A 55,540-nucleotide genomic window follows, 5' to 3' on the forward strand; every position below is an offset into this window, starting at 1 on the left:
CGCGATGGCGGCCGCTTCGTGCAGGCGTGCCGCGAACTCGAGCGGCGCGGCAAGCTGCTGATTGCGCTGAAGGCGGGCGCCACCGACAAAGGCGCGCAGGCGGTGCAGTCGCACACGTCTGCGCTGGCCGGCGATCGCCGCGTGTATGCGGCGGCGTTCCGGCAACTGAACGTCATCGAGGCCACGGACTTCGCGCAGATGGCGCATCTGGCCAGCCTGGCAACGCTGCGGCACCGCGCGGCAGGCAAGCGCGTGGCTGTGTTGACGATGTCGGGTGCGCTGGGCGCCATCCTGGCTGACAAGTTCATCGGTGCGGGGCTGTCGCTGCCCGATTTGCCGCCGGACCTGCAGGAGGTGCTGCGCGGGGGAATTCCCGACTACGGCATGGTGGGCAATCCGGTGGACGTCACCGGCAATGTGGTCAACGATCCGGCGTTCGTGCGCACCGTGCTCCAGGCGCTGGGAACGTCGGACGCCATCGACGTGGTGGTCGTGTATGCGCCCGGCTACATGCTTGACCGCATGGCCGACGCGCTGGCCGAGGCATCGCGCCAGCACCGGCGTTTGTTCGTGGCCATCGACACGGGCCTGGCGCAAAGCCGCGCGGCGCTGCGCGAGGCCGAAGTGGCGGTGTTCGAGGACCTCGGTCTGGCCGTGGCCGCGCTGGCGCCCTATCTGTTGTGGTGCGAAGCGCGCGCGGCACGGCGCCAGGCGGATCAACCGGAATTGGACACGGTGAGCGTGCCGGCCTTGCCGTGGAACGAGGCGCAGGCGCGCGCTTACGTGGCCGCGTTCGGTGTGCCCGAGGCCGCCACCGGGGTGGCCCGCAGCGCGGACGAGGCGGTGCGCGACGCGCGCCGAGTGGGCTATCCCGTCGCCGTGAAAGTCCTGAGTCCCGACATTGCCCACAAGACCGAGGCTGGCGGCGTTGCGCTGAACCTGGCGGACGACGAGGCGGTGCGCGCGGCCTGGGCGGACGTAACGCAGGCGGCGGCCCGCGCGCAGCCGGGCGCGCGCATCGACGGCGTGATGGTCCAGAAGATGGAACGTGGCGTCGCCGAGATCATCGTCGGCGCCACGCGCGATCCGGTCTTCGGGCCCGTGCTGACCGTGGGGCTGGGTGGCGTGCTGACCGAAATCTACCAGGACACCAGCCACCGCCTCTTGCCGGTGGACGAGGGCATTGCCTTGCAGATGTTGCGCGAACTCAAGGCTTTTGCGTTGCTGGACGGCTTTCGCGGCAAGCCGCGCGGCGACGTGGCGGCAGCGTGCCAGCGCATCGTGGCGATCGGCAACGCCTTGCTTGCCGCGCCCGCGCACGTGTCTCAGATCGAAGTGAACCCACTGCTTATCAAAGAGGCAGGGCAGGGCGTCGCGGTGCTGGACGCCCTGATCCTGCCCGCAACCCCGTAGCGCGATCGCGCACCCCCCCAGGAGGAGACAAGCATGATCAAGAAAGCATTGGCCAGCGTCGCACTGGCTTGCATGGGCATCACCGGCGCCGCCCACGCCCAGGACAACTACCCCAGCCGCCCCGTGCGCATCGTGGTGCCGTTCTCGCCTGGCGGCGCGACCGACATCATGAGCCGCCTGCTGGCAGAAAAACTGAGCGGCAGGCTGGGCCAGCCGGTGATCGTGGAGAACAAGCCGGGCGGCGGCACGATGATCGCCTCCGACTACGTCTCGCGCGCCGAACCGGACGGCTACACGTTGTTGATGGCCGCGTCCTCGCTGGGAATCGCGCCCAGCATCTACGCCAAGGTCAACTACGACCCGATCAAGGACTTTGCGCCGATCTCGCAGGTGGCGTCGGTGGTGCACGTGCTGGGCGTTCATCCGTCGGTGCCGGCCAAGAACGTTGGCGAGCTCATCGCCTACCTGAAGGCCAATCCGGGCAAGGTCAGCTACGGCTCGGTCGGCACGGGCAGTTCAACGCACCTGGAGGCCGAGCTTTTCAACAGCATGGCCGGGGTCCAGATGGCGCACATTCCGTACAAGGGCAGTGCGCCGGCGCTCAACGATCTGGTGGCCGGACGCCTGCAGGTGATGTTCGATGCGTGGGCGTCGTCCGGCCCCTTCGTCAAGGACGGCAAGCTGCGCGCCCTGGCGGTCACGACCGCCAAGCCGTCGGCCTCGGTGCCCGAGCTGCCGACGGTGGACGCCTCCGGCCTGCCTGGCTATTCGGCCATGCCGTGGCTCGGCCTGGTGGCGCCAGCGCGCACGCCGCAGCCAGTGATCGACAAGCTCTACCAGAACATCGCGCAGATCCTGCAGCAGCCCGAGGTCAAAAAGCAGTTCGTGGGTCTGGGGCTGGACATCATCGGCAGCGACCCCAAGGCCTTCGGCGCGTTCATCCAGCAGGATGTGGCGACGTGGGCCAAGGTCGCGCGCGACTCGAACATCCGGCTGGAGTGATCGCATGACGATGCTGGAAACCGCCGCGCAGGACGGCGCGGCGCAGGAAGACGACGCGTTCCGGCGCGACCTGCGCCGCTGGCTCGACGCGGCCTACGCCGGCTTTGCGCGGTCGTGGCCCGGCGGCGCCGATCCGCGCAACCTGGACTACCGGCGTGCCTGGGAAGACACGCTGTGCGCAAACGGCTGGTCCGGGCTGGGCTGGCCGCAGGCCTACGGCGGCAAGGCGCTGCCCTTGTCGCGCCAGGCGGTCTTTCATGAAGAGCACGCCCGTTGCGGCGCGCCGCTGGGTGTGAACCTGATCGGCCACGGCATCCTGGCGCCCACCGTGCTGCATTTTGGCACCGAGGCGCAGAAACAGCGCTTTCTGCCTGGCATCCTGACAAATCGCGAGGTGTGGTGCCAGGGCTATTCGGAGCCGGGCGCGGGGTCCGACCTGGCTGCCGTGCGCACGCGGGCGCAGGCCGAGCCGGGCGGCTTTCGCCTGAACGGCCACAAGATCTGGACGTCGTTCGCGGACCGGGCGCAGTGGTGCTTCGTGCTGGCGCGCACCGATCCCGACGCGCCCAGGCACAAGGGGTTGAGCTTCCTGCTGGTTGACATGCGCAGCGCGGGCGTGCGCGTGGAACCCATCCGGCAGATCACGGGCGAGGCCGAATTCTGCGAGGTCTTCTTCGATGACGTCTTTGTGCCGCAGGACGCGCTGCTGGGCGAATTGAACCAGGGCTGGCGAATCGCCATGGCCGCCGCCAGCTTCGAGCGCGGCACGTATTTCATTCCTCGGCTCGTGCGCTTTGCGCAAGAACTGCGGCAGGTGCGCGAGCTGGCCTTGCAGCCCGACGCTCATGGGCGCACGCCTGCCTCGTCGGCGCCGGTCCGCCACCGGTGGGCGCGGCTGGCCGCCGACAGCCATGTGCTGGCGCTCAAGTCACAGCGCGCGCTGGCGGGCGCGATGCGCGGCGATCCCCCTGGACCGGAAGGGTCGTCCACCAAGATCCACTGGAGCGAGGCGCACCAGCGTCTGCTCGAGCTGTCCCTGCAACTGCTGGGCGAAGACGCCAGCCTGGGCGTGGACGCCGCCGATGCGCGCGCCGCGCAACTGACGCACGCTTATCTGTGGTCGCGCGCCGAAACCATCCTGGCCGGCACGTCCGAGATCCAGCGCAACATCATTGCCGAGCAGATGCTCGGCCTGCCCAAGGCCTGACGCCTCATGAATCTGCATCTCAGTGAAGACCAGCGCATGCTGCGCGATGCCGCGCAACGTTTCCTGTCGCAGCGCCATCCCGTGGCCGTGGCGCGCGCCGCAATCGGGCAGGACGCGGCGGCGCGCCATGCCCTGTGGCGCGACCTGGCGGAGCAGGGCTGGCCGGCCTTGCTTGCGCCCGATACCCACGGCGGGCTGGGGTTGGGCATGCGCGAGGCCTGGATCGTGGCCGAGGAGGCGGGCCGTCATCTGCTGAGCCTGCCGCTCGTGGCCAACATGGCGTTGCTGCCCACGCTGTGCCACGCACGGGGCGTGCCCGCCGGGTGGACCGGCGACATGATGGCGGGTGACACCTGGTATGCCGACGCGGCCCTGCGTCCCGACGGGTCGGCCTTCATCGAAGGCGCGTGCGACGACGTGCGCGCGTTGGCCATGCGTAAGACGGGCGCGGCGTCATTGCGCCTGATGCTGCTGTCGCCCGTGCGCGGCGTGGGCGGCCTGGATCCCACGATGCCCGTCGCGGTCGCGGCCAACCCGCAGGTCGTGGCCAGCGCGGATATCGAAACCGATCCCGGCACGTGGGAGGTTCTGCGCACGCGCTTGCGTGTGTTGCGCGCTGCCGAAATGCTGGGCGCGGCGTCGGCGGCGCTGGATATTGCCGCGGCATATGCCCGCGAACGCCAGCAGTTCGGGCGCGCCATCGGCGCCAATCAGGCAATCAAGCATCGTCTGGCCGAGGACTGGATGGCGCTGGACGACGCGCGGCTTGCGGGGTGGGCCGCCGCGGCCGCGTTGGATACCGGCGCGGCATCCGCGTCGCGCGATTGCCTGTTCGCGCCGCTGCTGGCCGGGCAGGCCAGCCGGCGCGTCGCGCAAAACGCCATACAGGTCCACGGCGCGCTGGGAGTCACGTGGGAATGCGATGCGCATCTTTACTTAAAGCGCGTGTTGCGGCTGGATGCCAGCCTGGAGGCCGAGGTGCCGGGCCCCGATCTGCTGGAGCGCATCTGGGAAGCGGCGGTGTAGCCGAAGAGGCTGGCCGCGGGCCTACAATCGCGCCCATGCACAAATCCAACTTTCCCTCCGAACTCGACCAGCCGACGCTTTCCGAAGTGGACGGCGTGCGCTATCTGCACTTCAACACCGAATGGGTGCAGGGCGCGATGCACATCAAGAATCCGTCTGAGCTGGTGCTGGAGTACACCGCGCAGATGATGGCCTGGCTGCTGTTCCTGGAACCGCCGAAGGAAGAGGCCATCGGCATGCTGGGCTTGGGCGCGGGCTCGCTGGCGCGCTTTTGCGCCAAGCACACGCGCAGCCCGCTCCTGGCCGTGGAATGGAACCCGCGCGTGACCGCCGCGTGCCACATGTTCTTCCGCCTGCCGGGCGCCAACCGGCTGCAGGTCGAACACACCGACGCCGGCGCCTGGGTGGCCGACCCGCTGAACGCCGGGCGCTGCCCCGTGCTGATGGTGGACCTGTACGACGCCGCCGCCGAAGGGCCGGTGCGCGACAGCGTGAAGTTCTACCGCGACTGCCGCCGCGTGCTGGGCGAGGTCGGCATCCTGGCCGTGAACCTGTTCGGCCGGCACGAAAGCTTTGGCAAGAACATCGACAACCTGTCCAAGGCGTTCGATGACCGCATCGTGCTGTTGCCCGAAGTCGAGGCCGGCAATCAGATCGTGTTGGCCTTCTCCGGCCCAAACCTGGCGATCACGCCCGCTGACTTGCTGGCCCGCGCCGAGGTGGTGGAAGGCAAGTACGGGCTACCCGCTCGCCGCTGGGCACGCTCGCTGACGCGGCATGCGGTGGACGGCGTTTTGCATTTTTGAGGGGCCTGGGCGGCAGGTCGGTTCATCCGGCATTCCTTCCGTCCAATATTTCAATCTGCGAAAACACGTCGGCCGCGGGAATGATGCGCCCTTCATCAATGTCTGCGCGGCCGCCTGCCAACAGTTGAAACAGGGCTCTTGACTGCTCCGTGGCCTCAATACGCGGAGGCTTCGTGATGACGTGCATTGCTTCGCTGTTGGCGATAGGTAGCGGCTTCCGGATTTCGGAAGATTCACAGGTGACCCTCTCGTAAGCGCTGTTTTTCGACGGCATGGGCGTCATTCTGGTGAAGCATTAGCACGACTCCGGAATGTTAGGCTCGACCAGGCCTGTTGTGGGCTTGATTCAGTCCTATTCCCAGCCCGTCTCCTGTCCCCCTTTCATGCACGCCACTTCGTCTTGTTAGGGAAGGTCCCGAGTCTCCCGGGGGTTTACCTTTCTCCAACCCCGGGTCTATCATCGGCTTATTCATAATTATGAATTACGGCGTATCCCGCGCCGCCTGCCCATGAACCATCCCATCGTCCGGCAAGCCTTGTATCTGGAAGTCGCGGACCGCCTGCGCGGCATGATCCACGCGCGGTCGCTGCGCAACGGAGAGTGGATCGACGAATTGCGGCTGGCCGGCGAAATGGGCATTTCGCGCACGCCGCTGCGCGAGGCGCTGAAAGTGCTGGCCACGGAAGGGCTGGTGCGGCTGGAGCCGCGCCGCGGCTGCTTCGTGAACGAGCTGTCGGCGCAGGACCTGGAAGATATCTTCCCGCTGATGGCGATGCTGGAAGGGCGCTGCGCCTTCGAGGCCGCGCGCAAGGCCACCGATGCCCAACTGGCCGAGCTGGAGCCGCTGCACGCCGCGCTGGCCGGCCATGCCAAGGCCGGCCGCATCGACGCCTACTACAAGACCAATTACCTCATTCACGAGGCCGTTCAGGCGCTGGCCGGCAATCAATGGCTGTCCGACATGGTCGGCAACCTGCGCAAGGTCCTGAGTCTGTCGCGCCATCGCAGCCTGTCCCGGCCCGGCCGCATCGACCAGTCCTGCGCCGAACACCTGGCCATTTTCGAGGCCCTGAAGGCCCACGATTCCGACGCCGCGCAGACGCTGGCGCACACCCATTTGATGCGTCAGCTTGAAGCGCTGCGCGTTCTCAGCAACGAAGACGCCGCCGATGCGGCGCCGTCCGATCCCATCGTCATCGAGGAGCCCGCCCATGTCCGCACCCGCCAATCTCGCGCCCGCGCGCGGCGCACGCACGCCTGAGCCCGAGGCCGATGTCGTCGACGCCGCCGCCGCGGCCGAAAGCGCCAGCCTGATCACCCGGCTGGGCCGGCTGTGGGATCGCAGCCGCCTGCCCAGCGAGTCGGAAGTCCGCCGCCTGTTCGAGGCGCGTCTGACCGACGTCGCCGCCAACAAGCTGGCGCGCCGCTGGTGCGAGCAGTACTCGGCGGCCGACGGCAAGGACCGCCGCCTGATGCTGGCCGCGCTGGCGCAGATCCGCGCCACCTATGCGGGCGAGGGCGGCGAAGGCGTGCGGCTCTTCAAGCGATTCAACGCCCAGCCGCAGGGCCTGCGCTTTCTGGTCGAATTGCGCGCCGATATGCTGCGCTGGCGCAAACAGGTGGCGGGCATCCAGTCGCTGGACAAGGAACTGGAAGGCCTCTTGTCGGCCTGGTTCGACGTGGGTCTGTTGGAACTGCGCCCGCTGACCTGGGATTCGCCGGCATCGCTGCTGGAAAAGCTGATCCTTTACGAGGCCGTCCACGAGATCAAGTCCTGGGACGATCTGCGCCACCGCGTCGCGCCCGATCGCCGCTGTTACGCCTATTTCCATCCGCAGATGCCGGGCGTGCCGCTGATCTTCGTGGAAGTGGCGTTTGCCAGCCAGATGGCCGACAACGTGCAGGTGCTGCTAGACAGCACGCTGCCGCCGCAGGACCTGGACAAGGCGCGCTGGGCGATCTTCTACTCGATTTCGAACACGCAGCCCGGTCTGAAGGGCATCAGTTTCGGCAACTTCCTGCTCAAGCGCGTGGTCGAGCAGCTGCTGGAAGAGCTGCCCAAGCTGAAGGCCTTTGCCACGCTGTCGCCCATCCCGGGCTTCACCGACTGGCTGGGCAAGCAGGACGCCCAGGCGGTCGAGGCCATCGTGCGCGAAGACAAGACCCGCGCCAAGGACCGCAACCGCGAGGGCGTGCCGGACGGTCAGCGTTGGGTCGCGCGGCTGGCCAAGGCCGCGCAGGGCAAGGCGCCCGACGTCGTCAAGCGCGCCGGATTCCGGCTGGCGGCGTGCTATCTGCAATCCATGAAGAACGGCCTGCCGGTAGACCCGGTGGCGCGTTTTCACCTGGGCAACGGCGCGCGCATCGAGCGGTTGAACTGGGCGGCGGATACGTCTCCCAAGGGCCTGAAGCAATCGTGCGCCATGATGGTCAATTACCTGTATGACCTGGACGAACTGGACACCAACCTTCAGCGCCTGAACGATGGCAAGCCGCAGATCAGCCGCGGCGTGGGGCGCGTGGCCTGACCGCCGGAAACACGGCGGCGGATTCCATCAACAACAACAACGAGGGCAGGGGACATGACGGAGAACGTGGCTGGCCATGGCCAAGGCCAAGACCGTGTGCGGCTTGAGCGCGAAGGGCATCTGGCCTGGGTGACGCTGTCGCATCCGGGACGCCTGAATGCGATCACGGTCGGCATGTGGCGCGAACTGCGCGAGGTCTTTACGCGCATCGCGCAGGACGATGCCGTGCGCTGCGTGATCGTGCGCGGCGAGGGCGGCAATTTCGCGGCCGGCGCCGACATCCGCGAGTTTCCTGCCGAGCGCGCCGATCTGGCCGGGGTGCAGCGCTATCACCGCGAGATCCTGGCCCCCGCCCTGCAGGCCGTGGCGCAATGCCCGCAGCCCGTGATCGCCCAGATCGAGGGCGTGTGCGTGGGCGGCGGGCTGGAAATCGCTTGCCAATGCGACCTGCGCATCGCCGGCGCATCGGCCCGCTTCGGCGTGCCGATCAACCGCTTGGGCTTTCCGATGGCCCCGGACGAAATGCGCGGCCTGCTGGCATTGGCCGGCCGGGCGGCGACGCTGGCCATCCTGCTGGAAGGCCGTGTGTTCGGCGCCGACGAGGCGCGCGGTCTGGGCCTGTTGACCCGCATCGTCGACGATGGCGAGGTCGCGGCAGCGGCCCGGCGCAGCGCCGACCGCATCGCCCAGGGCGCGCCGCTGGCCGCCCGCATTAATAAGCGCTTGTCCGCCAGGCTCGCCACGGGCGCGGCCTTGACCGAAGACGAGTACCAGGATTATTTCTCCTATGCCGAAAGCCGGGACCACAGAGAAGGCGTGCGTGCCTTCCTGGCCGGCGAAGACCCTTCCTTTTCCGGAGACTAGACAGGTGAGCAACGCCAACCTATACGCTGTCCTGCAAGGCGGCTTTCCCAAAGACCGCAGCAAAGTCGCGCTGGAAACGCCCGACCTCCAATACACCTGGGACGACATCGACCGCGCGACCGCGTGCCTGGCGAACCTGCTGCAATCGCTGAACCTGCCCGACGGCGCGCGTGTGGCCGTGCAGGTCGAGAAGTCGCCCGAGGCGCTGCTGTTGTACCTGGCCACGCTGCGCGCGGGCCTGGTGTACCTGCCGCTGAACACCGCCTACCGCGAATCCGAGATCGAATACTTCCTGGGCAACGCCGAGCCGTCCGTCGTCGTGTGCGCCAGCAAGAACCTGGACTGGGTCAAGCGCGCCGCCGACAAGGCCGGCTGCCCGCACGTCTTCACCCTCGACGAGGACCGCACAGGCACGCTGCTGGAGGCCGCCGGCAGCCTGCCGCAAACCTTCAAGACGGTTCAACGCAAGCCGGACGACCTGGCCGCGATCCTGTACACCTCGGGCACCACGGGCCGCAGCAAGGGCGCGATGCTCTCGCACGGCAACCTGGCGGCCAATGCGCGCACCCTGCATGAATACTGGGGCTGGCGCGAGGACGACGTGTTGCTGCACATGCTGCCGATTTTCCATGTGCACGGCTTGTTCGTGGCCTCGCATGGCGCGCTGCTGGCGGGCGCCCGGATGATCTGGCTGCCCAAGCTGGACGCCGACCAGGCGCTGCACTACCTGCCGCAGAGCACCGTGATGATGGGCGTGCCGACGTACTACGTGCGCCTGTTGGCCGATCCGCGTTTCAACCGCGACGTGTGCGCCAACATGCGCCTCTTTATCTCGGGCTCGGCGCCGCTGCTGGCCGAGACGTTCTCGGATTTCAAGGAACGCAGCGGCCATCCCATTCTTGAGCGCTACGGCATGAGCGAGACCGTCATGCTGACGTCCAATCCCTATGACCCCGCGCTGGGCGAGCGTCTGGCCGGCACCGTCGGGCGCGCCTTGCCCGGCGTGCAGGTCCGCGTGGTCGACGATGCCGGCAAGCCGCTTGCGGCGGGCGAGATCGGCAACGTGCAGGTGCGTGGCCCCAATGTGTTCTCTGGCTACTGGCGCATGCCCGAAAAGACCCGCGAGGAATTCACGGAAGACGGCTGGTTCAAGACGGGCGACGTGGGCCGTTGGGGCGGCGAGTCCGCCGGCCGCGCCGCGCCCGACGACTACCTGTCGATCGTCGGCCGCAGCAAGGACCTCATCATCTCGGGCGGCTACAACGTGTACCCCAAGGAGATCGAGACGCTGATCGACGACATGCCGGGCGTGTCGGAATCCGCAGTGATCGGCGTGCCGCATCCCGACTTCGGCGAGGCCGTGGTGGCGGTGGTGGTGCCCAAGGACGGCGCGTCGCTGGATGCGTCGGCGATGCAGGCGGAATTGAAATCGCGCATTGCCAACTTCAAGGTGCCCAAGCGCGTGCATATCATCGACCAGCTGCCTCGCAACACCATGGGCAAGGTGCAGAAGAACGTGCTGCGCGACACCTACAAGGCGCTATAACCCCACATCGTGCCGGTCCCCCGCGGGGCCGGCATTTTTTTACCGCATCCAAGGAGACGCATCCCCATCCAATGCCCCGAGAAGACCTGCCCTCAGCATTCAGAAGAAAAAGATATTCCAGCGACGAGACGCCAAAAACAGGCGCCGTCCCCCGATGCAGCAAGAGGAGACAAAATGAACTATCGCACCACCGCCGCGGCCGTGTTTGCCGTGGCAGCCCTGGGTTTTGGCGGCGTTGCCGCCGCGCAATGGCCCGAACGCCCCATCACGCTGATCGTTCCGTTCCCCGCCGGTGGCGGCACGGACACGTTCGCCCGTCCGCTGGCCGCGCAGCTCACGACGCAGCTCGGCCAGACGGTGGTCATCGACAACAAGGGGGGCGCGGGTGGCACCGTGGGCGCCGGCGTTGCCGCCAAGGCCAAGCCCGACGGCTACACGTTCTTCATGGGCGGGGCGCACCATGCGCTGGCGCCGTCCCTGTACAAGAGCCTGAGCTACAACATCCAGAAGGACTTCGTGCCGGTCGCCCTGGTGGCGCAGCCGCCGCAGGTCGTCGTCATCAATGCCGGCAAGCTGCCGGTCAAGACCTTGCAGGAGTTCATCGACTACGCCAAGAAGCGGCCGGGCGAAATCAACTTCGGCACCGCGGGCAAGGGCAGCACGCACCACCTGGCCGGCGAGCTGTTCGCCATGCAGACCGGGGTCAAGCTGGTGGACGTGCCGTACCAGGGGGCGGGACCGATGCTGTCGGCGCTGATCGGCGGGCAGGTGGATCTGGCCTTCGACGGACTGGGTTCGTCCGCCGGACACATCCGCGCCGGCGCGATCAAGCCGCTGGCCGTGGCCGCCACGGAGCGTTCGCCGTCGCTGCCTGACGTGCCGACTGCCGCCGAGGCCGGCGTGCCGAACTACGTCGTGTCGACGTGGTACGCGATCTGGGCGCCCGCCGGCACGCCCAAGGAGGCCACGGAAAGGATGGCCGCCGAGATCACCAAGGCGCTGAACACGCCCAAGCTGAAGGAAACCTGGGCGGGCAACGGCACCGGCGTGCCCACGCTGACCGGCGCCGAGTTCGGCAAGTTCGTCGACAGCGAAGTCCAGCGCTGGGCCAAGGTCGTCAAGGACTCCGGCGTCACGCTGGACTAGCGCCTTACCGCCAATCGCTGGCCTGGCTGAGCCGGGCCAGCTGGTCGTGCGTCAGCGTCAGGCTGGCGGCCTTGACCAGTTCGTCCAGCTGGGCGAGCGAGGTGGCGCTGACAATGGGCGCGGTGATGCCCGGCTGCGCGATCTGCCAGGCCAGCGCGGCCTGCGCGGGCGTGCAGCCGGCGTCCTCGGACACCTCGTCCAGCGCCTTCAGGATGCGGTAGCCGCGGTCGTTCAGGTAGGTCTCGACGATCTTCTTGCCGCGCGCGCTCTTGCCTGCATCGCCGGGGCTGCGGTACTTGCCGCTAAGAAAGCCGCTGGCCAGCGCAAAATAGTTGATCGTGCCCATCTGCTGGGTCTTCACCAGGCTTTGCAGCCCGGATTCGAAGGGCTCGCGCGTGTACAGGTTGTATTCGGGCTGGATGCTTTCATAGCGCGGCAGGCTGTGCCGCTCGCTGGCGATCAGCGCTTCGGACAGCCGCACGGCCGTGTAGTTGGACGCGCCGATCGCGCGCACCTTGCCGGCTTCGATCTGCTTGGCGTATTCGCCCAGGGTGTCGGTCAGCGGCGTGTCCGGGTCGTCCTGGTGGGATTGGTACAGGTCCACGTAGTCGGTCTGCAGGCGCGCCAGCGACGCCTCCAGCGAGCGCCGGATATAGGCGGGCGACAGCCCCTTCTGGCCAGGCCCCATTTCCATGCCAACCTTGGTGGCGATCAGGACCTGATCGCGCTTGCCCGTTCGCTTGAGCCACTTGCCGATCAGGGTTTCGGATTCACCGCCCTGGTTGCCCGGCACCCAGCGCGAATACATATCCGCCGTGTCGATGAAGTTCAGGCCGGCGTCCAGCAGCGCGTCCAGCAGCGAAAAGGTGCCGGCCTCGTCGACGGTCCAGCCGAAGACGTTGCCGCCGAATGTGAGCGGGGGAACCTGCAGGCCGGATCGGCCCAATGCGCGTTTGATCATGGCTGGCCTCGGGATGCCGTCGCCGGGCGCGCGGAACGGGATGAACGGCGTTCGCCCGGCGGTGGTCAGTATATTCACGCCGCTGCCCCGTGGCGGGGCATGCCGTTATGCATGCACCATTACAGGGATTCCCCCCAACTCCATTTGGTGGGCGGCACGTTAGACTATACGGCTTTATGGCTGGCCGAACGGGTGGCAAATCCCGCGGTGGCCATGAAGACACCGGCAACTTCAACAAGCAATACCACGGGTTCAAGGAGCAAACATATGCTGATCGGAAAACACCATTTTCTGACGGTTGGCGCGATGGCGCTGGCAATGGCTATCGCCGCGCCGGCCGCCGCGCAGCAAAAGTCCGTCGCGGTGACAGCCATCGTCGAGCATCCGGCGCTGGACGCCGTGCGTGACGGGGTGCAGGACGCCCTCAAGCAAGCCGGCTACGAGCCGGGCAAGAACCTGAAGTGGCAGTATCAAAGCGCTCAGGGCAACAACGGCACCGCCGCCCAGATCGCCCGCAAGTTCGTCGGCGACCGCCCGGACGCCATCGTCGCGATCGCCACGCCGTCGGCGCAGGCTGTCGTTGCCGCCACCAAGGACGTGCCGGTGGTGTATTCCGCCGTGACCGATCCGGTCGCCGCGCAACTCGTGTCCAGCATGGACGCCTCGGGCACCAACGTGACCGGCGTGTCGGATCTGCTGGCCCTGGACAAGCAAGTCGAACTCATCAAGAAGATCCTGCCCAACGCCAAGCGCGTGGGCATCGTCTACAACCCGGGCGAGGCCAACTCGGTCGTGGTCGTCAAGAAGCTCCAGGAAATCCTGCCCAAGTCAGGCATGAGCCTGGTCGAAGCCGCCGCCCCGCGTTCGGTGGACGTGGCCTCGGCGGCCCGCAGCCTGATCGGCAAGGTCGACGTCATCTACACCAACACCGACAACAACGTCGTGTCGGCGTATGAGTCGCTGGTCAAGGTGGGCAACGACGCCAAGATCCCGCTGATCGCGTCGGACACCGACAGCGTCAAGCGCGGCGGCATTGCCGCCCTGGGCATCAACTACCGCGATCTGGGCGTGCAGACCGGCAAGATCGTCGTGCGCATCCTGAAGGGCGAGAAGCCCGGCGCGATTCCGTCTGAAACCAGCTCCAAGCTTGAGCTCTACGTGAATCCGGGCGCGGCCGCCAAGCAGGGCGTGACCCTGTCCGACGCGCTGATCAAGTCGGCCGCGGTGGTCGTGAAATAATACGGCGCGATATCGGCCCCGCCATGCCTATCCGGCGTGCGCGGGGTTTTTCTTGCGTTTTTCGTGGTGTCTGGCTTACCCGATGTTCCATAGGGCGGCAGCGTTCACAAGACGTTCGCGGCCCGGCGTTGTTGCTTCCTTGACAGGTCTCGCACGTCTGCTGGCGCCGCCGGCGGGAAGACACGTGGGCGGGAAACGAGAGAAAATCCATGCCGGGAAACGTTTATTGCGAAAGCTCGGGTAAAACTGACCCGTGAACGCAAGAAATCGCGCGTTTCACTTCTTTAATATGCTCGTTTCTTATCTTGATTGGATCTGACCCATGTCATTGTTCTCGTTGTTAGGCGCACTGGAGATCGGGCTGATCTTCAGCCTGGTGGCCTTGGGCGTGTTCATCTCCTTTCGCCTGCTGCGCTTCCCCGACCTGACCGTGGACGGCAGCTTTCCGCTGGGCGGCGCAGTCTGTGCGACGCTGATCGCATCGGGCACCGATCCGTTTTCCGCCACCATCATCGCCACCATCGCGGGCGCGGCGGCCGGGCTGGTCACGGGCTGGCTGAACGTCAAGCTCAAGATCATGGATCTCTTGGCCAGCATCCTGATGATGATCGCCCTGTATTCGATCAACCTGCGCATCATGGGCAAGCCCAACGTGCCCCTGATCACCGAACCCACCGTTTTCACGATCCTGCAGCCGGCGTGGATTTCCGACTACGTCGCGCGCCCGTTGATCCTGATCGTGATCGTCATCCTGTGCAAGCTGGCGCTGGACTGGTTCTTTGCCACGCAGACCGGCCTGGCGGTGCGCGCCACTGGCTCGAACGGCCGCATGGCCCGCGCGCAGGGCGTGAACACCGGCCGCATGATCCTGGGCGGCATGGCGCTGTCGAACGCGCTGGTCGCGCTGGCGGGCGCGCTGTTTGCGCAGACGCAGGGCGGATCGGACATCTCGATGGGCATCGGCACCATCGTGATCGGCCTGGCCGCGGTCATCGTCGGCGAAAGCATCCTGCCGTCGCGCAAGCTGGTGCTGGCCACGCTGGCCGTCATCATCGGCGCCATCGTCTACCGCTTCTTCATCGCCCTGGCGCTCAATAGCGATTTCATCGGCCTGAAGGCGCAGGACCTGAACCTCGTCACCGCGGTGCTCGTCACGATCGCCCTGGTCATCCCCATGCTCAAGCGCCGCCTGGTCGGCAAGAAGGGGCGCTGATATGTTGTCCGCAAAAGACCTGAAAATCACCTTCAACGCGGGGACGCCCATCGAGACTCGCGCGCTGCGCGGCCTGACGCTGGAAATCCCGTCGGGCCAGTTCGTGACCGTGATCGGTTCCAACGGCGCGGGCAAGTCCACGTTCCTGAACGCCGTGTCGGGCGACCTGCCGGTCGATTCCGGCCGCATCGACATCAATGGCGTGGACGTGACGCGCCAGCCCGTGTGGGCGCGCGCCGGCAGCGTGGCGCGCGTGTTCCAGGACCCCATGGCGGGCACCTGCGAAGACCTGACCATCGAGGAAAACATGGCGCTGGCGCAGATGCGCGGCGCATCGCGCGGCTACAGCCGCGCCGTGAAGGCCTCGATGAAGGCCGGCTTTCGCGAGCGTCTGGCCACACTGGGGCTGGGCCTGGAAAACCGCCTGACCGACCGCATCGGCCTGTTGTCCGGCGGCCAGCGTCAGGCGGTCAGTCTGTTGATGGCGGCGCTGCAACCGTCGCGCATCCTGCTGCTGGACGAGCACACCGCCGCGCTCGACCCGCGCACCGCGGACTTCGTGCTGCAACTGACGGCGCGCATCGTGGCCGAAAACAAGCTCACCACCATGATGGTCACGCACAGCATGCGCCAGGCGCTGGACGTCGGCGACCGCACGGTCATGCTGCACCAGGGCCAGGTGGTGCTGGACGTGTCCGGCGACGAACGCCGCGGCATGGACGTGCCGGACCTGCTTGCCATGTTCGAGCGGGTGCGAGGCGAGAAGTTGTCGGACGACGCCCTGTTGCTGGGTTGATGGCGAAGAAAACGCGGTCTGCAAGGACCGCGTTTTTTTTTCGCCCCGAATTTCTGCCCGGACTTTTTCCCGGACTTTCGCCCAGCACAGGGCCGGACCTCTGCTACCATCGCCGCCTCTTGAAAAACGATAAGCAGAGCAGCAGCGATGGAAGTCAGCCAGGCGTCGATTGACGGCATGTACAGCAAGATGGCGCAGAACGGTTGGGATACGTTCGGCCGCTTGAAATGGAGCTATTGCTTCATGGCCTCGCAGGAACACGCGCTGGAACTGATCTTCCGCAAGATCGCCGACAGCAAGTACCAATTGGAAAGCCTCGAACAGGCCGACGACGAAGACGGCGGCTGGACGATGTGCGTGAGCATGGTCGAGATCCTGCCCGCGGACAAGCTCTTCCGGCGCTGCGACGCCTTCAATGACCTGGCCGACGAGTACGGCGCGCTATTTGACGGCTGGGACGTGGCACAGGTGGCGTAAACGCTAGATGAAGCGGCCGGGCCGGAAAGCCGGATGGCGCGCCGCGGCGCTGCCGTCCAGCATCTGGTCGGCCAGAATCTTCGCGGTGCCCGGCGCAGTGCTGAATCCGATGTGCTGGTGTCCCAGCGCCAGCCACAGGCCGGGATGACGCGGCGCCTCGCCGATCATCGGGCGGCTGTCTGGCAGGGTGGGGCGGCGGCCCAGCCAGGCGGCCGCATCCAGCCGGTCGCCTAACGGGAAGGCCTCGCGCGCGCGCTGTTCGGCCAGCGCAAGCTGATCCGGACGCGCGGGCGCGTCGCAGGCGTCCAGCTCCACGCCCGTGGACAGGCGCAGCCCGCGCGCCATCGGCGACAGCACGTAGCCGCCGCCTGTGTCGTACACGGGTCGCGTCACGCGCGCGCCGTCGCGGCCGCTGTAGTGCATGTGATAGCCGCGTTCAAACGCCATCGGCAGGTCGATGCCGGTGGTCTTCAAGAGCGCCTTGGACCACGGACCCAGCGCCACCACGAGCCGGCCGGCCGACAGGGATTCGGACGCCGTCGCCCCGTTCACGATCCAGGACGCGCCATCGCGGCGGATGCTGCGGGCGTCCAGCCGGCGGAATTGGCCGCCTTCGCGCCGGTAGAGATCGGCGTAGGCGGCCACGACCTCGTGCGGATCGTCCACTGAATACGATCCCTGGATCCACAACGCGCGGTGAAAGATCGGCGACAGCGCGGGTTCGGCTTCGGCCAGTGCCGCGGGGTCCAGTTCCTGCGTGGGCACGTCATACTGCGCGAACGTGCGGCGGGCCAGCGCGCCGGCCTGCCACGCCTGCGCCGAGCGGTACAGGAAGATCCATCCGGTGTCGCGCAGCCGGTGGCGCGCGCCGCTTTGGTCCAGCAGCTTCAGGTGCTCGGGCGCGGATAGCCGGATCAGGCCGTCCAGCGCCCGCGCGGTTTCCTGGAAGACGGCCGGCCGCGCGCTCATCAGAAAGCGCGCCGCCCAGCCCAGGTTCGCCGCCAGATACGGCCAGCGGTAGCGGAACTGGACGGTGTCGTTCTTCAAGAGGCGGGGCAGTTGCTTCCACAGCCCCGGATGATTGAAGGGCATCAAGGAACTGCGGGCCAGCACGCCGGCGTTGCCCAGCGACGTTTCCATGCCCGGTTCCTGGCGGTCGACGAGCAGGACCGTCATGCCGCGCCGGCGCAGTTCCAGCGCGCAGCAGACGCCGACGATGCCCGCGCCCAGCACGATGACGTGATTGCCCATGTCGATTTTCATCCTTGTTCGTGGTGGCCCAGGATACGCCCTGCCGCCTTGACGCCCCACCATGAGGCCTCTTCGAAGACCGAATACCCTGACAGGTCGGCGTGCGCGAACAGCACCGGGCCATCCACCGCGCGCAGCGCGGCCAGGCCCGGATTGGACAGGTAGCCGCAGACCGGCGTGGCCATCGCGTGGCCGCGCACCGTGATTTCAAGCTGGCGCGCGTTGCGCCAGAATTCCTTGCCGTACGCCGCAACCAGATCCGCCGCGGCGATGTCGCGCAGATCCTGCGGGCTGGCGCGCGTGAGCCAGTCGCGCGCCGCTTGCGGCGTCTGGCCGCTTAGCGCGTGATACGCCGTGAACACGCTGCGCGGCGTGCGCGCCACGCGCAGCAGCTGGTGCGTGGACACGACATAACCCAGCGCCTGGCCTTGGTAGACGACGTTGTCCCACGACAGGGGCTCGCCGGGCGCTTCGAGCGGGTAGCCGTCCATGACGAAGTTCGACACCATCCAGGCCGCGTGCGGCGCGGTGTGCACGGCCGGGTCGTAGCCGTACGCCTGCAGGTCGGGCAGCAGGCGCTGCGCGACGAAAAGCGGCATGGCGCACACCGTGCGGCGCGTCTGCACGGCATAGGCGCTGGCGGCGCCGTCCGGCGAGTCCTTCACGCACAGGACGCGCGGGCCGGCGGGCAGTTCGTCGATGCGCATCGCCGTGCCTTGCAGCAGCCAGCCGGTGTGGCCGAGCTGCTTGGTGATGGCGTCCCGCATGCGGTCGGCCAGCACGGCCAGCCCGCCGGGCCACGTCAGCACGGCGCCTTCGCCGGCGTTGGCGGCATGGCCGTCGCGGCTGGCAAAGTAGTGCAGGCCGGCCCACGCCGACACCTCGTCGTGCCGCGCGCCGTAGTCGTCGCGGCAGCAGTAGTTCAGATACCAGTGCAGCGCGGGCGAGGTATAGCCCTCTTGCGTCAGCCACGCCTTGAACGTCAGGCCGTCCAGCGCGCGCCAGGCCGGATCGCGCGAGGACAGTTCCAGCGGGATGCAGAACACCTTGCGGCCGTCGTTGCCAACCTGCGTGCGCAGTTGATCGATCAGCGCCAGAAAGCGCCGGTGCTGCGCGGCGTCGGCATCCGGCACGCCCGTCATGGGCAACAGGCCTTCTTCCCAGCGTCCGTTGCGCAGCAGTCTTTCCTGCGGCGAATGCACGATAACCGCTTCGTCGTAGTAGGGGCGGGCGTCGCCCGCGCCGTGTTCAAGGATGCCAAAGTCGGCCAGCATCTCGCGCACGTGGGTCGAAGCCAGCGACGGCAGGGGCAGGTAATGCGCGCCCAGCGGGTAGTCCAGACCATCGCGCTGGCCCGCCGCGGCATTGCCCGCGAATTCGGGGCCCTGCACCACGACGAAATCGGTGAAGCCCTCGCGCGCCAGCTTCCAGGCGCAGGACAGGCCGGCGACGCCAGCGCCCAGAATGGCGACCTGGTGCTGCCGGGTGCCCGACGGATGCGGCAGGGCCGCCTTGTCGCGCAACGCGTGGCCGGCCTGCATGCCCGGGTAGTGCACGTCGGGCGTCGTCTCGACGACGCGAGATCGCCAGTAGCCGACCGAACCTGCGGCGGCGGCCGTGGCAGCGCCCAGGAGGAAGCTGCGCCGGCGCATCAGCGGATGACCTTGCGCCAGTCCTCGTCGAAATACCGCACGAGCGATTGTTCGTTCAGGCGGTTCGGCGGCATGGCCAGCGCCGGCATGTCGGCGGGAAAATGAAAGAGCTCGCGCACGGTGACGGGGTCCAGGTAGCGCGTGGCCACCGTGATCTTCTCGGGCGGCGCGTAGTCGCGGCGCTTGCTGGCCAGGATGAAGCCCCAGTCGCCGAACGACGGCACGTAGGTGTGATACGGCCAGGTGTTCAGGCCGGCTTCCTTGAGCGTCGCGTCCACGCTCCAGAACGAGCGCGGGGCAAAGTAGGGCGAGGTGGACTGCACGACCATGTAGCCGTTTTCGGCCAGATGCCGCGCCATCAGGTGGTAGACCGGCACGGAATACAGCCGGCCCAGGCCGAAGTTGGACGGATCGGGAAAGTCCACCACGATGAAGTCGTACACCTGCGCGTGGGATTCCAGCCAGCGGCCGGCGTCGTCATTGATGACGGTGACGCGCGGGTCCTTGAGCGAACCTTCGTTTAGCTTGACCAGCGGCTCGGAACGCGAAAACAGGTTCGTCATGGCCGGGTCCAGGTCCACCAGCGTGACGTGCTCGACGTGTTTGTACTTGAGGGTCTCGCGCACGGCCAGGCCGTCGCCGCCGCCCAGCACCAGCACGTTGCGCGCCCAGGGCAGCGCCTGCAGGCCCGGATGCACCAGCGATTCGTGATAGCGGTGTTCGTCGCGCGACGAGAACTGCAGGTTGCCGTTGATGTACAGGCGCAGGTCGTCGTGCCAGCGCGTCACCGCCAGGCGCTGGTACTGCGTGGTCTCCGCATGGATCACGTCGTCGCCGTACAGGCCTTTTTCGGCCCAGGCGGTCATGCTGCCGGAGTAGACGAACCCCAGCCCCAGGATGCCGATCACCACGCCCGCGCGCACGGCCTTCTCGCCGGGCCGGCTGACTTCGGCACGGAACAGCCACGTGGTCCAGAGCGCCACGCTGGCGTTCAGGATGCCAAAGAGAAAGCTGGTGCGCAGCAAACCCAGCTTGGGCGCGAGCAGCAACGGAAACACCAGCGACACCGCCAGCGCGCCCAGGTAGTCAAAGGTCAAAACGCGGCTGACGATTTCACGGAATTCCGCCTTGCGCTGGTTGAACACGCGCATCACCAGCGGGATTTCCATGCCCACCATCAACCCGATGATGAAGACGCCCACATACAGGGCCGCGCGAAAGGGCGCGGACAGCCACGCGAACACCAGGAACAGCACCGCGGCCGAGACGCCGCCCAGCAGCGCCACCAGCAGCTCGACGTCGATGAAGCGATTCAGAACGTCTTCGTCTCTTACATATTTTGACAACCACGAACCGATGCCCATGGCGAAGAGATAGCAGCCGATCACCGACGAGAACTGGAGGATCGAATCCCCAAGCAAATAGCTGGCGAGCGCGCTGCTGATGAGCTCGTAGCCCAAGCCGCAGGACGCGACGATCAGTACTGAAAGAATGAGAACGCGGTCGCGCATAGGGTGTCCGAGCCAAAAAATGCGTTCGCAGTATATCGAACGCGACGTATATACTGCGCGCAATTGGGAGGCTGGCAATGGGAGAAGCAATGCATCCGGCGGTGACCTATCTGATCTACATCGTTTCAGCGCTCATCATGCTGGGCGTTTTCACGGCGGTCTACACCGCCGTCACGCACTACAAGGAATTCGACCTCATCCGCGAGGGCAACATTGCCGCCGCCCTGTCCTATGGCGGCGCGCTGGTCGGTTTCAGCCTGACCCTGTGTTCCAGCATCGCGGTCCACGCCAGCTTCGTCATGTTCGTGGTGTGGGGCGTGGCGGCGATGATCGTGCAGATCTTCGTGTATGCCGTCGTGTCCAAGGCCATAAAGGGCATGACCGACGCCATCGCGGAAAACAACATCGCCATGGGCGGCCTGATCGGCGCGATCTCGCTGGCGGCCGGCATCGTCAACGCCGCCTGCCTGACCTGAGCGCGGCGCGCAATCCCCGATCTGACAGGAGGACTTTCCATGAGTCTCGGTTCATTCATTCGCAAGCAGTTCATCGATATCCTGCAATGGAACGAGGATCGCGACGGCGTGCTCGCCTGGCGCCATCCGATGCAGGATTTCGAAATCCAGTACGGCGCCAGCCTGACCGTGCGGGAATCGCAGATGGCGGTGTTCGTCAACGAAGGCAAGGTGGCCGACGTGTTCGGCCCCGGCATGTACAAGCTGACGACGCAGACCCTGCCGATCCTGACCTACCTGAAGAACTGGGACAAGCTGTTCGAGTCGCCCTTCAAGTCGGACGTCATCTTCTTCAGCACGCGCCTGCAACTGGGCCGGCGGTGGGGCACGGCCCAGCCGGTGACGCTGCGCGACAGCGAGTTCGGCATGGTGCGCCTGCGCGCGTTCGGCGTGTATTCGTACCAGATCTCCGATCCCGGCAAGTTCTATCGCGAAATCAGCGGCACGCGCGACGTGTACACGGTGGACGACCTGGAGGCGCAGCTGCGCAACATGGTCGTGGCCGCCATGACGACCGCGCTGGGCAGTTCCAAGGTGCCGTTCCTGGATATCGCCGGCAACCAGGGGCTGATGTCGCAGAGCATCGCCGAGCAGCTGGCGCCCGTGTTCGACCGCTATGGCGTCAAGCTGGACAACTTCACGGTCGAGAACGTATCGCTGCCCGAAGAACTGCAAAAGGCGCTGGACACCCGGATCTCGATGGGCATGGCCGGCGACCTGGGCAAATTCACGCAGTATCAGACCGCGACGTCGATCCCGCTGGCGGCCCAGAACGAGGGCGGCATCGCGGGCATCGGCGCGGGCCTGGCCGCGGGCGCGGCGCTTGGCCAGACGATGGCGCAGGGCCTGGGCGCGGCGCAAGGCCAGCCGCAGCAACCCCCGCAGCAACCCGCCACGCAGCAGGCGCAGCAGCCGGCCCAACCCGCGCAGGCCGATCCGGTCCAGCGCCTGCAGCAATTGAAAGACCTGCTGGACAAGGGCCTCATCACGGCGGCAGATTACGATTCGGCCAAGGCCGAAGTGCTGAAGAAACTCACCAGTTAAGGCGCCATGCAGCAGGTTCTGTGTCCGCAGTGCGGCGCCCCAGTCAAGTTCACGTCCGCAGCCTCCGTCATGGCGGTCTGCGGCGCCTGCCGCAGCACCTTGCTCAAGGATGCCGAGTCGGTCAAGCGCATCGGCGAGGCGGCGGAGGTCCTGGAGGACTATTCGCCGCTGTGCCTGGGCGCGGCGGGCGCGCACGACGGCAAGCGCTTTGACGTCATCGGCCGCATCCAGATGCGCTTTGACGAGGGCTTCTGGAACGAGTGGTACCTGTGGTTCGAGGACGGCACGGACGGCTGGCTGTCGGACGCGTCCGGCCAGTACGCCGTCACGCGGCGGCGCAAGGCCAAGACCGCACAGGAAATGCCGGCGTTCGACAGCATTTCGCCCGGCGACGAATTCAAGCTGGATGGCCAGCGCTTCGTGGCGGCGGACGTGCGCGTGAGCCAGGCCGGCGGCGCCCAGGGCGAGCTGCCCTTCGTGCCGGGTGACGGCTGGCAGGCCAAGGTGGCCGACTACCGGAGCCTGGACGCCTTTCTCACGCTCGACTATTCCGACGGTCCGCAGCCCGAGCTCTACATCGGCAAAGCGTTCGACCTGTCTGCGATGCAGGCGGGCTCGCTGCGCACCGCGGAGCAGGTCGAGGAAACGGCGGGGCGCTTTCGCGGCCAGATCAAGGCGCTGGACTGCCCCAACTGCGGTGCGCCGATCTCGTTTGTGGCTGCCATGGCCACGAATGTGGTTTGCCCGTCTTGCGCGGCGGCCGTCGATTGTTCCGGTCCCACCGCCGAGGTCATCGAAAAGGCGCGGCGCGTCGAGAAAATCCGCGCCACGCTCCCGCTGGGATCGGTCGCCAAAATGGAAGGCGTGGACTTCACGCTGATCGGCCTCATGAAATGCGCCGATCCCGACCCCGAAGAACCGTCCAGCTGGACCGAGTACCTGCTGTTCAACGCCGCCAAGGGGTTTGTGTGGCTGGTGGAGTCGGACGAAGGCTGGGAACGCGTGCAGGTCTGCGACACCTGGCCCAGCCATAACAACGCCTCCAGCGTGCGCTGGCGCAACCGCGAATACAAAAAGCTGTACGACTACACCTCGCGCGTGGAAATGGCGCTGGGCGCCTTCAATTGGCGCGTGAAGGTGGGCGACAGCACGCAGATCACCGATTACAAGGTCGGCACGCTGAAGCTGACCCGAGAACTGGGCGACAAGGAACTGGGCTGGTCGGCGTCGGCGCCGGTGTCGCCGGCGCAGCTGGCGCAGTGGTTCGACCAGCCGGAACTCAACCGCCAGAAGGCCATGCGCATGTCGTCGGGCAAGGCCGCCGGGGGCTACCGCAAGTGGGCCAAGGGCGCGCTGATCGCGATGCTGTTCCTGAACTTCGGCAACATCTTCGACGGCCGCTTCATTCCGGTGCTGATCGGGATGGTGTTTCTCTGGCTTCCGGCCCTCCTGGCCGACACGCTGATGGGCGAGGACGAATAGATGAAAGGCAAGTTGTTGTATGCCATCTACGCGGTGGTGGTCGTGCTGGCCACCACCAGCGCCAGTGCGCCGGGCACGCGCCTGGCCGGCGGCAGCAGTAGCAGCAGCTGGGGCAGCAGCTATTCGGGCGGATCGGGCTGGTCATCGGGCGGATCCCACAAGTGACCGTCCACGCAACACCCGGCCGCCACGTGCTGGCCGACTTTCGCGGCGTGGCGCCCAGTCTGCTGACCGACGCGCAGGCGCTGCAACGCCAGATGACCGCCGCAGCCCACGCGGCCGGCGCGCAGGTGCTGAGCGCGCATTTTCATCATTTCGGGGAAGGGGCGGGGGTCACCGGCGTCATCCTGCTCAGCGAATCCCACATCAGCATCCATTCCTGGCCCGAGCACCGCTTCGCGGCCCTGGACATTTTCATGTGCGGGGCCGCCCGGCCCGAAGACGCGCTCGATTTCCTGCGCGCCGCCCTGGCGCCCGAATCCGTCGACGTCACGACGGTTGCCCGCGGCTAGAAGGCAGCCCTTCAGGCTGGCCTGGATTATTCCTTGATATTTCATAAATGCCGCCTGGGCCAAAATTGACGAGCGTTATATACCTGGATATATTTCGATGCCGAATCGTTGGTTTCCACAGGAGAAGGACATGCTTCACATACGCCCGCTCATCGCGCTGACCCTGGCGCTCGCCGCCGCGTGGGGCGCCAATGCCAGCGCGGGGGAACTGGTGGTGTCGGCCGCCGCCAGCCTGACCAACGCATTCAAGGACGTCGCGCACGGCTTTGAAAAGGAACACCCCGGCACGAAGGTGATCCTGAACTTCGGCGCCTCCGATGTGCTGCTTCAGCAGATCGTGAAGGGCGCGCCCGCCGACGTGTTTGCGTCGGCCGACCAAAAGGCCATGGACAAGGCGGTCGAGGAAAAGGCCGTCAAGCCTGCGTCGCGGGTCGATTTCGCGGCCAATGAGATCGTCCTGATCGTCCCGACCGACAGCAAGGCCGGCATCAAGACGCTCAAGGACCTGGAGCGTCCCGAGATCAAGCGCATTGCCTACGGCAATCCGTCCTCGGTGCCGGTGGGCCGCTACACGCAGGCTGCACTCCAGGCCCAGGGCCTGTGGGATGCCGTGCAGGCCAAAAGCGTGCTGGCGCAGAATGTGCGCCAGAGCCTGGACTACGTGGCGCGTGGCGAAGTCGACGCGGGCTTTGTGTTCGCCACCGACGCGGCCGTCATGCCGGGCAAGGTCAACGTGGCCGTGCGCGTGCCGTCGCAGACGCCCGTGACCTATCCGATTGCGCTGACCACGCGCGAGGCCGCCGCCAAGGAAGCCGAAAGCTTCGTCAAGTACGTGCTGTCGCCGGCCGGGCAGGCGATACTGTCGCGCTATGGATTCCAAAAGCCCTGAGTGTCCGTTCAATCGTAGTGAATATCGATGAGTGATCCGGTCTGGGTCCCCCTGCTGCTTTCGTTGAAAGTGGCAGGCTGGGCGACGCTATTGGCGACCGTGGCCGGCACGGCCGCGGCGTATTGCCTATCCCGCTGGCGCTGGCCGGGCCGCGACCTGCTGGACGCCATCCTGACCTTGCCGCTGGTGCTGCCGCCGACCGTGCTGGGCTACTACCTGCTGGTGCTGCTGGGCCGGCGCGGCATCATCGGCGAAACGCTGGCGGGCTGGGGCATCGAACTCGTATTCACCTGGCAGGGCGCCGTGGTCGCGGCGTCCGTGGTGGCCTTTCCGCTGGTGTTCAAGTCGGCTCGCGCCGCCTTCGAAAGCGTGGATGGCCAGCTTGAAAACGCGGCGCGCGTGCTGGGCGTGGGCGAAGCGGGCGTGTTCTTTCGCGTCACCTTGCCGCTGGCCGCGCGCGGGATCGCCGCGGGCGTGCTGCTGGCCTTTGCGCGGGCGCTGGGCGAGTTCGGCGCCACGCTGATGATCGCGGGCAACCTGCCGGGCCGCACGCAGACCTTGTCTGTCGCCATCTACGAAGCCGTGCAGGCCGGCGACGACGCCACCGCCAACATGCTGGTGCTGGTCACGTCCGTGACCTGCATCGTCGTGCTGCTGGCCGCCGGCAAGCTGGTGCCCATTGGCGCCGGCCAGCGCAACGGAGGCGGGCGATGAGCATCGACCTTTCCGTGCGCAAGCACATGGTGTCGCGCGATCGGAAGTTCGAACTCGACGTGCAATTCAAGTCGGCCGCCAAGCGCATCGCGCTGTTCGGCCCGTCCGGCGCGGGGAAAAGCCTGACCCTGCGCGCGGTGGCCGGACTGCTGCGCCCGGATGCAGGGCGCATCGAGGTCAACGGGCGCACGCTCTTCGACAGCCAGGCCGGCATCTGCCTGCCCGCGCGGACGCGCCGCGTGGCCTACCTGTTCCAGGACTATGCGCTGTTTCCCCACCTGACCGTGGCGCAGAACATCGCCTTCGGCCTGCGCCGCGGGTGGTTCAACCCGCCCCGGCGCGAGGTCACGCGCGAGGCCCGGCGCTGGGTCGACGCGTTCGAGCTGGGCGCCATCGTCGGCAGCTACCCCCACGAAATTTCAGGCGGGCAAAAGCAGCGCGTCGCCCTGGCGCGGGCCCTGATGCTGCAGCCCCACATCCTGCTGCTGGACGAACCGTTTTCCGCGCTGGACTCGCAGCTGCGCGGCAAGATGCGGCAAGAGCTGGATGCGCTGCAACGCCAGCTGGATGTGCCGATGCTGCTGATCACGCACGATCCCGCGGACGTCGAGGCGCTGGCCGACGAGGTCTTTGAAGTGCGCGAGGGCAGGGTGGGGCGCCACGACGAGGACGTCGGGCTCTAGTGCGCCGGGGCGGCCGCCGCCTGCACGGGCGGTTGCGCGTCAGTCGAGCACGCCGAGGATCACGCTGGACGCCTTGAAAATCGCCACGGCTTCGGCGCCAACGTCCAGTTTCAGATCGGCCGCGCTTTCGTTGGTGACGATGGCGGCCAGCGTCGTGCCGCCGTCCATGGCGATCAGGATCTCGCTGTTGACGGCGCCCGGCCGCAGGTCGGCGATGCGCCCCTGCAACTGGTTGCGCGCCGACAGGCGCAGGCCCGGGCCCGGCGCGCCAACGATGACCGAAGACGCCTTGACCAGCGCGATGGCTTCCTTGCCGGGAGCCAGGCCCAGTTCTTTGGTGCTTTCACGCGTGATCGTGGCCGTAACGGTATGACCGCCGGCAATACGCAGGAGCACTTCGTCGTTGACGGCGCCCGCGCGGATCTCGATGACGGTCCCCAGGAATTTATTGCGGGCGCTGGTCTTGAGCATGAATCGCCTCATCAGGTCGATGTCGCCGCTGGCATCCAGCCCCGCGCGCGTCAGGTTGTCCATGAACTTGCGGTGTTCGACCTCAAGCGCCCGGAAGGTCGCGATCAGGCCGCGCGCCCGATCGGTAAGCTGCGTGCCGCCCCCGCCCTTGCCGCCCGCCGCGCGCACCACCAGCGGTTCACCGGCCAGGTTGTTCATGGCGTCGATGGCGTCCCAGGCCCCCTTGTAGCTCATGCCCACGGCGCGTGCCGCCGCCGTGATCGATCCGGTGGCGTCGATCTGCGCCAGGAGGTCGATGCGGTTCTTGCCGCCCCAGGTCTGGGCGCCGGAGCGAAACCAAATGGAGCCGTCGAGTTCAAGCATGCGCGTGTCGGTAGGAGTGGCCGGGAGCGACGGGAAGTGTAACGGACCGGGCGCGGGGCGCAATGCGGCCGCGACGATTCCGGGCGGATGTTTGGCGGTTGCGAATGAGATTCTGTTGAAACTTTGGTGGCTTCGCGGCACTATGTTGTCGCCTTGAACTCACGGAGAGATCCACATGAAAGCGTTGAAAATGCTGACGGCGGGTTCCATGACGGCATTGCTGGCGGCCTGCGCCTCCGGTCCCACGGTCAAGAGCGACTATGACCACCAGGCCAATTTTGCGCAGTATCAGACCTTCGGCTACATGTCTCCGCTGGGTACGGACAAGGCCGGCTACAACACGCTGCTGACTGAACGCCTGAAGAGCGCGGCGCGCGGCCAGATGGAAATGCGCGGGTATACCTACAGCGCCACCAATCCCGACCTGTTGTTGAACTTTGGCGCCAAGCTCCAGCAGCAGACCGAAGTCACGCCCGGCTTCGCGCCCATGGGGCCGTATTACGGTTATCGCACCGGCTTCTATGGCGGCTGGCCCGGCTACGGTTGGGGCGACGACGTCTATCAATACACCGAGGGCACGCTCAGCGTCGACCTGGTCGATGCGCGGCGGCGGCAACTGGTCTGGGAGGGCGTCGCTGTCGGCGAAGTCCAGAATCCCGGCAGCGCCGGTTCCCAGCAGAACGTGGACAAGGTGGTGGCGGAGATCTTCGCCAAGTATCCGTTCCGTGCCGGCGTCGGCACGCCGCAGGTGCCGGACAAGACCAAGCGCTAGAGGACGCCGCATGACTGCAAGCCGCCAGGCCCTGGCCGAAGACACCGGCGACACGCCGCCCTACGACACCGTCGCGCTCGTGCTGCAAGGGGGCGGGGCGTTGGGTTCTTACCAGGCAGGGGTGTACCAGGGCCTGCACGAAGCCGGCATCCGGCCCAACTGGATTTCCGGCATTTCCATCGGTTCGATCAACGCGGCCATCATCGCCGGGTCCCCGGAAGACGAGCGCGTCGAGCGCCTGCGCGGCTTCTGGGAAAGCATCTGCCGGCCCACGGGCTTTGCCGCGCTGCCGTGGGGCGATACCTTGGACGGCATGTTCGAAGGGGTGCCGTTCGGGTTCGGCTCGCCCGCCATGAACGGACAGGTCTCCGCGTTGCAAGCCCTGTTGACCGGCCAGCCCGGCTTTTTCAAGCCGCGCTTTCCGCCGCCTTACCTGGTGCGCGGGCGCGGCGCCGCCTCCACCAGCTTCTACGACACGTCGCCGCTGGCCGCCACCCTGCGCCAGTTCGTGGATTTCGACCTGCTCAACAGCGGCGCGGTGCGGGCGAGCTTCGGCGCCGTCAACGTGCGTTCGGGCAATTTTGCGTATTTCGACAGCCTGCACGACACCCTGCGGCCCGAGCACATCATGGCCTCGGGCGCCTTGCCGCCCGGGTTCCCGTCGGTGGAGATCGACGGCGAGCATTACTGGGACGGCGGCATCGTATCCAACACGCCGCTTGCGCAGGTGCTGACCACGGACAACATGCGCGACACGCTGGCGTTCCAGGTCGACCTGTGGCCCGCGCGCGGCCCGCTGCCGACGTCGCTGGAAGAGGTGGCCGAGCGGCAAAAGGACATCCAGTATTCGAGCCGCACCCGGCTGGTCACCGACCAGCTGCGGCGCGTCCTGAAACTGCGGCACGGCTTGCAGCGCCTTTTGGAACGCCTGCCGGAAAGCGAGCGCAGCGCGCCCGACCTGGCGGACATCCGCAAGCTTTCGCACACGCCGGCCACCAACATCGTCAACCTCATCTACGAAGCCAAGCACCGCGAGCGCTACTCCAAGGATTACGAGTTCGGCACCGAAGCCATGCGTGAGCACTGGGAGTCGGGCCTGGCGGACATCCGCCATACGCTGGAAAAACCCGGCATCCTGGCCCGGCCCACGCAGGACAGCTGCTTTGTCACGCACGATATCCATCGCAACGGGACCCATCATTCGTAGCGCAGCGGCGGCTTACCGTCGTTTGCGGGGTGTGCAGGTCGGATTGGTCTGATAGATGCGCGGCGACGGGCTGAAATCCGCGCCGTGCAGGTAGCCTTCAAGGACATTCCGCAACCTTGTTCCGGGACGGGCCGCCCCTTGCATGCCGGCGGCCATCCTGGTGGAGATCCGCCTTGAATGCTCCTGTGCCCGCTCCCTTCCTTGCCAAGCCCGGCACGCGCAAGCCCGCGCGTACGTCCGCTAGCAACCCCGCATGCAGCCCCCCATGCACCCCTGCGCGGACGCAACCGCCCGCCGGCTGGGCGCCGGGCCTGCCCCAAGACCCCGTGGACGGGTGGTGGAGCCTGCTCTACTGGGGCTGGACGCTGCAATTGCCCAACGGCGCGCGCTTGGACCTCACCGAACTCGAGCGCGCCTGCTTCGCGTGCCTGGTCAGGAATCCGCAGCGCGAATTGGTCCGCGAAGAAGTGAAACACCTGCGCGGCGGCATGAACATGCGGTCGCTCAATGTCGCGATCTGCAGGCTGCGCACCAAGGTCCGCCAAGCGGGTGCGCGCCTGCCCCTGCACACGGTGCATGGCGTCGGCTATGCGTTCCTGGGCAATCTCCGAGAGCTCGCCAACAGCAAATAACTGTTGCGCAATTGCGCCTGAAAGTTCCCCCGGACCCCCAAAAGTACGTGATTTCCCCAATATCTGAGTTACATTACTGGGCTATTCACGTGTCGTTGGTGACGCTTGGTCATGATTTGATCGCTGCTCTTCGGCACGTTCGAATTGCTGCGGTACCTGACGCGATTTCACGACGCGCTTCATTACGCTACGCGGGGGTTTCAATGCGGTTTTCGCCTAAACGAATTTCGGGTCTGGCTGTTTCCGGTGGCGTCCTCGCGCTGATATTGGCCGGATGCGGGGAAAGACCCCAGATGAATCCCGGCATGCCCCAGGTCAGCGTGGTCACGGTGCAGCCGCAGCGCGCGCCCATCGTCTCGGAATTGCCGGGCCGCGTGGATGCCGTGCGCGACGCGCAGATTCGCGCCCGCGTCACCGGCATCGTGCAGCGCATCACCTTCGAGCAGGGCGGCGACGTCAAGGAAAACCAGCTGCTGTTCAAGATCGATCCGGCGCCCTACAAGGCCGCCTACGATCAGGCGACGGCGCAGTTGAAGCAGGCGCAGGCCAACCTGTTCAGCGCCAAGCTCCTGGCCGACCGCTACGCGCCGCTGGTCAAGGCCAACGCCGTCAGCAAGCAGGAATACGACAACGCCGTCGCCTCCTTCCGCCAGGCCGACGCCACCGTGGCCGCCGCGAAGGCCGCGCAGGACAACGCCGCCATCAACCTGAGCTACACGGACGTCACCTCGCCGATCACCGGCCGCATCGGCAAGCCGCTGGTCACCGAGGGCGCGCTGGTCGAATCCACGTCCGCCACGCAAATGGCCACGGTGCAGCAGCTCGATCCCATCTACGTCGACTTCACACAGTCCACCGCCGACCTTGCCGCTCTGCGCCGCGCCTTTGCGAGCGGCCGTCTGCAGCAAGTGGGCAAGGACGCCGCCCGCGCCACCGTCGTGCTTGAAGACGGCTCCGAATACGAGCATCCCGGCAAGCTGCTGTTCACCGGCATCACGGTGGATCCCAGCACCGGCCAGGTGAACCTGCGCGCCGAGGTCCCCAATCCCGATGGCATCCTGCTGCCCGGCATGTATGTGCGGGTCCGCCTGGAGCAGGGCTTTGACGATGTCGCCCTGCTGGTTCCCCAACAGGCGCTGCAGCGTACGGCCGACGGCAAGCAGAGCCTGATGCTGGTGCGCGACAACAAGATCGCGCAGGCGCCGGTCACCACTGGCGGCGCGTACGAAAACAACTGGCTGGTCACCAGCGGCCTGAAGGCAGGCGACGTGGTCGTGGTCGAAGGCTTCCAGAAGATCCGCCCCGGCGCGCCGGTGCAGGTCAGCCAATGGAACCGGGGCGGCACGCCCGCGCAGGGCGGCGCGCCCGCCGCGCAGCCCGGCGCCAAGCCCGCCGAACCTGGCGCGCAGCCCGGCGCCAAACCGGCCGAACCCGCCCCGCAGCCCGGCGCCAAGCCGGCCGAGCCGGCCCCGCAGGACAAGGCCGCCGGCCAGAAATCGTAAGCGGCACGCGGCGCAGCAAGCGCCGCGTTCCTCTTTGGTGAGCATCGCTTTCAGAGTCAGCCCACATGCCGCAATTTTTTATCGATCGACCAATCTTCGCCTGGGTAGTTGCCCTTTTCATTCTGCTGGCAGGGGTGTTGGCCATCCCGAACATGCCGGTTGCGCAGTACCCCGATGTGGCCCCGCCGGCCATCACGATCACCGCGACCTACCCCGGCGCGTCGGCCCCCGAAGTGGCCGAGTCGGTCACCAGCATCATCGAAGACCAGCTCAACGGCGCCAAGGGCCTGATCTACTACGAGTCCGTCAGCGACTCCTACGGCACCTCGACCATCACCGCGACGTTTGCGCCCGGCACCAATCCTGACTTGGCGCAGGTGGACGTGCAGAACCGCGTGTCCAACGTGATCGCCCAGCTGCCCAGCGCGGTGCAGCAGCAGGGCCTGCAGTACGAGCAGACCAGTACCGGCTTTCTGATGATCGTGACGCTGTCTTCCACCGATGGCTCGCTGGACCAGACGGCGCTGGCCGACTACATCACCCGCAACGTGAAGAACCCGGTGTCGCGCGTGCCGGGCGTGGGCCAGTTCCAGTTGTTCGCCGCGCCTCGCGCGATGCGCGTCTGGCTGGACCCGAACAAGCTGGTCGGCTTCAATCTCAGCATGGCCGAGGTCAACAACGCCATCGCCAGCCAGAACGTGCTGATCTCCGGCGGCAGCATCGGTGCGCCGCCCAATCCGGAATCGCAGCGCATCACGGCCACGGTCACGGCCAACGGCCAATTGAGCACGGTCGACGGCTTTGGCCGTATCGTCCTGCGCGCCAACACCGACGGCTCCAAGGTGCTGCTGCGCGACGTCGCCCGCATCGAGGTGGGCGCCGACAACTACCAGTTTGGCGCCCGCCTGAACGGCAAGCCCACGGCGGCCTTCGCCATCGTGCTGTCGCCCAACGCCAACGCGCTGGCCACGGCGCAAGGCGTGCGCAACCAGATGCAGGAGCTGTCCAAGTACTTCCCGGGCAACATCCAGTATTCGGTGCCGTACGACACCGCGCCCTACGTCAAGGTCTCCATCGAGCAGGTGCTCCATACCCTGGCCGAAGCCATGGTGCTGGTGTTCCTGGTCATGTACCTGTTCCTGCAGAACGTGCGCTACACGCTGATCCCGGCGCTCGTGGTCCCGGTGGCCATGCTGGGGGCGTTCGCCGTGATGCTGGCGCTGGGCTTCTCGATCAACGTGCTGACCATGTTCGCGATGGTGCTTGCCATCGGGATTCTCGTGGACGACGCCATCGTGGTCGTCGAAAACGTCGAGCGGATCATGGCGACCGAGGGCCTGCCGCCCAAAGAGGCCACCAAGAAAGCCATGCCGCAGATCAGCGGCGCCATCATCGGGATCACGCTGGTGCTGGTGACCGTGTTCCTGCCGCTGGCCTTCATGAGCGGGTCGGTGGGCGTGATCTACCGCCAGTTCTCGGTGGCAATGGCCGTGTCCATCTTCTTTTCGGCGCTCTTGGCGCTGACCTTCACGCCGGCGCTGTGCGCCACGATCCTCAAGCCGGTGGCCAAGGGCCACCACGAGGACAAGAAGGGCTTTTTCGGCTGGTTCAACCGCAAGTTCGACGCCACCACGCACGGCTACCAGAACTGGGTGTCGCGCATCCTGCACAAGGGCGGCCGGATGATGCTGGCGTTCCTCGTGCTGGTCCTGCTGCTGGGCTGGCTTTACCTGCGCCTGCCGTCGTCGTTCCTGCCCGAGGAAGACCAGGGCTACGTGGTCAGCAACATCGAGCTGCCCACCGGCGCCAGCGCCAACCGTACCGTCGAAGTCATCGAGCAGGTCGAAAAATACTTCCAGGGCATTCCCGCCGTCGAGAACATCATTGCCGTGCAGGGCTACAGCTTCAACGGCAACGGTCTGAACGCGGCCATCGCCTTCACGACGCTCAAGGACTTCAAGGACCGCAAGGAGCGTCAAGATTCGGCCGGCGCGATCGCCTTCACGGCGTTCGAAAAGCAGCTCATGGGCATCCATGACGCGCAGGTCTTCACGCTGGTGCCGCCGGCCATCTCGTCGCTGGGCAACGCCACCGGTTTCGACTTGCGCCTGCAGGATCGCGGCGCCGCCGGCACCGAGGCCCTGGCGGCTGCCACCGCGCAGCTGATGGGCGAGGCCATGAAGAGCCCCGTGCTGTCGCAAGTCCGTATCACGGGCCTGTCGGCGGGCACGCAGCTCAGCCTGAACATCGACCGCGACAAGGCGGCCGCGCTGGGCGTGGACTTCAACGAAGCCGCATCGCTCATCTCGACCGCGGTCGGCTCGGCGTACCTGAGCAAGTTCCCGAACCTGGGCCGGATGCAGAACATCTGGGTCCAGGCCGATGCGCCGTACCGCATGCAATTGTCCGACGTGCTCAAGCTGAACGCCCGCAACGCGCAGGGCGGCATGGTGCCGCTGTCCACGTTCGTCACGGGCGAATGGGTGCAGGGACCGGTGCAGGTCGTGCGCTACAACAGCTACGAGTCGATGCGTATCGGCGGCAGCTCGGCGCCGGGCTACTCCACCGGCGAGGCCATGGAAGAAATGCAGCGGCTGGTCGCTCAGTTGCCGCAAGGCTTCGGCTACGAGTGGACGGGGCTGTCGTACCAGGAATTGCAGGCCGGCAACCAGGCCCCCATCCTGATGGGCCTGTCGCTTCTCGTCGTGTTCCTGGTGCTTGCCGCGCTGTATGAAAGCTGGGCCATCCCCATCTCCGTCATGCTGGTGGTGCCTCTGGGCATGCTGGGCGCGGTGGCGCTGGTCAGTGCGCTGGGCATGTCCAACGACGTGTACTTCCAGGTCGGCATGGTGACCGTGATCGGGCTGGCGGCCAAGAACGCCATTCTTATCGTGGAATTCGCCAAGGACCAGTACGCGCGCGGCATGGGCCTGTACGAGGCCGCAGTGGAGGCCGCGCGATTGCGCTTCCGTCCCATCCTGATGACGTCGCTGGCGTTTATCCTGGGCGTGATTCCGCTGGCGCTGGCCACCGGCGCGGGCGCGGCCAGCCAGCGCGCGGTGGGCCTGGGCGTGCTGGGCGGCATGCTGGCCGCCACGCCGTTCGCTGTGATCTTCGTTCCGACATTCTTCGTGGTGGTGCTGGGCCTGTTCAAGACCCGCCCGCGTCTGCTCGGCGCCGAACTGCGCGCCTTCGAGCAGGAGCAGGCCGAAAAGAAGGCGGCGGCCGAAAAGGGCGCTGACCCGGCAACGCCGCAGACCGCACAACCCACTGGTGGCCAGGAGGGCAAGGAATGAAAGCCCTGATGTTCAGACAGACCGCCTTGTCCGCCTTTGTGGCGGTGGCGTTGGCCGGCTGCTCGCTGGCGCCCGATTACAAGCGTCCCGACGCGCCGGTCAGCCCGGCGTGGCCGGATCAGCCCAAGGTGCAATACGGCGCGTACTCGCGCGCCACCACGCTGGGCTCGCAGCCCGCCGCCGACGTCGTGCCGCAGGCCGGCACACCCGCGGCGGACCTGGGCTGGCGCGAATTCTTCCGCGATCCCCGCCTGCAGGCCCTCATCGAGCTTGCGCTGGTCAACAACCGCGACCTGCGCGTCGCGGTCCAGCGCGTCGAAGAGGCCCGGGCGCAATACGGCATCCAGCGCGGCGCGCAGTGGCCCAGCATCGGTGCCGGCATCCAGGGCCAGCGCCAGCATCTGCCGGCCAACATGCGGGCCGGCGGTCCGGATTCCAGCTCGATCAGCAGTTCCTACCAGGCCGGCATCGGCCTGACCACGTTCGAAATCGACCTGTTCGGCCGCCTGCGCAACCTGTCCGAAGCCGCGTACCAGCAGTACCTGTCGACCGAGCAGGCGCAAAAGACCGTTCACATCACCTTGGTGGGTTCGGTCGCGCAGTCGTATTTCAACCTGCGCGCCGCCGAGGTCCAGCTGGACCTGACGCAGCGCACGCTGGCCTCGCGCCAGGAATCGTATGACCTGGTCAAGCGCCGCTTCGACGGCGGCGTGGCCTCCGAACTGGACCTGAACCAGTCCAAGTCGCTGCTGGACACGGCCTCTGCCGACCTGGCGCAACTGGCCCGCGCCCGCGCGCAGGCCATGAACGCGCTGGTGCTGGTGGTGGGCACGCCGCTGCCCGACACGCTGCCCCCGCCGGCCACGTTCGGCCGCGACCAGGTGCTGGCCACGGTGCCGTCGGGCCTGCCGTCCGACCTGCTGGAGCGCCGGCCCGACATCGCCGCCGCCGAAAACCAGCTGCTGTCCGCCAACGCCAACATCGGCGCGGCGCGCGCGGCGTTCTTCCCGACCATCTCGCTGACTGGCCTCTTGGGCGTGGCCAGCCCGTCGCTGGGGGATCTGTTCAAGGGCGGGCAGGGGTATTGGAGCTTCTCGCCGTCGATCACGACCCCGTTGTTTGCGGGCGGCAGCATCCGCGAAGGACTGAACCTGGCCAAGGCGCGCGACAATATCGCCGTGGCGCAGTACGAGCAGACCATCCAGCAGGCGTTCCGCGAGGTCTCGGACGCGCTGGCGGGCGAGGCCACCTACGGGGCGCAGCTCGATGCCCAGCGCGCGCTGCAGGATTCGTCGGCGCGGACGCTGGAGTTGTCGAATTTGCGTTATACCAACGGTATCGACAGCTACCTGCAGGTGCAGACCGCGCAGGTGGACTTTTTCAACGCCCAGCTCGCATTGGTGCAAACCGGCCTGGCCGCGCTGATCAACCGCGTGGAGCTGTACAAGGCGCTGGGCGGTGGCTGGGAAGAAACAACGAAAGTGCAATGATAGAACTTGGTGTAAATATCGATCACGTCGCCACGCTGCGGCAGCAGCGCCACACGGCGTACCCCGACCCGATCGCCGCGGCGCTGCGCGCCGAGGACGCCGGCGCCGACCTGATCACGCTGCATCTGCGCGAAGACCGGCGGCACATCCAGGATGCCGACGTCTACGCGATCCGCCCGCAGTTGCGCACCCGCATGAACCTGGAATGCGCGGTAACGCCGGAAATGCTTGAGATTGCCTGCGCGGTCAAGCCCAGCGACGTTTGCCTGGTGCCCGAAAAGCGCACCGAGCTCACGACGGAAGGCGGGCTGGAAGTGGCCGGCGCGATGGGCCCGGTGTCCGACGCCGTGGCCCTGCTGACCGAAGCCGGCATTCGCGTTTCGCTCTTCATCGATCCGGACCCGGTTCAGATCGCCGCCGCCGCCAAGGCAGGCGCGCCCGTGATCGAACTGCACACCGGCGCCTATGCCGAGGCCGAGGGCGAGGCCGCCCACGCCGAACTGCAGCGCATCCGCCTGGCCGTGACCGAAGGGCTGCGCCACGGGCTGCGCGTGAACGCGGGACATGGCCTGCATTACGGCAACGTCAAGCCGGTGGCCGCGCTGGACGGCATTTCCGAACTCAACATCGGCCACGCCATCGTGGCGCAGGCGATCTTCGACGGCTGGGAAAAAGCCGTGCGCGACATGAAGGCGCTGATGGTGCAGGCGCGGTTGCACGCGCTGCGCGGGCTTTGAACGCGGGCCGATGACGCGTTTTGACCGCTAGCCAGGCGATGCCGATGTCCGACTCTTCTTCCGCCACGCCCGCCGGCGCCATTGCCGGCATCGGCATGGACCTCCTGCGCATCGACCGGATCGAGCGCGCGCTGGCGCGCCACGGCGACCGGTTCGCCGAAAAGATCCTGGGACCCGAAGAACTCCTCAAATTCCATGCCCGCCGTGCGCGCGACCCGGTCCGCGGGCTGCGATTCCTTGCCACGCGCTTTGCGGCCAAGGAAGCCTTTTCCAAGGCGATCGGCCTGGGCATGCGCATGCCGATGACGTGGCGGCGCGTGCAGACGCTGAATGCGCCGGGCGGCCGCCCGGTGCTGGTGATCGCGCCCGAATTGCAGGCCTGGTATGCCGAACGGTTCGGCGCGGCCCACGTTTCCATTACCGATGAATCCGACATGGCCGCCGCGTACGTGGTGGTCGAGCGCAAGCCCTGAGCCCGGGATGTTTCCCGCCGGCTTGCCGCACATCTACAAGGACACCTCCATGGCCAAAAAGAAATCCAAGGCGGTCCTGCCCCCCGGCCCCGTGATGGTCGATGTGGCGGGATACACGCTTACGAAGGCGGAAAAGAAGCGCCTGCGCCACCCGCTGGTGGGCGGCGTCATCCTCTTTGCCCGCAACTTCGAGAACCGCGCCCAGCTCACCGCGCTGACGCGCCAGATCCACAAGGCGCGCAAGGAGCCGCTGCTGATCCTGGTGGATCACGAAGGCGGCCGCGTGCAGCGGTTCCGCGACGACGGCTTCACGCCGTTGCCGCCGATGCGCGCGCTGGGCCAGTTGTGGGACCAGGATCCGCTGCAGGCGATGCGCCTGGCCACCGAGGCCGGGTATGTCCTGGCGGCCGAACTGCGCGCCTGCGGCGTGGACATGAGCTTCACGCCGGTGCTGGACCTGGATTACGGCGTCAGCAAGGTCATCGGCAACCGCGCCTTCCACGCCGATCCCCGCGTCGTGACCATGTTGTCGCGCGCGCTGGTGCAGGGGCTGGCGCTGGCCGGCATGTCGGCCTGCGGCAAGCATTTCCCCGGCCACGGTTACGTCGAGGCCGACTCGCACCACGAGATCCCCGTCGATCCGCGCACGCTGGACCAGATCATGAAGGACGATGCCGCGCCCTACGCGTGGCTGGGCGATGCGGTCCTGCCGTCCGTCATGCCCGCGCACGTGATCTATCCCAAGGTGGACAAGCACCCGGCGGGATTTTCCAAGCGCTGGGTGCAGGACATCCTGCGCAAGCGCCTGGGCTACGATGGCGTGGTGTTCTCGGACGACCTGACCATGGAAGGCGCCGCGGTCGCGGGCGACATCCTGGACCGGGCCAACGCCGCGCTGCGCGCCGGTTGCGACATGGTGCTGGTGTGCAACCGCCCGGACCTGGCCGACGACCTGCTGTCGCGCCTTGAGTTCGACCATGCGCCCGAGTCCGTTGCGCGCATCCGGCGCCTGATGCCGCGTTTCGATGCGCCCGATTGGGATACCTTGCAGGCCGAAAGCCGTTACCAGAATGCCCGACGACTTCAATCTCAAATCGTTCCTGTCTGACCTGCCGCATCTGCCGGGTGTCTACCGGCACCTGGATGCGGCCGGCGAGGTCATGTATGTCGGCAAGGCGCGCGACCTGAAGAAGCGCGTCTCGTCGTATTTCCAGAAGACGCTCTCCAGCCCGCGCATCGCGCAGATGGTGGCCAAGGTGGCGCGGCTGGAGGTCACGGTGACGCGCTCCGAGGCCGAAGCGCTGATCCTGGAAAACAACCTCATCAAGAGCCTGAAGCCGCGCTACAACATCCTGTTCCGCGACGACAAGTCCTATCCGTACCTGCACATCACGGGGCATGACTGGCCCCGCATCGCGTACTACCGCGGCGCCACCAACAAGCGCGGCCAGTTCTTCGGCCCGTTTCCCAATGCCTGGGCCGTGCGCGAAACCATCCAGATCCTGCAGAAGGTCTTTCGCCTGCGCACGTGCGAAGACAGCGTGTTCGCCAACCGCTCGCGCCCCTGTCTGCTGCATCAGATCGGGCGCTGCTCGGCGCCTTGCGTGGGCGCCATCGAAGCGGCCGAATACGACCGCGACGTGCATCGCGCCGTCCGCTTTCTGAACGGCGAGGCCAAGGACGTCATGGGCGAAATCGAGGCCCGCATGCAGCAGGCCTCCATGGAGTTGCGCTTCGAAGAAGCCGCGGCGCTGCGCGACCAGATGGGATCGCTGGCGCGCGTGCTGCACCAGCAGACCATGGAAAACGTCAGCGGCGAAGACACCGACATCATTGCGGTGGCCATTGCCGGCGGCAAGGTCTGCGTGAACCTGGCGATGGTGCGCGGCGGCCGCCATCTGGGCGACAAGCCGTTCTTTCCCTCGCACGCCGAAGGCGAGGCCGCGCCGCAGGTGCTGGAAGCCTTCGTGGCCCAGCATTACACCGAGAACGCGATGCCGCCCATCCTGGTGTGTTCGCACACCTTGCCCGATCCCGAACTGATCGCGCTGCTGGTCGAACAGTCGGGCGGCCGGCCGACGCGGGTGCTGACGCGGCCGCAGGGCACGCGCCGGTCGTGGCTGGAGCAAGCGGCAAAGAACGCCGAAATGGCGCTCGCCCGCGCGCTGACCGAATCCGGCGCCCGGGCGGCCCGCACGCTGGCGCTGGCCGAAGCGCTGGACCTGGACACCGACGAAGCCGCGCTCGACGCACTGCGCATCGAGTGTTTCGACATCAGCCACACCGCCGGCGAAGCCACCCAGGCTTCCTGTGTGGTGTTCGAGCACCACGACATGCAGCCTTCGCTGTACCGCCGTTACAACATCGCCGGCATCACGCCCGGCGACGACTACGCGGCCATGCGCCAGGTGCTGACCCGGCGTTTTGCGAAGGTGGCCGATGGCGACGCGCAGATGCCCGGCCTTGTCCTCATCGACGGCGGCAAGGGCCAGGTCGAGGTCGCGCGCAAGGTCTTCGCGGAACTGGGGCTGGACATCCAGACGCTGGTGGGCGTGGCCAAGGGGGAAGGGCGCAAGGTCGGCCTGGAAACCCTGGTGTTCGCCGACGGCCGCCCGCCGGTCGCCCTGGGCGGCGAATCCGCCGCGCTGATGCTGATCGCCCAGGTGCGCGACGAGGCCCACCGCTTCGCCATCACCGGCATGCGCGCCCGCCGCGCCAAGACACGCAACGTCTCGCGCCTGGAAGAAATCGAAGGCGTGGGCGCCCGCCGCCGCCAACGCCTCCTGGCCCGCTTCGGCGGCTTTTCCGGCGTTGCCCGCGCCAGCATCGAGGACCTGGCCTCGGTAGACGGCATCTCGCAAGACTTGGCAATCCGCATCTACGAGGCGCTGCGCTGACGCCCCGGACTTGCCCAAATGTCACGAATTCGTGTCACCCTCGCCGCCGACCCAACATGCCAAACCCCAAATTTCAACCACTCCACCCGACGAGCAATCCGGGCCGCGCGGATCCGGCTCCGCCGGTCCGCAGAGGCGCCCCCTTGAGGGGGAAGCGCCAAAGGCGCTTCGGGGGTGGGCTCTAGCTGTTAGGATACGGACACTATGCCAATTAACGTTCCCATTATTCTGACGTGGCTGCGTATCGCCATGATTCCGCTGGTGGTCGGGCTGTTCTATCTGCCCGAAAGCTGGATGTCTGTTCCCACGCGCGATACGCTGGCGGCATGGGCCTTCATCATCGCCGCGCTGACCGACTGGTTCGACGGCTGGCTCGCCCGGCGCTGGAACCAGACATCGGCATTTGGCGCATTTCTGGATCCGGTGGCCGACAAACTCATGGTCTGCGCCGCCCTCATCGTGCTGCTTGACCTGAGCCGGGTCGACGCCTTCATCTCGCTCATCATCATCGGTCGTGAAATCACGATTTCCGCGCTGCGCGAATGGATGGCCAAGATCGGCGCCAGCGCCAGCGTGGCCGTGCACCGGCTGGGCAAGTTCAAGACGGCGGCGCAGATGATCGCCATTCCGTGCCTGCTGTATAACCAGACAATCTACGGCGTCAGCACCAAACTGCTGGGCGACGTGCTGATCATCGTGGCCGCGGTGCTGACAGTGTGGTCGATGCTGTACTACCTGCAGCGCGCCTGGCCCGCGATCCGCGAAAAAGCCATGTAGTATCGATTTTCCGGGCCGGCTGAATAAGCCGGCCCGGCGCAGTTGCAGACCCTGCAGTCGCAAAAAAAATCACGCCCGGGCAAGTACCCGCGCGCCGCCGGAGACAACCCGCGAACCGCCTCGAGCGGAACGCATCCTGCCGCCTTCGCGGCCTTGTGCAATGAACACCGCTACCGCCGCCACCCCCTTGCTCTCGGACGCCGACGTACGCCGGCGCGACTGGAAAATCATCCTGCTCATCGGCGTGGCGCACGCGTCGTCCCACTTCTTCCAGCTTGTGCTGCCGTCGCTGTACGGCGCGCTGGGCCTTCAGTTCGGGCTGGACTTCGCGCGGCTGGGCCTGCTGGTATCGACGTTCTACGTGGTTTCCGGCATCGGCCAGGCGTCCTCGGGTTTCGTGGTGGACCGCATCGGCGCGCGCCCCGTGCTCTGGTTCGGGCTCGGCTGCTTCGTGCTGTCGGGCGTGCTGATCGGATCGGCCACCGGCTACGTCATGCTGATGGCCGCCGCCGTCATTGGCGGCATCGGCAATTCAGTGTTTCATCCGGCCGATTACTCCCTCATCAATCACCGCGTCACCGCCCCGCGGCTCGGCCATGCGTTCTCCACGCACGGCCTGACCGGCAACCTGGGGTGGGCGCTCACGCCCGTGTTCATCACCACCATCACGCTGCTGGCCAACTGGCGCGTGGCAGCCTATAGCGCCGCCGGCCTCGTGGCGCTGGTGCTGCTGCTGACGGTGCTGGGACGCGACCTGCTGGGTGGCCCGTCGCCCATCGAGGCCGGCGGCGACGCCAAGGATGCCGCCAACGCGCCCAAGCCCGCCGCCAAACCGCAAGAGGGCGTTCTGGCCACGCTGTCCGCGCTCTTGTCCAAGCCCGCGCTGTGGGGCGCTTTCCTCTTCTTTGCCTGCACTTCCATCGCGCTTTCGTCGGTGCAGAACTACACGATTCCCTTGCTGGGCCAGCTTTACGACCTGTCCAAGGTCACGGCCAGTTCCGCGCTGTCCGGGTACATGGTCGCCTCGGCGGTGGGCATGGCGGCCGGCGGCTTCCTGGTGTCGGCCAACCCGCGCACCGAGCGCACCGTCATGGTGGCGCTGATCCTGGCTGGCCTGACGCTGGTCGTGCTGGCGCTGGGGCTTGTGCCCGCCGTGCTGGCCGCGCCCGTCGTGGGCCTGGCCGGCTTCTGCTCGGGCGTGGCCGCACCGTCGCGCGACATGCTGATCCGCCGCGTGACGCCCAAGGGCTCGACCGGCTCGGTCTACGGCCTGGTGTATTCGGGCATGGACGTGGGCTCGGCGCTGGGGCCGCTCGCTTTCGGCCTGCTCCTGGATGCCGGCCTGCGGCAAGGTCCGTGGGTGGGCGCGGGCGTGGCGTTCGCCGTGGCCGCTTTCCTGGCGCAGTGGATCGCGGTGCAGGCGCGCCGCGCCGAACCGCCTGCGGCGGCGGCAGCAGCGCGGCCGTAATGCGGTGAGACCGCGGGCGCCGTTACCGCAGGGCGCCCCAACCCCTTTGATCGCCCCGCACGGCGCCAGAGCTGCCTTGCGCGCCATCAAGCACGACATTGCCGCGTGCGCCCCGGCCGGCGCCGCTTGATGCCTCGCAAGGCCAGGGCATGGCTTCCCCGATGTAATAACCATGTGGTTGAACTGGTTATTCACAGGAGAAGCAAATGAGAAAGACAAGTACGCTGCTGGCCGTGGGACTCGTACTGGGACTGTGGGCAAATCAGGCGTGGAGCGCGTCGCAGGAACCCATCCAGCCGATCGAGCCCGCCGTCATCAAGGAACCCGCCAAGGTCGAACTGGGCAAGAAACTCTTCTTCGATCCGCGTCTGTCCCGCTCCGGCGCGATCTCCTGTAATTCCTGCCACAACCTCGCCATGGGCGGGTCCGACAACCTGAAGGCCTCCATCGGCCACAAATGGCAGCAGGGCGGCATCAATTCACCGACCGTGCTCAATTCCAGCCTGAACATCGCCCAGTTCTGGGATGGCCGCGCCAAGGACCTGCGCGAGCAGGCGGGCGGCCCGATCGAGAACCCCATGGAAATGGCGTCGACCCACGAGCTTGCGGTGCAGGTGCTCAATTCCATTCCGGGCTACCGCGCCGAATTCAAGCAGGTCTTCGGCAAGGACACGATCACCATCGGCGAGGTGACCAGCGCGCTGGCCGCGTTTGAAGAAACCCTGGTCACGCCGAATTCGCGTTTCGACCAGTGGCTCAAGGGCGACAAGAAAGCGTTGACCGTCCGGGAACTGGCCGGATACGACCTCTTCAAGAACAGCGGCTGCGTCGCTTGCCACAACGGCGTGGCGGTGGGCGGCAACTCGTTCCAGAAGATGGGGCTGGTCACCCCCTACATCACCGAGAACAAGGCCGAAGGCCGGGCCGCGGTCACGGGCAAGGACGCGGACCGCTTCAACTTCAAGGTGCCGACGCTGCGCAACGTCGCGCTGACCTACCCGTACTTCCATGACGGCGAAGCGGCCACGCTGACGCAGGCCGTCGACGTGATGGGCCGCCTGCAACTGGGCCGCACGTTCACGCCCGATGAAAACGGCCAGATCGTGGCGTTCCTGAAGACGCTGACGGGCGACCAGCCAGTCATCCAGTACCCGGTGCTGCCGCCGTCCGAAGACGACACGCCGCGGCCTGAGCCGTTCGTGAAGTGAACGCAGATCGGTAATTGCTGAACAGCAAAAGCAAAACGGCCGCCCTGGGGCGGCCGCTTTTCGTGGCAGGCGCGTTACTGGCGGACGGTTCGCCTATCGGCGGGCGGCGCCGCCTCGAAGTTGCTGCGCCAGGGATTGATGTCCAATCCGCCGCGGCGTGTATAGCGCGCATACACCGTCAAATGCTCCGGGCCGCACGCCTGCATGATGTCGCTGAAGATGCGCTCGACGCAGTGCTCGTGGAATTCGGCGTGCTGGCGGAACGACACCACATACCGCAGCAGCGATTCGCGATCGATCGGCTTGCCGCGGTAGCGGATCTGCACGGTGGCCCAATCGGGTTGGCCGGTCACGGGGCAGTTCGACTTCAAGAGGCGCGACGCCAGCGTTTCCTCGACCACGTCGCCCGGCCGGGTGCGCAGCAGCTCGGGGGCGGGCTCATAGGTGTCGATCTCGATATCCAGCTTGTCGATGTAGATGCCGTCCAGCTCGCCCATCTGCAGCTCGGAAAAGCGCTGCGGCAAGAAGAAGTCCAGGCCCACCGGCGCGCCCGCGGCGGCGCTCAGGTCGCGTTCCAGCCGGCCGCGCAGGGCCGCCGAATTGACCAGGCGGGTCTGGTTGAACGAGTTCAGGTACAGCTTGAACGACTTGGATTCGATGATGTTGGGGCTGTCGGCCGGCACCGAGAACGTCGCCATCGCCACCCGCGGCTTGCCCTTGGCGTCCAGCCACGACAGCTCGTAGGCGTTCCACAGGTCCACCCCGCTAAAGGGCAGGTTGCCGTCATTCAGATTGAGCGCCGCGCGGTTGTGCGAGCGCGCAATGGGGAACAGCAGCGAGGGATCGTATTGCGAGGCGTAGGCCACGCTCTGCCCGAGAGGGCCGTGAGACAGGGTCATAGCAGGAATTCAAAAACGGGATGACGGCATTGTAGGCGCTGGAAGGGGCCCGATTTTCCACAACGTGAAATGTAACTCTCGGCATGTGAAAGCCGGTGTTGCGCAGCAGCGGGGCGGCATTTCATAAACGACAATCGCATTTCATTATACAAAATCAAGTTCATAACTCATTGATTTAAATGACTAACATTTTTCGTCTTGTATAAGACCTGCCTTCACATTGCTCCGCAGCACAAGCATAGACTTTCTCCAACGATTCACGCAATGCACGACGCGAATCCTTTGAAGTTCTCTCACTACTGACCAGGAGCATCACCATGAGCAATCGCGAAACCGAAATCCGCAACCTGCAGAAAGATTGGGCCGAGAACAGCCGGTGGCAGGGCATCAAGCGCGACTACAGCGCCGAAGACGTCATCCGCCTGCGTGGCTCGATCAGCGTCGAACACACGCTTGCCCGCCGCGGCGCCACGCGCCTCTGGGAACTCCTGCACAGCGAGCCGTTCGTCAATTCGCTGGGCGCCCTGACCGGCAACCAGGCCATGCAGCAGGTCAAGGCCGGCCTGAAGGCCATCTATCTGTCAGGCTGGCAGGTCGCCGGCGACGCCAACCTGGCCGGCGAAATGTATCCCGACCAGTCGCTCTATCCCGCCAACTCCGTGCCGCAGGTGGTCCGCCGCATCAACAATTCGTTGACGCGCTGCGACCAGATCCAGTGGATGGAAGGCAAGAACCCTGGCGATGAAGGCTACATCGACTTCTTCGCGCCCATCGTGGCGGACGCCGAAGCCGGTTTCGGCGGCGTGCTCAACGCCTATGAACTGATGAAGGCCATGATCGAGGCGGGCGCGTCGGGTGTCCACTTCGAAGACCAGCTCGCTTCCGTGAAGAAGTGCGGCCACATGGGCGGCAAGGTGCTGGTGCCCACCCGCGAGGCCGTGTCCAAGCTGGTGTCCGCCCGCCTGGCCGCCGACACGATGGGCACGCCCACGTTGCTGCTGGCCCGCACCGACGCCGACGCGGCCGACCTGGTGACCAGCGACGTCGACGAGAACGATCGTCCGTTCATCACCGGCGAGCGCACGGTGGAAGGCTTCTTCCGCACCCGCGCCGGCATCGACCAAGCCATCTCGCGCGGCCTGGCCTACGCGCCGTACGCCGACCTGATCTGGTGCGAAACGTCCACGCCCAACCTGGAATACGCCCGCAAGTTCGCGGACGCCATCCATCGCCAATTCCCGGGCAAGCTGCTGGCCTACAACTGCTCGCCGTCGTTCAACTGGAAGAAGAACCTGGACGACGGCACCATCGCCAAGTTCCAGCGCGAGCTGGGCGCCATGGGCTACAAGTTCCAGTTCATCACGCTGGCCGGCTTCCACGCGCTGAACTACGGCATGTTCGAGCTGGCCCACGGCTACGCCCGCCGCCAGATGAGCGCGTTCGTGGAACTGCAGCAGAAGGAATTTGCCGCCGCCGAAATGGGCTTCACCGCCGTGAAGCACCAGCGCGAAGTGGGCACCGGTTACTTCGACGCCGTGACCCAGACGATCGAGGGTGGCAAGTCGTCCACGACCGCGCTGACCGGCTCGACCGAAGAGGCGCAGTTCGAACACGGCAAGGCGCAGAAGGCTGCGTAAGCCGGCAGTGCCCGGCCTGTCCCGCGGGACGCCGGGCGCCGCATGCAGGTGTGTAGTCGCAGGTGCTGTTGTAGGGTGGATTCAAGGGTGCCTGCGGGCACCCTCTTTTTTTGTTTCGCGATGGCGCCATTCCCGCAGTACGCTGGACGGTGCGAAGGCCGAGGCGCCGGAACGGTCTTCTCCTTTTCATCGTCAGGAGCCATCCATGAACGCGTCCACGCAATCCATCATTCGTGAAACCGCGGAGGCATCCGCCCAAGGCCGCATCCACTTCGGCCAAGTCATCCGTCAACTGGCGGGCGCAGGGGTCGAATCCTATGTGGTCGACTACCGGTCCCGCCGCACCGCCTACTACCTGCCTGATGACCAGACGCTGGACATCCCGCTGGATGTGCCGGATGTCGCCATTGCCAATGACTTTGATCGGGCCGCGCTGCAAGCCGCGATTCGCGGCGCGCAGCGGGGCGAGGTGATGTACCCGGAATTCAAGCGCCTGAGTTGCGCGGCGGGCTGCGTGGGCTACGCGGTGTGGATCGCGGGCCGGCACGTCACGTACTTCGGCCGCCTGGGTGATGCCCACGACGAGAAGTTCCCCGACTGAACCCAGACGGCCCTCGGGGAAGCAGACTTACGCGGCAGCGCGCGTTTCCTTCAGCGACGCCATGTCGATCACGAAGCGATACTTCACATCGTTCTTCACCAGCCGCTCGTAGGCCTCGTTCACGGCCTGGATCGGCACGATTTCCACGTCACTGACGATGTTGTGCTCGGCGCAGAAATCCATCATTTCCTGCGTCTCCTGCATGCCGCCGATCGCCGAGCCGGCCAGCGACTTGCGGCCCATGATGAGGTTGGCGCCGGGGATCGGATCCAGCGGCGTCAGCGCGCCCACCAGCGCCATGGTGCCGTCCAGCGCCAGCAGGGCCATGTAGGGATTGACGTCGTGGCTGACGGGAACCGTGTTCAGCAGGAAGTCGAACGTGCCGGCGTGCGCCGCCATGGCGTCGGCATCGCGCGAGACCAGCACCTCGTCCGCGCCCAGGCGCTTGGCATCGCGGGCCTTGTCGGCCGAAGTCGTGATCATCACCACATGCGCGCCCATTGCGTGCGCAAACTTCACGCCCATGTGGCCCAGGCCGCCCAGCCCGATGACGCCGACCTTCTTGCCCGGCCCCACCTTCCAGTGGCGCAGCGGGGAATAGGTGGTGATGCCGGCGCACAGCAGCGGCGCGACGGCCTTGAGGTCGAGCTTGTCGGACACCTTCACGACGAAGTGCTCGGTCACCACGATGCGATCGGAGTAGCCCCCGAACGTCAACTGGTCGCTGCCGCGCTCTTTGTCGTTGTAGGTGAGCGTGGCGTTCTCTTCGCAATACTGTTCGAGGTTCAGACGGCACGCCTTGCAATGGCGGCACGAGTCCACCATGCAGCCCACGCCGGCGTAGTCGCCGACCTTGAATCGCGTCACGTTCTTGCCCACTTGTGCGACGCGGCCAATGATTTCGTGGCCGGGCACCATCGGGTACATGGAATTGCCCCAGTCGCCGCGCGCCTGGTGCAGGTCGGAGTGGCAGATGCCGCTGTACAGGATGTCAATCAGCACGTCATCGTCGCCCGGTTCACGGCGGGTGAAGCTGAAGGGAACCAGGGGAGTGTCGGCGCTGTGCGCGGCGTAGCCTTGGGCTTGGATCATGACGGCCTCTTGGGATGTTTGTTGAGCAGTCGTTCACAATAAGCTCGCCGACAACCCAGTTCAAGCTAGAATTTCGGCATGATTTATTGAATAAATTTGCATAATCATGCCGCTCGACAACCTATCCCATCTTGCCGCGTTCTCGGCGGTTGCCCGTCTGGGCAGCTTCCGCAAGGCGGGCGAAGAGCTCAGCCTGTCCACCTCGGCGGTCAGCTACGCCATCCGCAACCTGGAAGAGCGGCTTGGGGTGAACCTGTTCAACCGCACCACCCGCAGCGTGGCCCTGACCGAAGCCGGCCACCGCCTGGCCGAGCGCCTGCAGCCGGTGCTGCATGGCCTGGCCGATGCGCTGGACGAAATGAACCACTTCCGCGGATCCGCCGCCGGCACGCTGCGCATCAACACGTCGCGCGCGGCCTCGTACCTGTTGCTGATGCCCATGGCGGCCCGTTTTCTGGCTGCTTATCCGGACATCCGCCTGGAAATAGGGGAAGACGACAGTTTTGTGGACATCGTGAAATCCGGCTTCGACGCGGGCGTGCGTTTGCTTGAAGCCGTGCCCGAGGACATGGTCGCGGTTCCCATCGGCCCGCCGCTGCGCGCGGTGGTGGTGGCGTCGCCCGCCTATCTGCAGGGGCGCGAGGCGCCCCGGACGCCGGCAGACCTGCTGCGGCACGACTGCGTGCGCTACCGGTTTCCCAGCGGCCGCTATTTCAAATGGGAGTTCGAGAAGGACGGCGAAAAGGTGGAAATCGACGTGCCGGGCCGCATTGCGCTGAGCGACGTGCATGCCGAAGTGCGCGCGGCCTGCGATGGCATCGGTATCGGCTACGTTCCCGAAAGCTATGTGGCGGACCTGCTTGCATCGGGCAGGCTGGTGCGGTTGCTGGAGGATTGGTGTCCCGTGGTTCCGGGTTTCATGCTGTATTACCCCCGGCAGCGCCGCGTCTCATCGGCGCTCCGGGCATTCATCGACATGGCCCGGCAGTGATGCCGGGCGCGGCGGACTGGCGTTCGGCCTAGTCCGCTTCGGTTTCGGCGTCATACAGCGCTGCCAGGCATTCGGCTAGCGGCGCGATGCCCTGGGCCAATGCATCGACGGCCGCGGCATCCACGCGCGGCAGCGGCGGGATCTCCGCCAGCACGCGCACGCCGCCAAAACGCTCGATGGCTTCCCTGTTGCCCGCGGACGGCGGGCCGCTCATGACCACGCCCAGCACCGGGATGCCGCGCCGCTGCAACGCCTTCAGGCTCAGCAAGGTGTGGTTGATGGTGCCCAGTCCGCTGCGCGCCGCCAGCACCACCGGCATGTCCAGTCGCGCGATCAGGTCGATCATCATGTGCGTGTCGTCGATCGGCACATACAGGCCGCCCGCGCCTTCCACAATCAGCGGCGCCCGCGTCGCAGGCGGCACGATGGTGGTGGCGTCGACAATCGTGTCCTCCAGCGTGGCGGCCGCCCACGGCGACAGCGGCGCCTGCAGCACGTAGGCGGGCAGGTGCAGGCGCTCGGGCGGCAACCGCGCCAGGTGGGCGACGGTGTCGGTGTCGCCGGGCTCTTCGGCCACGCCCGTCTGCACCGGCTTCCAGTAATCGGCATTCCAGGCACGGGCCAGGATGGCCGACACCAGGGTTTTGCCGATGCCGGTATCGGTGCCCGTCACAAAAACGCCATTAGGCCGCTGCATGGTCTTTCTCCACGTACTAAACGCCAGGTGATACGTCACCGTGGCGCCTTGTTCGTCAAACGCGGCCAGCACCCGGCACAGTTGCGCCGCGCCCAGCGGCGGGCAGCCAGGCGCGGGGGGGGGGGGGCGCGCCGATGCCCTTCAAGCCGCGCAGGAAATGCAGGCCGTCAGGATGATCTTGTATCAGGCGTTCGCCGCACACGCCACCGGCCATATCGGCCATGGCCGGACGGATGGCGCGGGCGGGGCGGATGGGGGCGGACAGGGGAGAAGGACAGGGGGGACGGACAGGGGGGCGGGCGGTGCGGCGGCAAATCGCCACGACCGCCTTGATTCAGATCAAGGCGGCCAGGGGCGGGCCTGATTACCATCGCCATCATGCGTGCCAAATCCATTTTCGCCGTCCCGGCCAGCCTGCCCGACGCCGACCGCCAGCAACGCCGCCACGCGCTGGTGCGGCTGTCGCTTGCGTGGCTGGCGATGATGCAGGTCATGATGTTCGCGTGGCCCGGCTACCTGCGCCACGAATCCATGCCCGCCGACGCGCTCGAAACCCTGGATTGGGCCATCGTCCTCATGAACTGGGCCAGCTTCGCGCTGACCGTGCCCGTTGTCCTGTATTCGGCATGGCCCATCTGGCGCCATGCCGGCGCCAACCTGCGGCAGGGGCGCGCCGGCATGGACGTGCCGGTGGCGCTTGGCATCGTCGCCGCCTTCATCCCCAGCGTGCACGCCACCTACACCGGCCACGGCGAAGTCTATTTCGACTCGGTCACGATGTTCGTGGCGTTCCTGCTCACCGCGCGCTATCTCGAACTGTGCGCCCGCCAATCGTTCGGCGGCGCGGGTTCCGCCGGCCGCCGCCATGCCCGCGTCGAAGACCAGCGTCTGCAATTGGGCGCGCGCGCCGACCGCGTGGCGTCCCGGTTCGTCCTGGCGCAGGTGGCGCTGGCGCTGGCCGCCGCCGCCGGCTGGGCCTACATCGATCCCGCCCACAGCATTCCCGTCATGGTGGCGCTGCTGGTCATGAGCTGCCCGTGCGCCATGTCCATGGCCGTGCCCACCGCCATGGCGTCCGCGCACAGCGCGCTGGCGGCGCACCCCGACATGCCCGAGTCCGCGCTGGACGCGCTGCTTGCCGAGGCGCGGCGCAAGGCGCGGCAGAACCTTTACGGCTCGCTCGTCTGGCACCTCCTGATGACGCCGCTGGCGCTGGTCGGCTGGGTCACGCCCTGGCTGGCTGCCATCACCATGCTGCTGTCGTCGCTGGCGGTGGCCTACAACTCGTGGCGCTTGTGCCGCCGCGACTGGTCGGGCGCCGCGGCGGCCGGCAGCGCGCTGGGGGCGGCATCATGACCATCCTCTACCTTCTGCTGCCGCTCTCGCTGCTCTTTGTCCTGGCCATCGGCGTATCGCTGTGGTGGGCCGTTTTCAACGGCCAGTACGACGACACCGACAACGCCGGCACGGCCATCCTGCGCGACGACGACAGCGGCGCCGCCAGCCGTCGCTGACGGTCGCGCGCCCCTCGCCGCGGCCGCCGGCCAGGTCTTTTCACGGCCAGATACCCCTAAGAGCGTTGCGGTTATGCAGCGATGTCCAAGGCGTCGCACCCCGGTTGATCCAAATCAACGCCGACTCCTGTGACTAGTCCCATCATCGAAGCCTGGAAGTTCTTGTTACTTTAGGGGATGGGTGATGAACGATTGCCCCGCAATCGCAAGCAAGTCCGATACCTTCAACTACAAGGTCGTGAGGCAGTTCGCCATCATGACCGTGGTCTGGGGCATTGTCGGCATGGCTGTCGGTGTGTTTCTTGCCGCGCAGCTAATTTGGCCTCAGTTGAATTTCGACACCGCATGGCTCAGCTACGGCCGCCTGCGCCCGCTGCACACCAACGCCGTGATCTTCGCCTTCGGCGGCAGCGCTCTTTTCGCGACGTCCTACTACGTCGTGCAGCGCACCTGTCAGGCGCGCCTGTTCTGCGACAAACTCGCCGCCTTCACGTTCTGGGGCTGGCAGGTCGTCATCGTCGCGGCCGCGATCACCTTGCCCATGGGTTTTACCAGCAGCAAGGAATACGCCGAACTCGAATGGCCCATCGACATCCTGATCACGCTGGTCTGGGTCGCCTACGCCATCGTGTTCTTCGGCACCATCATCAAGCGCCGGTCCAAGCACATCTACGTGGCCAACTGGTTCTTCGGCTCGTACATCCTCACCATCGCCATCCTGCACATCTTCAACAACATTGAAATGCCGGTGTCGATGTGGAAGTCCTACTCCGCCTACGCGGGCGTGCAGGACGCCATGGTGCAGTGGTGGTACGGCCATAACGCGGTGGGCTTCTTCCTGACCACCAGCTTCCTGGGCATGATGTATTACTTCGTGCCCAAGCAGGCCGGCCGTCCCATCTACTCGTATCGCCTGTCCATCGTCCACTTCTGGGCGCTGGCCTTCACGTACATGTGGGCGGGCCCGCACCACCTGCTGTACACGTCGCTGCCCGACTGGACCCAGTCGCTGGGCATGACCTTCTCGCTGATCCTGCTGGCGCCTTCCTGGGGCGGCATGATCAACGGCATCATGACCCTGCAGGGCGCCTGGTACAAGCTGCGCACCGATCCGATCCTGAAATTCATGGTCACCGCGCTGTCGTTCTACGGCATGTCCACGTTCGAAGGCTCGATGATGTCGATCCGCACCGTGAACGCGCTGTCGCACTACACGGACTGGACCATCGGCCACGTGCACTCCGGCGCGCTGGGCTGGGTCGCCATGATTTCGTTCGGCTCGCTTTACTACCTGATCCCGCGCCTGTACGGCCGCGAAAAGATGTACAGCGTCAAGGCCATCGAACTGCACTTCTGGATCGCGACCATCGGCGTGGTGCTGTACATCGCCGCCATGTGGATCGCTGGCGTGCAGCAAGGCCTGATGTGGCGCGACACGGCGCCGGACGGCACCCTGGTCTACAGCTTCGTCGAAGAACTGAAGACGCGCGTTCCGTACTACCTGATCCGTTTGCTGGGTGGAACCCTGTTCTTGTGCGGTGTGTTCGTCATGGCCTGGAACGTATGGAAGACGGTGAGCGGCGCCACGGCGGTCAATCCCGCCATTCCGCAAGACGATCCCCATGCCGCCCGTCCGACGGTCCCCGCGACCGCCGTGCCGGCCACTGTTTGACGAGGACATCATGGCCAACAAGAATCACGGCTTCTTTTCTCACCAGACCCTCGAGAAGAACATCGGCTGGATGATCATCGCCAGCATCCTGGTGGTCTCCTTCGCAGGGCTGGTCCAGATCATCCCGCTGTTCTTCCAGCACAGCACCACCCAGCCCGTGGCGGGCGTCGAACCCTACAGCCCGCTGCGGCTGATGGGCCGCGACGTCTACATCCGCGAAGGCTGCGTCGGCTGCCACTCGCAGCAGGTCCGCGTGCTCGCCGCCGAGGTCCAGCGCTACGGGTCGTACTCCGTGGCGGCTGAATCGGTCTTTGACCACCCCTTCCTGTGGGGCTCCAAGCGTACCGGCCCCGACCTGGCGCGCGTGGGCGAGCGTTATTCCGACGACTGGCACCGCATCCACCTGCGCGATCCGCGCAAGGTGGTGCCGGAATCCAACATGCCCGCCTATCCGTGGCTTGAAAAGACGGTCATCACCGGCCAGAACGTCGATCAGCGCATGCGTGCCCTGCGCGCTTTGGGCGTGCCCTACACCGACGAAGAAATCGCCGCCGCGCCGAAGGCCATCGAAGGCAAGACCGAAGAAGACGCGCTCGTGGCTTACCTGCAAGGGCTGGGCGTGGGCGTGCGCAAGGCGCAGCTGGCCAAGCAGGCTGAAGAGGCCAAGAAGGCCGAAGAAGCCAAGAAGTCCCAGCAGTCCTCGGCGCAGCCGGCCGCTCAAGCGGCCTCGGGAGGCTGATCATGGTCGGCTATATCAGCGCAATCGTCACCGCCATCTCGATGGCGACCTTTTTCGGCATCGTCTGGTGGGCCTGCTCGCGCGGCCGCCAGAGCGCCAACCGCGAATCGGCCATGCTGCCGTTCGCACTGCCCGATGAATTCGGGCAGGCACAACAAGATGGAGCGAATCGGTCATGAGCGATTTCGTCAATGGCTTCTGGGGGTATTTCATCTCGATCGTCGCCGTGGGCGGGGTGGTGTGGTGCGTGTGGCTGCTGTACACGCAACGCCGCTGGCTCAGCGCCAAGCCGGCCAGTGGCCAGGTCGAGGACACCGGCCACGTCTGGGACGGCGATCTGACCGAGCTCAACAACCCGGTCCCCACCTGGTGGACGTGGATGTATCTGCTGGCCTGCGCCTTTGCGCTGGGTTACCTGTTCCTGATGCCGGGGCTGGGCGAGTACAAGGGCAAGCTGGGATACAGCAGCGCCGACGAAGTGGCGCAGCAGCAGGCCAAGATGGCCGAGGCCGTGCGTCCCATCTACGCGCGCTTCGAAACCATGACCGTGCCGCAGATCGCACAGGATCCGGGCGCCCGCGAAATCGGCCAGCGCCTTTTCCTGAACACCTGCGCGCAGTGCCACGGTTCCGACGCCAAGGGCGCGCCCAGCTTCCCCAACCTGACCGACGGCGACTGGCTGCACGGCGGCTCGCCCGAAGCCATCATGCAAACCATCAAGCAAGGCCGCCACGGCATCATGCCGCCCTGGAAGGACTCGATCGATCCCAAGATGGCCGGCGACATCGCGCAGTACGTGCGTTCGCTGTCGGGCCTGACCGCCGATCCGGTCCGCGTGTTCCGCGGCAAGCGCGAGTTCGCCAACTTCTGCGTCGCCTGTCACGGTGTCGATGGCAAGGGCAACCAGCTCGTCGGCGCGCCGAACCTGACCGACGACGTCTGGCTCTACGGCAGCTCGGAAGCCAGCATCGTCAAGACCATTCTTGAAGGCCGCGACAACCGCATGCCGGCACACGAACACATCCTGAGCCCCGAGCAGATCAAGATCCTGACTGCCTGGGTCTGGGGTCTGTCGAACAAGCCCGACGCGCAGAAGCAGGCCGCTGCATCGCCCGCCGAGTCCGGCGCGGCCAAGCAGTGAACCGGCAGCACGTAAATGGAAGGCCGCGCAGCGGCCTTCCATATCACTAAGCACTAACCAGCACGGAGCAGCAAATGGAAGATGGGTCAACCGCAAGCGTCAGCAGTTCGCCTGGCGGTGACCCGCCGCCTTGGCGGCCGCATACACGGCCGCCGCGTCCTGGCCAGGAAACCCTGGAACAGACGCTGGCGGGGGTGCGAAGCAAGATCTACCCGCGGTCCGTCAGCGGCATATTTGCCCGCTGGCGCATCGCGTTCGTCTTCATCACGCAGATCATCTTCTACGGTTTGCCCTGGCTGCAATGGAACGGGCGACAGGCCGTGCTGTTCGACCTGGGCGCGCGCAAGTTCTATTTGTTCGGACTGGTGCTCTGGCCGCAGGACGTCGTCTATCTTGCCGTGCTGCTCGTCATCTCGGCATTGGCGCTGTTTCTTTTCACGGCGGTGGCCGGGCGCCTGTTCTGCGGCTACGCCTGTCCGCAAACCGTCTACACCGAAATCTTCATGTGGATCGAGCGCAAGGTCGAAGGCGACCGCATTGCGCGCATCCGCCTGGACGAATCGCCCTGGTCCTGGCGCAAGTTCCGCCTGAAATTCACCAAGCACTTCCTGTGGATCGCGCTGGCGTGGTGGACGGGATCCACATTCATCGGCTACTTCGCGCCCATCCGCGAACTCGGCCACGAACTCTTCGCGCTCCAGCTCGGGCCGTGGCAATGGTTCTGGATGCTGTTCTACGGCTTTGCCACCTGGGGCAATGCCGGCTTCATGCGCGAATCGGTGTGCA

At 66.3% G+C, this 55,540-nt stretch carries 53 protein-coding genes and 1 pseudogene (2 of these 54 only partly in view); 45 read left to right on the plus strand and 9 right to left on the minus strand.

Translation table 11 applies throughout. From position 1 onward, the window contains the following. The 5 genes in view from FBY20_RS21335 to FBY20_RS21355 are tightly spaced (at most 35 nt apart) and all read left to right on the plus strand, a layout consistent with a single transcriptional unit that may run on beyond the window. On the plus strand, nucleotides 1–1,413 hold the 3' portion of the coding sequence (locus tag FBY20_RS21335) for an acetate--CoA ligase family protein (protein ID WP_142054453.1). 672 nt of this gene lie to the left of the window's left edge; 1,413 of the gene's 2,085 nt are visible here — the last part of the coding sequence; its start codon lies beyond the left edge, outside the window; it ends in the stop codon at nucleotides 1,411–1,413. A gap of 33 nt (nucleotides 1,414–1,446) precedes the next feature. After that, nucleotides 1,447–2,415: a tripartite tricarboxylate transporter substrate binding protein gene (locus FBY20_RS21340; protein ID WP_062839116.1), complete on the plus strand. Its 969-nt coding sequence runs from the start codon at nucleotides 1,447–1,449 to the stop codon at nucleotides 2,413–2,415. Between the two features lie 4 nt (nucleotides 2,416–2,419). Further along, complete coding sequence (locus FBY20_RS21345) at nucleotides 2,420–3,622, plus strand: acyl-CoA dehydrogenase family protein (protein WP_142054455.1); 1,203 nt, start codon at nucleotides 2,420–2,422, stop codon at nucleotides 3,620–3,622. Nucleotides 3,623–3,628: 6 nt separating this feature from the next. After that, nucleotides 3,629–4,648: an acyl-CoA dehydrogenase family protein gene (locus FBY20_RS21350; protein WP_142054457.1), complete on the plus strand. Its 1,020-nt coding sequence runs from the start codon at nucleotides 3,629–3,631 to the stop codon at nucleotides 4,646–4,648. 35 nt (nucleotides 4,649–4,683) lie between these two features. Then, nucleotides 4,684–5,454, plus strand: a complete 771-nt coding sequence (locus FBY20_RS21355; protein ID WP_056323825.1) for a hypothetical protein — start codon at nucleotides 4,684–4,686, stop codon at nucleotides 5,452–5,454. Between the two features lie 22 nt (nucleotides 5,455–5,476). Here the strand turns inward: FBY20_RS21355 and FBY20_RS21360 are convergent, their stop codons facing one another. Next, complete coding sequence (locus tag FBY20_RS21360; RefSeq protein ID WP_142054459.1) at nucleotides 5,477–5,728, minus strand: prevent-host-death protein; 252 nt, start codon at nucleotides 5,726–5,728, stop codon at nucleotides 5,477–5,479. 235 nt (nucleotides 5,729–5,963) lie between these two features. On the opposite strand from FBY20_RS21360, the gene FBY20_RS21365 reads away from it, so the two are divergent. The 5 genes from FBY20_RS21365 (at nucleotide 5,964) to FBY20_RS21385 (ending at nucleotide 11,539) form a co-directional block, all read left to right on the plus strand. Continuing rightward, nucleotides 5,964–6,716, plus strand: coding sequence for a GntR family transcriptional regulator (locus tag FBY20_RS21365; protein WP_056323830.1), 753 nt, complete (start codon nucleotides 5,964–5,966; stop codon nucleotides 6,714–6,716). Next, complete coding sequence (locus FBY20_RS21370; protein WP_174245441.1) at nucleotides 6,667–7,983, plus strand: malonyl-CoA decarboxylase domain-containing protein; 1,317 nt, start codon at nucleotides 6,667–6,669, stop codon at nucleotides 7,981–7,983. Before FBY20_RS21365 ends, FBY20_RS21370 begins: the two co-directional genes overlap by 50 nt. Nucleotides 7,984–8,037: 54 nt before the next feature. After that, entirely contained in the window at nucleotides 8,038–8,847 is an 810-nt protein-coding gene (locus FBY20_RS21375; RefSeq protein ID WP_142054461.1) for an enoyl-CoA hydratase/isomerase family protein, read from the plus strand. A 4-nt stretch (nucleotides 8,848–8,851) separates the two neighbouring features. After that, the gene (locus FBY20_RS21380) at nucleotides 8,852–10,393 is read left to right on the plus strand and encodes a malonyl-CoA synthase (protein ID WP_056323838.1); all 1,542 of its coding nucleotides are present in this window, start codon (nucleotides 8,852–8,854) and stop codon (nucleotides 10,391–10,393) included. 174 nt (nucleotides 10,394–10,567) lie between these two features. After that, nucleotides 10,568–11,539: a tripartite tricarboxylate transporter substrate binding protein gene (locus FBY20_RS21385; RefSeq protein WP_056323841.1), complete on the plus strand. Its 972-nt coding sequence runs from the start codon at nucleotides 10,568–10,570 to the stop codon at nucleotides 11,537–11,539. 4 nt (nucleotides 11,540–11,543) lie between these two features. Here the strand turns inward: FBY20_RS21385 and FBY20_RS21390 are convergent, their stop codons facing one another. Further along, the gene (locus FBY20_RS21390) at nucleotides 11,544–12,500 is read right to left on the minus strand and encodes an aldo/keto reductase (protein ID WP_056323843.1); all 957 of its coding nucleotides are present in this window, start codon (nucleotides 12,498–12,500) and stop codon (nucleotides 11,544–11,546) included. A 267-nt stretch (nucleotides 12,501–12,767) separates the two neighbouring features. Between FBY20_RS21390 and FBY20_RS21395 the strand changes: the two genes are divergently transcribed. The 4 genes from FBY20_RS21395 (at nucleotide 12,768) to FBY20_RS21410 (ending at nucleotide 16,225) form a co-directional block, all read left to right on the plus strand. Further along, the gene (locus FBY20_RS21395) at nucleotides 12,768–13,739 is read left to right on the plus strand and encodes an ABC transporter substrate-binding protein (RefSeq protein WP_056323846.1); all 972 of its coding nucleotides are present in this window, start codon (nucleotides 12,768–12,770) and stop codon (nucleotides 13,737–13,739) included. A 322-nt stretch (nucleotides 13,740–14,061) separates the two neighbouring features. After that, nucleotides 14,062–14,952: an ABC transporter permease gene (locus FBY20_RS21400; RefSeq protein WP_056323849.1), complete on the plus strand. Its 891-nt coding sequence runs from the start codon at nucleotides 14,062–14,064 to the stop codon at nucleotides 14,950–14,952. A 1-nt stretch (nucleotide 14,953) separates the two neighbouring features. Then, nucleotides 14,954–15,748 carry an ABC transporter ATP-binding protein gene (locus FBY20_RS21405; RefSeq protein WP_056323852.1) on the plus strand — a complete coding sequence of 265 codons (795 nt, stop codon included), beginning with the start codon at nucleotides 14,954–14,956 and terminating at the stop codon, nucleotides 15,746–15,748. Nucleotides 15,749–15,895: 147 nt separating this feature from the next. Then, the gene (locus tag FBY20_RS21410) at nucleotides 15,896–16,225 is read left to right on the plus strand and encodes a ribonuclease E inhibitor RraB (protein ID WP_056323855.1); all 330 of its coding nucleotides are present in this window, start codon (nucleotides 15,896–15,898) and stop codon (nucleotides 16,223–16,225) included. A 3-nt stretch (nucleotides 16,226–16,228) separates the two neighbouring features. Here FBY20_RS21410 and FBY20_RS21415 read toward each other — a convergent pair whose 3' ends face one another. The 3 genes from FBY20_RS21415 to FBY20_RS21425 are packed head-to-tail and all read right to left on the minus strand — an operon-like array spanning nucleotide 16,229 to nucleotide 20,639. Further along, on the minus strand, nucleotides 16,229–17,476 hold the full coding sequence (locus FBY20_RS21415; RefSeq protein WP_142056131.1) for an FAD-binding oxidoreductase: 1,248 nt from the start codon (nucleotides 17,474–17,476) through the stop codon (nucleotides 16,229–16,231). An 8-nt stretch (nucleotides 17,477–17,484) separates the two neighbouring features. Further along, a complete protein-coding gene (locus FBY20_RS21420; protein WP_142054463.1) occupies nucleotides 17,485–19,128 on the minus strand; it encodes an NAD(P)-binding protein in 1,644 nt (547 codons plus the stop codon). Continuing rightward, complete coding sequence (locus FBY20_RS21425; protein ID WP_142054466.1) at nucleotides 19,128–20,639, minus strand: polyamine aminopropyltransferase; 1,512 nt, start codon at nucleotides 20,637–20,639, stop codon at nucleotides 19,128–19,130. The genes FBY20_RS21420 and FBY20_RS21425 overlap by 1 nt, the downstream gene beginning before the upstream one ends. 89 nt (nucleotides 20,640–20,728) lie before the next feature. On the opposite strand from FBY20_RS21425, the gene FBY20_RS21430 reads away from it, so the two are divergent. The 8 genes from FBY20_RS21430 to FBY20_RS21460 all read left to right on the plus strand — a co-directional run bounded on the left by FBY20_RS21430 (nucleotide 20,729) and on the right by FBY20_RS21460 (nucleotide 26,478). Then, a complete protein-coding gene (locus FBY20_RS21430) occupies nucleotides 20,729–21,115 on the plus strand; it encodes a DUF350 domain-containing protein (protein ID WP_142056133.1) in 387 nt (128 codons plus the stop codon). A gap of 39 nt (nucleotides 21,116–21,154) precedes the next feature. Next, entirely contained in the window at nucleotides 21,155–22,198 is a 1,044-nt protein-coding gene (locus FBY20_RS21435; RefSeq protein WP_056323867.1) for an SPFH domain-containing protein, read from the plus strand. 6 nt (nucleotides 22,199–22,204) lie between these two features. After that, nucleotides 22,205–23,680, plus strand: a complete 1,476-nt coding sequence (locus tag FBY20_RS21440) for a DUF4178 domain-containing protein (protein WP_142054469.1) — start codon at nucleotides 22,205–22,207, stop codon at nucleotides 23,678–23,680. Continuing rightward, complete coding sequence (locus tag FBY20_RS27810) at nucleotides 23,681–23,845, plus strand: hypothetical protein (protein ID WP_172802197.1); 165 nt, start codon at nucleotides 23,681–23,683, stop codon at nucleotides 23,843–23,845. Then, complete coding sequence (gene speD, locus FBY20_RS21445; protein ID WP_056323874.1) at nucleotides 23,842–24,192, plus strand: adenosylmethionine decarboxylase; 351 nt, start codon at nucleotides 23,842–23,844, stop codon at nucleotides 24,190–24,192. The genes FBY20_RS27810 and speD overlap by 4 nt, the downstream gene beginning before the upstream one ends. A 130-nt stretch (nucleotides 24,193–24,322) precedes the next feature. Then, nucleotides 24,323–25,081 carry a molybdate ABC transporter substrate-binding protein gene (gene modA, locus FBY20_RS21450; protein ID WP_142054471.1) on the plus strand — a complete coding sequence of 253 codons (759 nt, stop codon included), beginning with the start codon at nucleotides 24,323–24,325 and terminating at the stop codon, nucleotides 25,079–25,081. A 27-nt stretch (nucleotides 25,082–25,108) separates the two neighbouring features. Further along, the gene (gene modB, locus FBY20_RS21455; protein ID WP_056323878.1) at nucleotides 25,109–25,795 is read left to right on the plus strand and encodes a molybdate ABC transporter permease subunit; all 687 of its coding nucleotides are present in this window, start codon (nucleotides 25,109–25,111) and stop codon (nucleotides 25,793–25,795) included. Further along, nucleotides 25,792–26,478, plus strand: a complete 687-nt coding sequence (locus FBY20_RS21460; RefSeq protein WP_142054473.1) for an ATP-binding cassette domain-containing protein — start codon at nucleotides 25,792–25,794, stop codon at nucleotides 26,476–26,478. Before modB ends, FBY20_RS21460 begins: the two co-directional genes overlap by 4 nt. 39 nt (nucleotides 26,479–26,517) lie before the next feature. Here FBY20_RS21460 and FBY20_RS21465 read toward each other — a convergent pair whose 3' ends face one another. Continuing rightward, complete coding sequence (locus tag FBY20_RS21465) at nucleotides 26,518–27,312, minus strand: TOBE domain-containing protein (protein ID WP_142054475.1); 795 nt, start codon at nucleotides 27,310–27,312, stop codon at nucleotides 26,518–26,520. Between the two features lie 175 nt (nucleotides 27,313–27,487). Between FBY20_RS21465 and FBY20_RS21470 the strand changes: the two genes are divergently transcribed. The 13 genes from FBY20_RS21470 (at nucleotide 27,488) to FBY20_RS21530 (ending at nucleotide 43,771) form a co-directional block, all read left to right on the plus strand. Further along, a complete protein-coding gene (locus tag FBY20_RS21470) occupies nucleotides 27,488–28,084 on the plus strand; it encodes a DUF4136 domain-containing protein (protein ID WP_081100888.1) in 597 nt (198 codons plus the stop codon). Between the two features lie 10 nt (nucleotides 28,085–28,094). After that, complete coding sequence (locus FBY20_RS21475; RefSeq protein ID WP_142054477.1) at nucleotides 28,095–29,291, plus strand: patatin-like phospholipase family protein; 1,197 nt, start codon at nucleotides 28,095–28,097, stop codon at nucleotides 29,289–29,291. Between the two features lie 173 nt (nucleotides 29,292–29,464). Next, nucleotides 29,465–29,923 (plus strand): winged helix-turn-helix domain-containing protein, encoded by a 459-nt coding sequence (locus tag FBY20_RS21480; protein WP_370458353.1) that lies wholly within the window; start codon nucleotides 29,465–29,467, stop codon nucleotides 29,921–29,923. Between the two features lie 203 nt (nucleotides 29,924–30,126). Further along, the gene (locus tag FBY20_RS21485; RefSeq protein ID WP_142054479.1) at nucleotides 30,127–31,425 is read left to right on the plus strand and encodes an efflux RND transporter periplasmic adaptor subunit; all 1,299 of its coding nucleotides are present in this window, start codon (nucleotides 30,127–30,129) and stop codon (nucleotides 31,423–31,425) included. 65 nt (nucleotides 31,426–31,490) lie between these two features. Next, on the plus strand, nucleotides 31,491–34,721 hold the full coding sequence (locus FBY20_RS21490; protein WP_056323891.1) for a multidrug efflux RND transporter permease subunit: 3,231 nt from the start codon (nucleotides 31,491–31,493) through the stop codon (nucleotides 34,719–34,721). After that, complete coding sequence (locus FBY20_RS21495; protein ID WP_056323893.1) at nucleotides 34,718–36,211, plus strand: efflux transporter outer membrane subunit; 1,494 nt, start codon at nucleotides 34,718–34,720, stop codon at nucleotides 36,209–36,211. Before FBY20_RS21490 ends, FBY20_RS21495 begins: the two co-directional genes overlap by 4 nt. Continuing rightward, on the plus strand, nucleotides 36,208–36,948 hold the full coding sequence (pdxJ, locus tag FBY20_RS21500; RefSeq protein WP_062839094.1) for a pyridoxine 5'-phosphate synthase: 741 nt from the start codon (nucleotides 36,208–36,210) through the stop codon (nucleotides 36,946–36,948). Before FBY20_RS21495 ends, pdxJ begins: the two co-directional genes overlap by 4 nt. Nucleotides 36,949–36,986: 38 nt before the next feature. Continuing rightward, nucleotides 36,987–37,421, plus strand: coding sequence for a holo-ACP synthase (gene acpS / locus FBY20_RS21505; protein ID WP_056323898.1), 435 nt, complete (start codon nucleotides 36,987–36,989; stop codon nucleotides 37,419–37,421). 49 nt (nucleotides 37,422–37,470) lie between these two features. Further along, nucleotides 37,471–38,529: a beta-N-acetylhexosaminidase gene (gene nagZ, locus FBY20_RS21510; protein ID WP_142054481.1), complete on the plus strand. Its 1,059-nt coding sequence runs from the start codon at nucleotides 37,471–37,473 to the stop codon at nucleotides 38,527–38,529. Then, entirely contained in the window at nucleotides 38,492–40,318 is a 1,827-nt protein-coding gene (gene uvrC / locus FBY20_RS21515) for an excinuclease ABC subunit UvrC (RefSeq protein ID WP_056323901.1), read from the plus strand. The genes nagZ and uvrC overlap by 38 nt, the downstream gene beginning before the upstream one ends. A 204-nt stretch (nucleotides 40,319–40,522) precedes the next feature. Next, nucleotides 40,523–41,095, plus strand: a complete 573-nt coding sequence (gene pgsA / locus FBY20_RS21520; RefSeq protein ID WP_056323904.1) for a CDP-diacylglycerol--glycerol-3-phosphate 3-phosphatidyltransferase — start codon at nucleotides 40,523–40,525, stop codon at nucleotides 41,093–41,095. A 160-nt stretch (nucleotides 41,096–41,255) separates the two neighbouring features. Further along, entirely contained in the window at nucleotides 41,256–42,563 is a 1,308-nt protein-coding gene (locus FBY20_RS21525; protein WP_056323906.1) for an MFS transporter, read from the plus strand. 206 nt (nucleotides 42,564–42,769) lie between these two features. Next, the gene (locus FBY20_RS21530) at nucleotides 42,770–43,771 is read left to right on the plus strand and encodes a cytochrome-c peroxidase (RefSeq protein WP_056323909.1); all 1,002 of its coding nucleotides are present in this window, start codon (nucleotides 42,770–42,772) and stop codon (nucleotides 43,769–43,771) included. Nucleotides 43,772–43,845: 74 nt separating this feature from the next. On the opposite strand, the gene queF is transcribed toward FBY20_RS21530, so the two are convergent. Next, on the minus strand, nucleotides 43,846–44,670 hold the full coding sequence (gene queF / locus FBY20_RS21535; protein WP_056323912.1) for an NADPH-dependent 7-cyano-7-deazaguanine reductase QueF: 825 nt from the start codon (nucleotides 44,668–44,670) through the stop codon (nucleotides 43,846–43,848). Between the two features lie 317 nt (nucleotides 44,671–44,987). Between queF and aceA the strand changes: the two genes are divergently transcribed. Continuing rightward, nucleotides 44,988–46,307 (plus strand): isocitrate lyase, encoded by a 1,320-nt coding sequence (gene aceA, locus FBY20_RS21540; RefSeq protein ID WP_056323915.1) that lies wholly within the window; start codon nucleotides 44,988–44,990, stop codon nucleotides 46,305–46,307. 205 nt (nucleotides 46,308–46,512) lie between these two features. Beyond that, nucleotides 46,513–46,908 (plus strand): DUF1398 domain-containing protein, encoded by a 396-nt coding sequence (locus FBY20_RS21545; RefSeq protein ID WP_142054483.1) that lies wholly within the window; start codon nucleotides 46,513–46,515, stop codon nucleotides 46,906–46,908. 27 nt (nucleotides 46,909–46,935) lie between these two features. Here the strand turns inward: FBY20_RS21545 and FBY20_RS21550 are convergent, their stop codons facing one another. Continuing rightward, on the minus strand, nucleotides 46,936–48,000 hold the full coding sequence (locus FBY20_RS21550) for an NAD(P)-dependent alcohol dehydrogenase (RefSeq protein WP_142054485.1): 1,065 nt from the start codon (nucleotides 47,998–48,000) through the stop codon (nucleotides 46,936–46,938). Between the two features lie 106 nt (nucleotides 48,001–48,106). Between FBY20_RS21550 and FBY20_RS21555 the strand changes: the two genes are divergently transcribed. Further along, entirely contained in the window at nucleotides 48,107–48,991 is an 885-nt protein-coding gene (locus FBY20_RS21555; protein ID WP_142054487.1) for a LysR family transcriptional regulator, read from the plus strand. A 28-nt stretch (nucleotides 48,992–49,019) separates the two neighbouring features. On the opposite strand, the pseudogene bioD reads toward FBY20_RS21555, so the two are convergent. After that, nucleotides 49,020–49,935 (minus strand): annotated as a pseudogene (bioD, locus tag FBY20_RS21560) (dethiobiotin synthase); the annotation flags it as partial. A 131-nt stretch (nucleotides 49,936–50,066) separates the two neighbouring features. On the opposite strand from bioD, the gene FBY20_RS21565 reads away from it, so the two are divergent. The 7 genes from FBY20_RS21565 to ccoG all read left to right on the plus strand — a co-directional run. Continuing rightward, nucleotides 50,067–51,044, plus strand: coding sequence for a hypothetical protein (locus FBY20_RS21565; RefSeq protein WP_056323928.1), 978 nt, complete (start codon nucleotides 50,067–50,069; stop codon nucleotides 51,042–51,044). After that, the gene (gene ccoS, locus FBY20_RS21570) at nucleotides 51,041–51,202 is read left to right on the plus strand and encodes a cbb3-type cytochrome oxidase assembly protein CcoS (protein WP_056323930.1); all 162 of its coding nucleotides are present in this window, start codon (nucleotides 51,041–51,043) and stop codon (nucleotides 51,200–51,202) included. The genes FBY20_RS21565 and ccoS overlap by 4 nt, the downstream gene beginning before the upstream one ends. Before the next feature lie 184 nt (nucleotides 51,203–51,386). Further along, a complete protein-coding gene (ccoN, locus tag FBY20_RS21575) occupies nucleotides 51,387–52,874 on the plus strand; it encodes a cytochrome-c oxidase, cbb3-type subunit I (RefSeq protein WP_056323933.1) in 1,488 nt (495 codons plus the stop codon). A 10-nt stretch (nucleotides 52,875–52,884) separates the two neighbouring features. Then, nucleotides 52,885–53,613, plus strand: coding sequence for a cytochrome-c oxidase, cbb3-type subunit II (gene ccoO, locus FBY20_RS21580; RefSeq protein ID WP_056323935.1), 729 nt, complete (start codon nucleotides 52,885–52,887; stop codon nucleotides 53,611–53,613). Between the two features lie 2 nt (nucleotides 53,614–53,615). Beyond that, nucleotides 53,616–53,792, plus strand: a complete 177-nt coding sequence (locus tag FBY20_RS21585) for a cytochrome oxidase (protein WP_056323938.1) — start codon at nucleotides 53,616–53,618, stop codon at nucleotides 53,790–53,792. Further along, complete coding sequence (ccoP, locus tag FBY20_RS21590) at nucleotides 53,789–54,754, plus strand: cytochrome-c oxidase, cbb3-type subunit III (protein ID WP_056323940.1); 966 nt, start codon at nucleotides 53,789–53,791, stop codon at nucleotides 54,752–54,754. Before FBY20_RS21585 ends, ccoP begins: the two co-directional genes overlap by 4 nt. Before the next feature lie 74 nt (nucleotides 54,755–54,828). Next, nucleotides 54,829–55,540, plus strand: the 5' end (the start) of a protein-coding gene (ccoG, locus tag FBY20_RS21595; RefSeq protein ID WP_056323943.1) for a cytochrome c oxidase accessory protein CcoG. The gene runs 779 nt beyond the window's last position; 712 of the gene's 1,491 nt are visible here — the first part of the coding sequence; the start codon lies at nucleotides 54,829–54,831; its stop codon lies beyond the right edge, outside the window.

It is taken from the genome of Achromobacter sp. SLBN-14 (assembly GCF_006715415.1).
Taxonomy (GTDB): Bacteria; Pseudomonadota; Gammaproteobacteria; order Burkholderiales; family Burkholderiaceae_B; genus Achromobacter; species Achromobacter mucicolens.

What these genes read in the sequence shown, in the direction of transcription:
- FBY20_RS21340 (WP_062839116.1), top strand. Translation starts at nt 1,447, where the DNA reads ATGATCAAGAAAGCATTGGCCAGCGTCGCACTGGCTTGCATGGGCATC.
- FBY20_RS21345 (WP_142054455.1), top strand. Translation starts at nt 2,420, where the DNA reads ATGACGATGCTGGAAACCGCCGCGCAGGACGGCGCGGCGCAGGAAGAC.
- FBY20_RS21350 (WP_142054457.1), top strand. Translation starts at nt 3,629, where the DNA reads ATGAATCTGCATCTCAGTGAAGACCAGCGCATGCTGCGCGATGCCGCG.
- FBY20_RS21355 (WP_056323825.1), top strand. Translation starts at nt 4,684, where the DNA reads ATGCACAAATCCAACTTTCCCTCCGAACTCGACCAGCCGACGCTTTCC.
- FBY20_RS21360 (WP_142054459.1), bottom strand. Translation starts at nt 5,728, where the DNA reads ATGCCGTCGAAAAACAGCGCTTACGAGAGGGTCACCTGTGAATCTTCC.
- FBY20_RS21365 (WP_056323830.1), top strand. Translation starts at nt 5,964, where the DNA reads ATGAACCATCCCATCGTCCGGCAAGCCTTGTATCTGGAAGTCGCGGAC.
- FBY20_RS21370 (WP_174245441.1), top strand. Translation starts at nt 6,667, where the DNA reads ATGTCCGCACCCGCCAATCTCGCGCCCGCGCGCGGCGCACGCACGCCT.
- FBY20_RS21375 (WP_142054461.1), top strand. Translation starts at nt 8,038, where the DNA reads ATGACGGAGAACGTGGCTGGCCATGGCCAAGGCCAAGACCGTGTGCGG.
- FBY20_RS21385 (WP_056323841.1), top strand. Translation starts at nt 10,568, where the DNA reads ATGAACTATCGCACCACCGCCGCGGCCGTGTTTGCCGTGGCAGCCCTG.
- FBY20_RS21390 (WP_056323843.1), bottom strand. Translation starts at nt 12,500, where the DNA reads ATGATCAAACGCGCATTGGGCCGATCCGGCCTGCAGGTTCCCCCGCTC.
- FBY20_RS21395 (WP_056323846.1), top strand. Translation starts at nt 12,768, where the DNA reads ATGCTGATCGGAAAACACCATTTTCTGACGGTTGGCGCGATGGCGCTG.
- FBY20_RS21400 (WP_056323849.1), top strand. Translation starts at nt 14,062, where the DNA reads ATGTCATTGTTCTCGTTGTTAGGCGCACTGGAGATCGGGCTGATCTTC.
- FBY20_RS21405 (WP_056323852.1), top strand. Translation starts at nt 14,954, where the DNA reads ATGTTGTCCGCAAAAGACCTGAAAATCACCTTCAACGCGGGGACGCCC.
- FBY20_RS21410 (WP_056323855.1), top strand. Translation starts at nt 15,896, where the DNA reads ATGGAAGTCAGCCAGGCGTCGATTGACGGCATGTACAGCAAGATGGCG.
- FBY20_RS21415 (WP_142056131.1), bottom strand. Translation starts at nt 17,476, where the DNA reads ATGGGCAATCACGTCATCGTGCTGGGCGCGGGCATCGTCGGCGTCTGC.
- FBY20_RS21420 (WP_142054463.1), bottom strand. Translation starts at nt 19,128, where the DNA reads ATGCGCCGGCGCAGCTTCCTCCTGGGCGCTGCCACGGCCGCCGCCGCA.
- FBY20_RS21425 (WP_142054466.1), bottom strand. Translation starts at nt 20,639, where the DNA reads ATGCGCGACCGCGTTCTCATTCTTTCAGTACTGATCGTCGCGTCCTGC.
- FBY20_RS21430 (WP_142056133.1), top strand. Translation starts at nt 20,729, where the DNA reads ATGCATCCGGCGGTGACCTATCTGATCTACATCGTTTCAGCGCTCATC.
- FBY20_RS21435 (WP_056323867.1), top strand. Translation starts at nt 21,155, where the DNA reads ATGAGTCTCGGTTCATTCATTCGCAAGCAGTTCATCGATATCCTGCAA.
- FBY20_RS21440 (WP_142054469.1), top strand. Translation starts at nt 22,205, where the DNA reads ATGCAGCAGGTTCTGTGTCCGCAGTGCGGCGCCCCAGTCAAGTTCACG.
- FBY20_RS27810 (WP_172802197.1), top strand. Translation starts at nt 23,681, where the DNA reads ATGAAAGGCAAGTTGTTGTATGCCATCTACGCGGTGGTGGTCGTGCTG.
- modA (WP_142054471.1), top strand. Translation starts at nt 24,323, where the DNA reads ATGCTTCACATACGCCCGCTCATCGCGCTGACCCTGGCGCTCGCCGCC.
- modB (WP_056323878.1), top strand. Translation starts at nt 25,109, where the DNA reads ATGAGTGATCCGGTCTGGGTCCCCCTGCTGCTTTCGTTGAAAGTGGCA.
- FBY20_RS21460 (WP_142054473.1), top strand. Translation starts at nt 25,792, where the DNA reads ATGAGCATCGACCTTTCCGTGCGCAAGCACATGGTGTCGCGCGATCGG.
- FBY20_RS21465 (WP_142054475.1), bottom strand. Translation starts at nt 27,312, where the DNA reads ATGCTTGAACTCGACGGCTCCATTTGGTTTCGCTCCGGCGCCCAGACC.
- FBY20_RS21470 (WP_081100888.1), top strand. Translation starts at nt 27,488, where the DNA reads ATGAAAGCGTTGAAAATGCTGACGGCGGGTTCCATGACGGCATTGCTG.
- FBY20_RS21475 (WP_142054477.1), top strand. Translation starts at nt 28,095, where the DNA reads ATGACTGCAAGCCGCCAGGCCCTGGCCGAAGACACCGGCGACACGCCG.
- FBY20_RS21485 (WP_142054479.1), top strand. Translation starts at nt 30,127, where the DNA reads ATGCGGTTTTCGCCTAAACGAATTTCGGGTCTGGCTGTTTCCGGTGGC.
- FBY20_RS21490 (WP_056323891.1), top strand. Translation starts at nt 31,491, where the DNA reads ATGCCGCAATTTTTTATCGATCGACCAATCTTCGCCTGGGTAGTTGCC.
- FBY20_RS21495 (WP_056323893.1), top strand. Translation starts at nt 34,718, where the DNA reads ATGAAAGCCCTGATGTTCAGACAGACCGCCTTGTCCGCCTTTGTGGCG.
- pdxJ (WP_062839094.1), top strand. Translation starts at nt 36,208, where the DNA reads ATGATAGAACTTGGTGTAAATATCGATCACGTCGCCACGCTGCGGCAG.
- acpS (WP_056323898.1), top strand. Translation starts at nt 36,987, where the DNA reads ATGCCGATGTCCGACTCTTCTTCCGCCACGCCCGCCGGCGCCATTGCC.
- nagZ (WP_142054481.1), top strand. Translation starts at nt 37,471, where the DNA reads ATGGCCAAAAAGAAATCCAAGGCGGTCCTGCCCCCCGGCCCCGTGATG.
- uvrC (WP_056323901.1), top strand. Translation starts at nt 38,492, where the DNA reads ATGCCCGACGACTTCAATCTCAAATCGTTCCTGTCTGACCTGCCGCAT.
- pgsA (WP_056323904.1), top strand. Translation starts at nt 40,523, where the DNA reads ATGCCAATTAACGTTCCCATTATTCTGACGTGGCTGCGTATCGCCATG.
- FBY20_RS21525 (WP_056323906.1), top strand. Translation starts at nt 41,256, where the DNA reads ATGAACACCGCTACCGCCGCCACCCCCTTGCTCTCGGACGCCGACGTA.
- FBY20_RS21530 (WP_056323909.1), top strand. Translation starts at nt 42,770, where the DNA reads ATGAGAAAGACAAGTACGCTGCTGGCCGTGGGACTCGTACTGGGACTG.
- queF (WP_056323912.1), bottom strand. Translation starts at nt 44,670, where the DNA reads ATGACCCTGTCTCACGGCCCTCTCGGGCAGAGCGTGGCCTACGCCTCG.
- aceA (WP_056323915.1), top strand. Translation starts at nt 44,988, where the DNA reads ATGAGCAATCGCGAAACCGAAATCCGCAACCTGCAGAAAGATTGGGCC.
- FBY20_RS21545 (WP_142054483.1), top strand. Translation starts at nt 46,513, where the DNA reads ATGAACGCGTCCACGCAATCCATCATTCGTGAAACCGCGGAGGCATCC.
- FBY20_RS21550 (WP_142054485.1), bottom strand. Translation starts at nt 48,000, where the DNA reads ATGATCCAAGCCCAAGGCTACGCCGCGCACAGCGCCGACACTCCCCTG.
- FBY20_RS21555 (WP_142054487.1), top strand. Translation starts at nt 48,107, where the DNA reads ATGCCGCTCGACAACCTATCCCATCTTGCCGCGTTCTCGGCGGTTGCC.
- FBY20_RS21565 (WP_056323928.1), top strand. Translation starts at nt 50,067, where the DNA reads ATGCGTGCCAAATCCATTTTCGCCGTCCCGGCCAGCCTGCCCGACGCC.
- ccoS (WP_056323930.1), top strand. Translation starts at nt 51,041, where the DNA reads ATGACCATCCTCTACCTTCTGCTGCCGCTCTCGCTGCTCTTTGTCCTG.
- ccoN (WP_056323933.1), top strand. Translation starts at nt 51,387, where the DNA reads ATGAACGATTGCCCCGCAATCGCAAGCAAGTCCGATACCTTCAACTAC.
- ccoO (WP_056323935.1), top strand. Translation starts at nt 52,885, where the DNA reads ATGGCCAACAAGAATCACGGCTTCTTTTCTCACCAGACCCTCGAGAAG.
- FBY20_RS21585 (WP_056323938.1), top strand. Translation starts at nt 53,616, where the DNA reads ATGGTCGGCTATATCAGCGCAATCGTCACCGCCATCTCGATGGCGACC.
- ccoP (WP_056323940.1), top strand. Translation starts at nt 53,789, where the DNA reads ATGAGCGATTTCGTCAATGGCTTCTGGGGGTATTTCATCTCGATCGTC.